General features: G+C 35.5%; 46 protein-coding genes (1 of these 46 cut by a window edge). 30 read left to right on the forward strand and 16 right to left on the reverse strand.

What is annotated here, in order from left to right:
- Window positions 1-696 carry the 3' portion of an amino acid ABC transporter ATP-binding protein gene (locus AC0L0O_RS26795; RefSeq protein WP_000623605.1) on the forward strand. 39 nt of this gene lie to the left of the window's left edge, so the window shows 696 of its 735 coding nt (coding positions 40-735); its start codon lies off the left edge, out of view; it ends in the stop codon at window positions 694-696.
- A 51-nt stretch (window positions 697-747) separates the two neighbouring features.
- Here the strand turns inward: AC0L0O_RS26795 and sasP are convergent, their stop codons facing one another.
- Entirely contained in the window at window positions 748-951 is a 204-nt protein-coding gene (sasP, locus tag AC0L0O_RS26800; protein WP_000013338.1) for a small acid-soluble spore protein, SasP family, read from the reverse strand.
- Between the two features lie 356 nt (window positions 952-1,307).
- On the opposite strand from sasP, the gene AC0L0O_RS26805 reads away from it, so the two are divergent.
- Complete coding sequence (locus AC0L0O_RS26805) at window positions 1,308-1,553, forward strand: hypothetical protein (protein WP_000510456.1); 246 nt, start codon at window positions 1,308-1,310, stop codon at window positions 1,551-1,553.
- 16 nt (window positions 1,554-1,569) lie between these two features.
- On the opposite strand, the gene AC0L0O_RS26810 is transcribed toward AC0L0O_RS26805, so the two are convergent.
- Entirely contained in the window at window positions 1,570-3,030 is a 1,461-nt protein-coding gene (locus tag AC0L0O_RS26810; RefSeq protein WP_000658113.1) for a YheC/YheD family endospore coat-associated protein, read from the reverse strand.
- Window positions 3,031-3,050: 20 nt separating this feature from the next.
- The gene (locus AC0L0O_RS26815) at window positions 3,051-4,103 is read right to left on the reverse strand and encodes a YheC/YheD family protein (protein WP_473786189.1); all 1,053 of its coding nucleotides are present in this window, start codon (window positions 4,101-4,103) and stop codon (window positions 3,051-3,053) included.
- Window positions 4,104-4,237: 134 nt separating this feature from the next.
- Between AC0L0O_RS26815 and AC0L0O_RS26820 the strand changes: the two genes are divergently transcribed.
- Together AC0L0O_RS26820 and AC0L0O_RS26825 are read left to right on the forward strand one after the other, a co-directional pair.
- Window positions 4,238-5,374 carry a DUF445 domain-containing protein gene (locus tag AC0L0O_RS26820; RefSeq protein WP_049689355.1) on the forward strand — a complete coding sequence of 379 codons (1,137 nt, stop codon included), beginning with the start codon at window positions 4,238-4,240 and terminating at the stop codon, window positions 5,372-5,374.
- 141 nt (window positions 5,375-5,515) lie between these two features.
- Complete coding sequence (locus tag AC0L0O_RS26825) at window positions 5,516-5,872, forward strand: YlbF/YmcA family competence regulator (protein WP_000164606.1); 357 nt, start codon at window positions 5,516-5,518, stop codon at window positions 5,870-5,872.
- Window positions 5,873-5,910: 38 nt separating this feature from the next.
- Here the strand turns inward: AC0L0O_RS26825 and AC0L0O_RS26830 are convergent, their stop codons facing one another.
- Window positions 5,911-6,507 (reverse strand): NDxxF motif lipoprotein, encoded by a 597-nt coding sequence (locus AC0L0O_RS26830; protein ID WP_000760969.1) that lies wholly within the window; start codon window positions 6,505-6,507, stop codon window positions 5,911-5,913.
- Between the two features lie 21 nt (window positions 6,508-6,528).
- The gene (locus tag AC0L0O_RS26835; protein WP_001042988.1) at window positions 6,529-7,089 is read right to left on the reverse strand and encodes a DUF1700 domain-containing protein; all 561 of its coding nucleotides are present in this window, start codon (window positions 7,087-7,089) and stop codon (window positions 6,529-6,531) included.
- Between the two features lie 403 nt (window positions 7,090-7,492).
- Here AC0L0O_RS26835 and alsS point away from each other — a divergent pair, with 403 nt between their 5' ends.
- Complete coding sequence (gene alsS / locus AC0L0O_RS26840; protein ID WP_000103511.1) at window positions 7,493-9,181, forward strand: acetolactate synthase AlsS; 1,689 nt, start codon at window positions 7,493-7,495, stop codon at window positions 9,179-9,181.
- A gap of 16 nt (window positions 9,182-9,197) precedes the next feature.
- Complete coding sequence (alsD, locus tag AC0L0O_RS26845) at window positions 9,198-9,956, forward strand: alpha-acetolactate decarboxylase (RefSeq protein WP_134189329.1); 759 nt, start codon at window positions 9,198-9,200, stop codon at window positions 9,954-9,956.
- Between the two features lie 181 nt (window positions 9,957-10,137).
- Here the strand turns inward: alsD and AC0L0O_RS26850 are convergent, their stop codons facing one another.
- The gene (locus AC0L0O_RS26850; protein WP_001148814.1) at window positions 10,138-10,755 is read right to left on the reverse strand and encodes a DNA-3-methyladenine glycosylase; all 618 of its coding nucleotides are present in this window, start codon (window positions 10,753-10,755) and stop codon (window positions 10,138-10,140) included.
- A 134-nt stretch (window positions 10,756-10,889) separates the two neighbouring features.
- Here AC0L0O_RS26850 and AC0L0O_RS26855 point away from each other — a divergent pair, with 134 nt between their 5' ends.
- The gene (locus AC0L0O_RS26855; protein ID WP_000640403.1) at window positions 10,890-11,762 is read left to right on the forward strand and encodes a Cof-type HAD-IIB family hydrolase; all 873 of its coding nucleotides are present in this window, start codon (window positions 10,890-10,892) and stop codon (window positions 11,760-11,762) included.
- Between the two features lie 493 nt (window positions 11,763-12,255).
- On the forward strand, window positions 12,256-15,528 hold the full coding sequence (locus tag AC0L0O_RS26860; RefSeq protein WP_473786190.1) for an MSCRAMM family protein: 3,273 nt from the start codon (window positions 12,256-12,258) through the stop codon (window positions 15,526-15,528).
- Window positions 15,529-15,585: 57 nt separating this feature from the next.
- Here AC0L0O_RS26860 and AC0L0O_RS26865 read toward each other — a convergent pair whose 3' ends face one another.
- Window positions 15,586-17,325: an S-layer homology domain-containing protein gene (locus tag AC0L0O_RS26865; protein ID WP_473786191.1), complete on the reverse strand. Its 1,740-nt coding sequence runs from the start codon at window positions 17,323-17,325 to the stop codon at window positions 15,586-15,588.
- Window positions 17,326-17,582: 257 nt separating this feature from the next.
- On the opposite strand from AC0L0O_RS26865, the gene AC0L0O_RS26870 reads away from it, so the two are divergent.
- The 3 genes from AC0L0O_RS26870 (at window position 17,583) to AC0L0O_RS26880 (ending at window position 23,857) form a co-directional block, all read left to right on the forward strand.
- Window positions 17,583-19,073, forward strand: a complete 1,491-nt coding sequence (locus AC0L0O_RS26870; RefSeq protein WP_002002173.1) for a coproporphyrinogen III oxidase — start codon at window positions 17,583-17,585, stop codon at window positions 19,071-19,073.
- Window positions 19,074-19,347: 274 nt separating this feature from the next.
- Window positions 19,348-20,904 carry a fatty acid--CoA ligase gene (locus AC0L0O_RS26875; protein WP_473786192.1) on the forward strand — a complete coding sequence of 519 codons (1,557 nt, stop codon included), beginning with the start codon at window positions 19,348-19,350 and terminating at the stop codon, window positions 20,902-20,904.
- A 610-nt stretch (window positions 20,905-21,514) separates the two neighbouring features.
- The gene (locus AC0L0O_RS26880) at window positions 21,515-23,857 is read left to right on the forward strand and encodes a Cna B-type domain-containing protein (RefSeq protein ID WP_473786193.1); all 2,343 of its coding nucleotides are present in this window, start codon (window positions 21,515-21,517) and stop codon (window positions 23,855-23,857) included.
- Window positions 23,858-23,946: 89 nt separating this feature from the next.
- Here AC0L0O_RS26880 and AC0L0O_RS26885 read toward each other — a convergent pair whose 3' ends face one another.
- On the reverse strand, window positions 23,947-24,411 hold the full coding sequence (locus AC0L0O_RS26885) for a hypothetical protein (protein ID WP_000955014.1): 465 nt from the start codon (window positions 24,409-24,411) through the stop codon (window positions 23,947-23,949).
- Window positions 24,412-24,599: 188 nt separating this feature from the next.
- On the opposite strand from AC0L0O_RS26885, the gene AC0L0O_RS26890 reads away from it, so the two are divergent.
- The 3 genes from AC0L0O_RS26890 to AC0L0O_RS26900 all read left to right on the forward strand — a co-directional run bounded on the left by AC0L0O_RS26890 (window position 24,600) and on the right by AC0L0O_RS26900 (window position 27,406).
- Window positions 24,600-26,078, forward strand: coding sequence for a SulP family inorganic anion transporter (locus AC0L0O_RS26890; RefSeq protein WP_000486681.1), 1,479 nt, complete (start codon window positions 24,600-24,602; stop codon window positions 26,076-26,078).
- A gap of 342 nt (window positions 26,079-26,420) precedes the next feature.
- Window positions 26,421-26,675, forward strand: coding sequence for a hypothetical protein (locus tag AC0L0O_RS26895; RefSeq protein WP_000789721.1), 255 nt, complete (start codon window positions 26,421-26,423; stop codon window positions 26,673-26,675).
- A 359-nt stretch (window positions 26,676-27,034) separates the two neighbouring features.
- Window positions 27,035-27,406 carry a hypothetical protein gene (locus AC0L0O_RS26900; RefSeq protein ID WP_000278026.1) on the forward strand — a complete coding sequence of 124 codons (372 nt, stop codon included), beginning with the start codon at window positions 27,035-27,037 and terminating at the stop codon, window positions 27,404-27,406.
- A 101-nt stretch (window positions 27,407-27,507) separates the two neighbouring features.
- Here the strand turns inward: AC0L0O_RS26900 and AC0L0O_RS26905 are convergent, their stop codons facing one another.
- Both AC0L0O_RS26905 and secA2 read right to left on the reverse strand, forming a co-directional pair.
- Window positions 27,508-28,389, reverse strand: coding sequence for an accessory Sec system S-layer assembly protein (locus tag AC0L0O_RS26905; RefSeq protein WP_000948195.1), 882 nt, complete (start codon window positions 28,387-28,389; stop codon window positions 27,508-27,510).
- Window positions 28,390-28,403: 14 nt separating this feature from the next.
- Entirely contained in the window at window positions 28,404-30,770 is a 2,367-nt protein-coding gene (secA2, locus tag AC0L0O_RS26910) for an accessory Sec system translocase SecA2 (RefSeq protein WP_000935188.1), read from the reverse strand.
- Between the two features lie 282 nt (window positions 30,771-31,052).
- Here secA2 and AC0L0O_RS26915 point away from each other — a divergent pair, with 282 nt between their 5' ends.
- From AC0L0O_RS26915 to ea1, 4 genes are all read left to right on the forward strand, one after another.
- Window positions 31,053-32,573, forward strand: coding sequence for a putative polysaccharide biosynthesis protein (locus AC0L0O_RS26915; protein ID WP_042511684.1), 1,521 nt, complete (start codon window positions 31,053-31,055; stop codon window positions 32,571-32,573).
- A gap of 141 nt (window positions 32,574-32,714) precedes the next feature.
- Window positions 32,715-33,818 (forward strand): polysaccharide pyruvyl transferase CsaB, encoded by a 1,104-nt coding sequence (csaB, locus tag AC0L0O_RS26920; protein WP_001241611.1) that lies wholly within the window; start codon window positions 32,715-32,717, stop codon window positions 33,816-33,818.
- Between the two features lie 677 nt (window positions 33,819-34,495).
- Window positions 34,496-36,955 (forward strand): S-layer homology domain-containing protein, encoded by a 2,460-nt coding sequence (locus AC0L0O_RS26925; RefSeq protein WP_375361782.1) that lies wholly within the window; start codon window positions 34,496-34,498, stop codon window positions 36,953-36,955.
- Between the two features lie 713 nt (window positions 36,956-37,668).
- A complete protein-coding gene (gene ea1, locus AC0L0O_RS26930) occupies window positions 37,669-40,260 on the forward strand; it encodes an S-layer protein EA1 (RefSeq protein ID WP_473786194.1) in 2,592 nt (863 codons plus the stop codon).
- Window positions 40,261-40,355: 95 nt separating this feature from the next.
- On the opposite strand, the gene patB1 is transcribed toward ea1, so the two are convergent.
- The 3 genes from patB1 to AC0L0O_RS26945 form a co-directional block, all read right to left on the reverse strand.
- Window positions 40,356-41,546 (reverse strand): secondary cell wall polysaccharide O-acetyltransferase PatB1, encoded by a 1,191-nt coding sequence (gene patB1, locus AC0L0O_RS26935; protein ID WP_000733036.1) that lies wholly within the window; start codon window positions 41,544-41,546, stop codon window positions 40,356-40,358.
- A gap of 24 nt (window positions 41,547-41,570) precedes the next feature.
- The gene (locus tag AC0L0O_RS26940; RefSeq protein ID WP_000232126.1) at window positions 41,571-42,986 is read right to left on the reverse strand and encodes an MBOAT family O-acyltransferase; all 1,416 of its coding nucleotides are present in this window, start codon (window positions 42,984-42,986) and stop codon (window positions 41,571-41,573) included.
- Between the two features lie 266 nt (window positions 42,987-43,252).
- Window positions 43,253-44,632, reverse strand: coding sequence for an O-antigen ligase family protein (locus AC0L0O_RS26945; RefSeq protein WP_264455712.1), 1,380 nt, complete (start codon window positions 44,630-44,632; stop codon window positions 43,253-43,255).
- A gap of 301 nt (window positions 44,633-44,933) precedes the next feature.
- Here AC0L0O_RS26945 and AC0L0O_RS26950 point away from each other — a divergent pair, with 301 nt between their 5' ends.
- From AC0L0O_RS26950 to AC0L0O_RS26960, 3 genes are all read left to right on the forward strand, one after another.
- Window positions 44,934-45,722, forward strand: coding sequence for an enoyl-CoA hydratase (locus tag AC0L0O_RS26950; RefSeq protein WP_000454174.1), 789 nt, complete (start codon window positions 44,934-44,936; stop codon window positions 45,720-45,722).
- Between the two features lie 101 nt (window positions 45,723-45,823).
- A complete protein-coding gene (locus AC0L0O_RS26955; protein WP_000720154.1) occupies window positions 45,824-46,144 on the forward strand; it encodes a hypothetical protein in 321 nt (106 codons plus the stop codon).
- 350 nt (window positions 46,145-46,494) lie between these two features.
- Window positions 46,495-46,821 carry a nucleoside triphosphate pyrophosphohydrolase gene (locus tag AC0L0O_RS26960; RefSeq protein WP_001277353.1) on the forward strand — a complete coding sequence of 109 codons (327 nt, stop codon included), beginning with the start codon at window positions 46,495-46,497 and terminating at the stop codon, window positions 46,819-46,821.
- A 21-nt stretch (window positions 46,822-46,842) separates the two neighbouring features.
- Here the strand turns inward: AC0L0O_RS26960 and AC0L0O_RS26965 are convergent, their stop codons facing one another.
- Window positions 46,843-47,022 carry a hypothetical protein gene (locus tag AC0L0O_RS26965; RefSeq protein ID WP_149282326.1) on the reverse strand — a complete coding sequence of 60 codons (180 nt, stop codon included), beginning with the start codon at window positions 47,020-47,022 and terminating at the stop codon, window positions 46,843-46,845.
- A gap of 126 nt (window positions 47,023-47,148) precedes the next feature.
- Here AC0L0O_RS26965 and AC0L0O_RS26970 point away from each other — a divergent pair, with 126 nt between their 5' ends.
- The 3 genes from AC0L0O_RS26970 (at window position 47,149) to AC0L0O_RS26980 (ending at window position 51,114) form a co-directional block, all read left to right on the forward strand.
- On the forward strand, window positions 47,149-48,198 hold the full coding sequence (locus tag AC0L0O_RS26970; RefSeq protein ID WP_263701840.1) for a M42 family metallopeptidase: 1,050 nt from the start codon (window positions 47,149-47,151) through the stop codon (window positions 48,196-48,198).
- A 240-nt stretch (window positions 48,199-48,438) separates the two neighbouring features.
- Window positions 48,439-50,028, forward strand: a complete 1,590-nt coding sequence (locus AC0L0O_RS26975) for an N-acetylmuramoyl-L-alanine amidase (RefSeq protein WP_473786195.1) — start codon at window positions 48,439-48,441, stop codon at window positions 50,026-50,028.
- 132 nt (window positions 50,029-50,160) lie between these two features.
- A complete protein-coding gene (locus AC0L0O_RS26980) occupies window positions 50,161-51,114 on the forward strand; it encodes a TRM11 family SAM-dependent methyltransferase (protein WP_473786196.1) in 954 nt (317 codons plus the stop codon).
- 223 nt (window positions 51,115-51,337) lie between these two features.
- Here the strand turns inward: AC0L0O_RS26980 and AC0L0O_RS26985 are convergent, their stop codons facing one another.
- On the reverse strand, window positions 51,338-51,580 hold the full coding sequence (locus AC0L0O_RS26985) for a YflJ family protein (RefSeq protein WP_000529075.1): 243 nt from the start codon (window positions 51,578-51,580) through the stop codon (window positions 51,338-51,340).
- Between the two features lie 138 nt (window positions 51,581-51,718).
- Here AC0L0O_RS26985 and AC0L0O_RS26990 point away from each other — a divergent pair, with 138 nt between their 5' ends.
- The 6 genes from AC0L0O_RS26990 (at window position 51,719) to AC0L0O_RS27015 (ending at window position 57,014) form a co-directional block, all read left to right on the forward strand.
- Window positions 51,719-52,714, forward strand: a complete 996-nt coding sequence (locus AC0L0O_RS26990) for a proline racemase family protein (protein WP_473786197.1) — start codon at window positions 51,719-51,721, stop codon at window positions 52,712-52,714.
- Window positions 52,715-52,733: 19 nt separating this feature from the next.
- Window positions 52,734-53,711: an ornithine cyclodeaminase family protein gene (locus tag AC0L0O_RS26995; protein WP_473786198.1), complete on the forward strand. Its 978-nt coding sequence runs from the start codon at window positions 52,734-52,736 to the stop codon at window positions 53,709-53,711.
- A 385-nt stretch (window positions 53,712-54,096) separates the two neighbouring features.
- Complete coding sequence (locus AC0L0O_RS27000; RefSeq protein WP_131369705.1) at window positions 54,097-54,396, forward strand: contact-dependent growth inhibition system immunity protein; 300 nt, start codon at window positions 54,097-54,099, stop codon at window positions 54,394-54,396.
- A 671-nt stretch (window positions 54,397-55,067) separates the two neighbouring features.
- A complete protein-coding gene (locus tag AC0L0O_RS27005; protein ID WP_000748163.1) occupies window positions 55,068-55,739 on the forward strand; it encodes a hypothetical protein in 672 nt (223 codons plus the stop codon).
- A gap of 411 nt (window positions 55,740-56,150) precedes the next feature.
- On the forward strand, window positions 56,151-56,801 hold the full coding sequence (locus AC0L0O_RS27010) for a Yip1 family protein (protein WP_428889229.1): 651 nt from the start codon (window positions 56,151-56,153) through the stop codon (window positions 56,799-56,801).
- A 51-nt stretch (window positions 56,802-56,852) separates the two neighbouring features.
- Window positions 56,853-57,014, forward strand: coding sequence for a hypothetical protein (locus AC0L0O_RS27015; protein WP_001984298.1), 162 nt, complete (start codon window positions 56,853-56,855; stop codon window positions 57,012-57,014).
- A 98-nt stretch (window positions 57,015-57,112) separates the two neighbouring features.
- Here the strand turns inward: AC0L0O_RS27015 and AC0L0O_RS27020 are convergent, their stop codons facing one another.
- Window positions 57,113-57,451, reverse strand: coding sequence for a hypothetical protein (locus tag AC0L0O_RS27020; RefSeq protein WP_000141779.1), 339 nt, complete (start codon window positions 57,449-57,451; stop codon window positions 57,113-57,115).
- Between the last annotated feature and the right edge of the window lie 220 nt (window positions 57,452-57,671).

Genomic DNA, 57,671 nt, shown 5'->3' on the forward strand with positions numbered 1-57,671 from the left:
AATACCGTACTAAAGCATATAGATTTAACAGTTGAGAAGGGCGAGGTTGTTGTTATTATCGGGCCGTCTGGATCTGGTAAAACGACATTCCTGCGTTGCCTTAACGTATTAGAAACGCCAAACGCTGGTAACATTCGTATTGGCGATAAAGAGCTTAATTTCTCTCAAAAAGTAACGAAGAAAGATATTGTCAATCTTCGTACGCAAACAGGTATGGTATTCCAGCACCATAATCTATTCCCGCATTTAACAGCACTTCAAAATGTAATGGAAGGGCTCGTTACAGTGAAAAAGATGGGGAAAGAAGAAGCGAAGAAAAAAGCAAACTATTTCCTTGAAAAAGTTGGTCTTGCGGATAAAGTAGACTTATATCCGTTCCAACTATCAGGCGGACAACAACAGCGCGTTGGAATTGCTCGCGCGCTTGCAATGGAACCAGAAGTGTTACTATTTGATGAGCCGACATCAGCGCTTGATCCTGAGCTAGTTCAAGAAGTTCTGAAGGTCATGAAAGAGCTTGCTAAAGAAGGCATGACAATGGTCATTGTAACGCACGAAATGCGCTTTGCACATCAAATTGCGAACCGTGTTATTTTCATGGATGGCGGTGTCGTTGTCGAACAAGGTACACCAGAAGATGTATTTACAAATCCAAAAGAAGAACGTACGAAGAAGTTTTTACAAATGTTGCAATAAATGAAGGAAGGTCTCAAGGCATATGCCTTGAGACCTTTTTGCCATATATATTTATTTGTGGAATCCGCCAAGGCTTTGCTCAGCCATTGCAACTAGACGTTTTGTGATTTCGCCACCAACAGAACCGTTAGCACGAGCTGTAGAATCTGCTCCTAATTGTACACCAAATTCTTGAGCGATTTCGTACTTCATTTGGTCGATTGCAGCTGTTGCTCCTGGTACTACTAATTGATTTGAAGAATTTTGGTTTGCCATAGGAATATATCCTCCTTAGAGTTATAAAAATTTTTTTGGTTGGACTAGCTGGAGTTGAACCAGATTATCGCCCCGTTTGGCGCTAATCCATCGGTAATTAAGTTTGTACTCATAGTATGGATGTTACCTAGAAAGATATACGAAATAATAATTTGTAAATTTTGTAAAAAAATCTTAGTGATTTCGTAAATTATGAAATAAGAGTAATCGTTGTATTTTTTAGAAAGAAGGCTAAACTAAGAGCGATATGAAATATATTTTTCTTTTTGTATCCTGCTATTTTGAGGCGAATGTAAGTAAGAACGGGGCAAGCCGCTCCTATACGTAGCTAGATACAATTATATGGAGGAATCGTGATGGGAATTTGCCCGCTTTGCAACGCATTAGAATTACAAACATATTCTTGTCAAAATTGCCAAAGTATACTCCAAGATTATGGGAAGGCTGTAGATTACATAGACGATTATAGTGCGTATATGGACCAAGAATTATTAAGTGCAGTAGATGGATTGACACATAATAATTCGAATGAATATTGCAATCATATTTTTTATTGCGGAGTATGTAACGTGGAAACAGAGGTTGTAGTAAAACTCGTGTAAATAGAAAACTTCCACCTTATGAATGAGGTGGAAGTTTTTGTTTTTGTATTTGTGAGTGAATCATAGGAGACGGAATATGCTCGTTGTTTGAGGAATTCTCTGATTTTATTTGAGACATTTTTTCTTTTGTATCGCGCAAAGAATGTTCAGTTAAGTAGATGGCATATTCGTAAAATAATTGGCGCGTTAGTTCACTTTGTTCTTTTAACTTGGCATCTTGGAACACAGTTCGCCCTGGTTTAGAGTTTGCTTCAAAGAGCCATGGGTTTTCCTGCGTGTCTAAACCGATATCAAAACCGATTTCTCCAATATTTCCGGTTACTTGTTCATCGAGCGCGTAACTAATTTGTAAGGCTGTATGTTTTAATTTATTTTCAATTTGAATTTGTTTCGTTGAATCAGGAAAAAGTTCTTGCAGCAATTTTGTATCGCCACCGCTATTTACATGCGTTGTTAAGCTACCTTTGCCAGCAATTTTTGCCACGATTGCACTGACCATCCATTGACCGAAATGATTTTTATTTGTATGAATGCGAAAATCAACAGGTTGCCCATCGAAGCGAAGTAAGGAAATACCTTGTTGGACGATAAATTTTTTTAAATCATGTCCTTTTAACACATGGTTCAGAAGCGTTTCTAATGATTGGTACTTTCTTAGTTTATTTTCTTCATTTTCGCGATAACGACAGTAGTAGCAATTCTCTGTTTGAGAATAAAATAGTTGATGAATATTTCTACCGAAGCTACCATGAATCGGTTTCATGTAAATTGATTTATACGTTCCGAGAAATCGTTCCACTTGTTCGAAGTGCTGAAATGTTTCTGTGCTTGGTAATAACGGCATAATGGATTCATCTTTCATAAGAAGTTGATGCACTTCCCATTTATTAAAAAAACCTGGATTAAACCATGGAATAGCGTAGTCGTGCTCTAACTTTCTTTTTGCTCTTACAATCGGTTTATAATTTTCGGCTTTCCGATTTGGTAATCGATCGTAAATGACATTCGGTAAAGGAACTTTTTTCTTTATCCACTTTTCCTCTTGAAAGAAGTACCCTTCAATTGTTTCATCTTCCCAGTCTATATGTTGCACACCAAAAACGAATACAAATGGTCGTAAGGTGAATGGTGGCGTTAGTAATTCGCCAAGAGAAGTGGAACGGTTACCTAAAGGATTAGAAGTGTCATCGTTAAAACCAGTTGTGAAAATCCCGATTAATGGTCCGAAAATAATGGTTTCATTTTGTGTGAATGCATGGATAGTAGTGGAATGAGGCAGTAAAAGTTTTTCAGCAATTTGTTTTCCAATTATGATTTCGCGAGTAAAGGAATAATGAATTTTTACATCTTCACTTGCAACATGGCGTAGGCCGAAGGAAAGGGATGTAATTGGTGGTGTGATGGAAAAAATATAAGGTAAAGTAATACTATTTGGATTCTCGTCTGAAATGTTTAATGTATATATGTGCTCTTTCAAAATGGGTTTACCTCCTTTCATTATGGTGTAAAGCGACTGAATTTTAATGGTCCGTGATATATTTTTTCGGCTAATGAATCACTATGACGAATGTAATGTTCGTAAGGGGGAATCGTGTTGACATACATAAGCCAAATTGCCCCTTTTTGATCCATAATAGTGGAAAGCTCTAGCTCGAACAATGAAGAATAAGATGCATCTAGCGTTTGAAACACTTCATTTATAATGTCTTGTAAAGCGTCTTGTAATAATTGTACACCGGTACTAGATAGTACGTATTTAATTTTTGAAAATGCATGTAGCGAGGAATCCTCCGGTGCCGATAGTAAAAGTTGATTCGGAAATGAGCTTTTTTGTATAAACTGACCGATAGCGTTCCAATTGTGTTCTTTATTTTTTTGTAAAATAGTTCGAATATGGAGTGGGTATGTTAATTGATTTGGAGGTTGCAGCATCGTATGCGTCATGTAACGTGCTGATCGTATATTAGATTTGTACCAAGATATAAATTCATCTGTCCGTTTAATTGGAGTAGAAATATGATAGGCATCATTTATTGTATCAATATGAAACGTTTTATTTTTATAAACGACCCGGTACAAACTTTCACTGGAATGTGCGTTAGTAGGACGTATAATAATATCTTTTGTTTTTAATAACAGTTTGAAAATATTTTGTATCGTTGCTATTTCAAACTTTGGTATATAAGGTGATAATTTTTTATTCGTGAGAAATACATCATGTAGTTCGCTTAAGTCAATGAGTGTGTTATTTAAAAAGGTAGTGGAAGGACGAGTGTGTAATGAGCGAATAATTGACTTTGCTTTTTCGACATTTGTTTCCTCGTTAAAAGAAGAACGATCGTATATATAAGAAGGAATAGGGAATGTTTGCTCTTTCCATTTTCCTGTATCTGTATCATAAATCAGACCAGAAATAAGATCTGTTTTAGGATCAATACCAAACGGCGTAAACTGGGCAACGACATTATGATAAAGCCGAGCGCGTTTAGCGATTTCGGTGTAATACGTTTGCTCATAATGAGGGTGAGAAGTTAAAATACCGAGAACCAACGAAATCACTCCTTTACTAACAAAATGTTGGCACAATAGGCGAAGCTATATATTGCAAATACGTTTTTATACCATTATACTTTTGTCCGTATGATGATATGCTATAGTTTTGGAGAAGCGAAAGGTTGATTGTAATGAATATATGGTTAAGTATGTTAACGACGACAGGGCTCGGAGCAATTATTGGAGGATTTACAAATCATTTAGCAATAAAAATGTTATTTCGTCCTCATCGCCCTATGTATATTGGGAAGTTTCAAGTGCCATTTACACCAGGATTAATTCCGAAGCGCCGCGATGAGCTTGCTGTTCAATTAGGGAAAATGGTTGTAGAACATTTGTTAACGCCAGAAGGAATCGGCAAGAAGTTAACAAATGAAGAGTTTCAAAAAGGTTTAATTCACTGGGCACAAGTAGAAGTGGATAAAGTAATTACGAATGAACAGTCACTGCGACACATGTTAGGAAAATGGGACGTAGCGCATGTAGAAAAAGAAGCAACTGAGAAAATCGAACAGGTGATTACAGAAAAGATTCAGGCATTTTTAGAAGAGTACTATACATATACATGGGAACAAGCTTTACCTCATTCTGTTCATGAAAAAATAGAGAATGCAATTCCAAATGTCTCGGCGTTTATTTTAAAGCGAGCAATTCATTTTTTTGAAAGTGAAGAAGGGAAATCTCGTCTTTCAAGAATGATTGATGATTTCTTTGCTTCTAGAGGAGCATTGCTTAACTTAGTCGGAATGTTTTTAGGGAATGTAAGTGTAGTGGATCGTGTGCAGCCAGAAGTTATTAAGTTTTTAGGGCAGGATGGCACAAAGCAGCTTTTAACTGATGTACTGCAAAAAGAGTGGGAGAAGTTAAAAGGAAGAGATGTAAAAGAAGTAGAAACGTTTGTAGAAAAAGAAATGATTGCAAGCTCCATATTGTCTGCAGTTAAAGTTGAGGAAACAGTGGGTAAATTTTTAAATCAATCTGTGCAGCAAGTATGTGAGCCAGTTCGGGAAACAATTATTGAAAAGGTAGTTCCAGGCGCAGTAACGAAAGGCTTGGAGTGGGGGGCAGAAAACGTAGAAAGTATACTAAATAATCTCCACTTAGCGGAAATTGTCCAACAAGAAGTGTCTACATTTTCAACGGAGAGACTAGAAGATTTAGTTCTGTCCATTACAAAAAATGAACTAAAAATGATCACGTATTTAGGTGCCTTATTAGGCGGTATGATTGGAATCGTGCAAGGGTTATTACTGTTGTTTCTGAAATAATAATGTACGTACATATAAATAAAAGTGAAATTTCTTCACATCTCTTGCATAGTTTGATATGGTAAGAAGAGGTGCGTATGTAAATGCACGTAAAAGGCAGTGCGTATGAAAAGCGCTAGCCTTCTAAAGGAGGAAAATAAAATGACAAAAAACATTCATGATGTAGCATATGAATTACAAAAAGCAATCGCTGAAAACGATGACTTCAAAACTTTAAAAGAGAGCTACGCAGCAGTTCAAGCTGATGCAGCTTCAAAGAACTTATTCGATGAGTTCCGCACAATGCAACTTAGCCTACAACAAAAAATGATGCAAGGCCAAGAAATCACTGAAGAAGACAACCAACAAGCACAAGAAGTTGTAGTTCGCATTCAACAAGATGCTAAAATTACAAAGTTAATGGAAACTGAGCAACGCCTAAACGTTGTAATCGGCGACGTTAACAAAATTATCATGAAGCCACTTGAAGAATTATATAGCGCGCAACAACAAGCGTAATGAGAGAAGACGCCCTAGTATAGGGGCGTCTTTTTTTGTTATTTTTTGAAATACTCAGTCTCAATCTTCTTCTCCTTCAAAAACTTTTCAATCTCTTTTTGCTTCCTACCATTCACTTTCTCAAAGCGTTTTGTAAAAGAAAAATCAGTCTTGAACAAGTTACCATCTTCAGCGAGTTTGTCTAATTCTTGCTCTAGTTCTACTGAAAGTGCCGTAGACGATGAAATGTAATCATGAATTTCCTTCGAAGGTTGTTTATAATCATGAGGAATCGTATTGTTACTAATAAAATGATGGAAGTTCGCATCGTTTTGTTGAGCTAAATCTATTAGTTTTTGTAATTTCTCTCGGTCGGATTCAGTAACCTTCTCGTCAGACATGGCTGATGAAAGTGGAACAGTGTTTTCGTATAACTCTCCGCTATAATCTAAATAAGTTTTTATACTTCGTTTCATTTCATCTTCGTTAATCGTTTCATTCTTTTTTGAGGAAGTAAATATAGTTTCAGGAATTTTAACCGTAACATCTTTAATAGATTGTACATCGTTTTCTTCCTTAGGTTGTGCACTGTTTGAACAAGCTGATAGAAATAAAAGAGTAAGTAGCATGAGTGAATATAAAGTATATTTCTTCATTTTAATCTCCTTTTACATTCATTAGTGTCTTTGTAAAATAGCTATATTCCATTTCAAATACTTTACTAAAAGTGCGTATAGATGTTTGACCATTTGATAACATACGACGGATATGAGTAAACCGACGCAAAAAGCAATGAACACATTATAAACATCGGAATAACTAATTTGATGAAACCCTTTAAAGAATCCTAATCCTATTAATAAAATAGGTGAAATAATTAATACTGGAGTGGCAATGATGAGTGCTAGAAGAAAAGGTAATAAAAAGAGTAGTACGAAAAAGGCGACAAAGATAAAGGCAAAGTTTAAAACACTTAAGCTCATAACAGAAAATAGTGCGGTTATCATATTTTTAAAGCTTCGTTTATTGTCAGCATTGGTTATTGCATAGGAAACAGTAAGTTCTTTCGCGATCGTTTTAGGGTTTCCTAGTTTTCTAGCAATTTCTTCTTCACATTTGCCATCTTGTTTACCGCTAATAAAATGAGTTTCGTATTCTGAGATAATATCCTCCTTTTCTGAATTAGGTATATTCCGTAGGGAGGAACTAAGTTGGCTTAAAAATTCACTTTTGTTCATTGCAATCACTTCCCTTTATAAAATAATGAATTATAGCTGAGAATCCGCTCTTTTTTGAAAGGAGGATATAATAACTATGAATGTTATTCCAATTAATGGGTGTTCCAATATTTACAAATATATCATTTAGTAGTGTTCTTTGCAAGGTACTGTAAACATTTTGGTACCGTGATGAGATGGAAGTTTTTGTGTATTTTTAGAAGAGTTATAAAAATATTATTTTAGGATAAATAAAGGGTTGTAAGCGTATTCTCTAGTGGTTGTCAAAATAATGTCATATTCATATTGTTGGAAAAATAATGCATTTGTACTATAATGATAAATAATACTTCACCACATTAATTAACCAGGTGAAGTTTAAAGTCTTTATTACACACATTATGAAATAAAGGAATGATTAGTTTTGAGTACAGGTGTAAAAGCAAACGACGTGAAGACAAAAACAAAAGGAGCAGATCTTGTTGTTGATTGTTTAATTAAACAAGGTGTTACACATGTTTTCGGTATTCCAGGAGCGAAGATTGACTCTGTATTTGATGTACTGCAAGAAAGAGGACCAGAGTTAATTGTTTGTCGTCATGAACAAAATGCAGCATTTATGGCAGCTGCGATTGGTAGATTAACAGGAAAACCGGGCGTATGTCTTGTAACTTCAGGGCCAGGGACATCAAATTTAGCGACAGGTCTTGTTACTGCGAATGCGGAGAGTGATCCCGTTGTTGCTTTAGCTGGTGCAGTTCCACGTACAGATCGATTAAAACGTACGCACCAATCTATGGATAATGCTGCACTATTCGAACCAATCACAAAATATAGCGTAGAAGTAGAGCATCCTGATAATGTGCCAGAAGCATTATCAAATGCATTCAGAAGTGCAACTTCTACAAATCCAGGCGCTACTTTAGTAAGTTTGCCGCAAGACGTTATGACTGCGGAAACAACTGTAGAGTCTATCGGTGCACTTTCTAAGCCACAGCTTGGAATCGCTCCCACACATGATATTACATACGTAGTAGAAAAAATAAAAGCAGCGAAATTACCAGTTATTTTACTCGGTATGAGAGCGAGTACGAATGAAGTGACGAAAGCTGTTCGTGCATTAATTGCGGATACAGAGCTTCCTGTCGTTGAAACATATCAAGCAGCTGGTGCGATTTCACGTGAGTTAGAAGATCATTTCTTCGGCCGCGTTGGATTATTCCGTAACCAACCAGGTGATATTTTACTAGAAGAAGCGGACCTTGTTATTTCTATCGGTTATGACCCAATTGAGTATGATCCGAAATTCTGGAATAAACTTGGGGACAGAACGATTATTCATCTTGATGACCATCAAGCAGATATCGATCATGATTACCAACCAGAGCGTGAATTAATTGGTGATATTGCCTTAACGGTAAATAGCATCGCAGAAAGATTACCGAAACTTGTGTTAAGTACGAAATCAGAAGCAGTGTTAGAACGATTACGCGCGAAATTATCAGAACAAGCAGAAGTTCCAAACCGTGATTCAGAAGGTGTTACGCATCCACTTCAAGTAATTCGTACACTTCGTTCTTTAATTAGTGACGATACAACCGTTACATGTGACATCGGTTCCCATTCTATTTGGATGGCGAGATGTTTCCGTTCTTATGAACCACGTAGATTATTATTTAGTAACGGTATGCAAACGTTAGGTGTTGCACTTCCTTGGGCAATCGCAGCTACTTTAGTAGAACCAGGTAAAAAAGTAGTTTCTGTATCAGGTGACGGTGGTTTCTTATTCTCAGCGATGGAGTTAGAAACGGCGGTACGTTTAAATTCTCCAATCGTCCATCTCGTTTGGAGAGACGGCACATATGATATGGTTGCATTCCAACAAATGATGAAATACGGCAGAACATCAGCTACAGAGTTTGGTGATGTTGATCTTGTGAAATATGCGGAAAGTTTCGGTGCGACAGGTCTTCGCGTTAACACGCCTGATGAATTAGAAGGTGTATTAAAATCCGCATTAGCAGCAGACGGTCCTGTCATTATTGATATTCCAATCGATTACCGTGATAACATTAAATTAAGTGAAAAATTATTACCAAACCAATTAAACTAATGGAGGCAGATTTGAGATGACTGTTGCGCAATTAATTGATATTGATGCAAAAAGAACGAAAACGAGTAACGAAGTATATCAAACATCTACAATGCTTGCGCTATTAGATGGTATATATGATGGTGTGATTAGCTTTGAAGATTTGAAAAAACATGGTGATTTCGGCATCGGCACATTTGATCAATTAGATGGTGAAATGATTGCATTTGATAATGAATTTTATCATTTACGTTCAGACGGTTCAGCGGAAAAAGTAGAGCCAGAAGAAACAACGCCATTTGCGACTGTAACGTTTTTTGAAAAAGAAATGAGTTATACAGTAGAGCGTCCGATGAATCGTGAAGAAGTGGAAGCTTTATTACATGAATTAATGCCGAGCAAAAACTTATTTTACGGTATTCGAATGGATGGTACGTTCCGCGAAGTAAGAACAAGAACGGTTCCAAGACAAGAAAAACCGTATACACCGCTCGTTGAAGTGACGAAATCACAACCCATCTTCTCATTTGAAAATACAGAAGGTACACTTGCTGGATTTTGGACGCCAGATTATGCGCAAGGTATTGGTGTAGCTGGATTCCATTTACATTACATTGATGATGAAAGAAGCGGAGGCGGACATGTTTTCGACTATGTTGTTGAAAACTGTACGATCCAAATTTGTCAAAAAGCTCATATGCATTTAGCACTTCCAGAAACAGCTGACTTTATGGCGGCTGAATTATCAAGAGAAAACTTAGAGGATAATATTGCGACTGCGGAAGGTGCGGAGTAAAAAGGGAGAGACTGTTCCATTTTGGAACAGTCTTCTTTTATTCGTAATTGTCATCATTTGTCGATAAATCGATATTTCTTGTCGAATCGTTGATATATTTTGAGTTATGATAGATATATTTGAAAAATCGTTGATATATTGTAAGTTACGATAGATATATTCGAAAAATCGTTGATATCGTTCATTTCTTTGAAACAAACGGATGTCCCTCATAATAAAAACGCCACGGATAATGTACAGCTTCTTCTGCATAGTCGATATTAATACGAGGACCTGCTGTTATTTTATATTGTGATGATATGTGTTTTTCTTCGGGGACGAGTTCAATATGTAATGTGTCACTTTGTAGGGATACACCTCGTTCTTCTAACGTAATGCCGAGGGCACGGCATAGTTTGCCAGGTCCGTTCGTTAAGTTTTTATATTGCGCTTTTGTAATGTCCGTTTTGTTGTAGCGCGCTAGTTTTATTTCTTCTATTCCATCTACTGGCTCAAGGGCTCGAATGAGCACTCCTTGCGGGGTACCAACTGGTGCTGTAATGACGTTAAAACAATGATACATACCGTAAATTAAATATACGTAAGCATGTCCCGGTGCACCAAACATGACTTCTGTGCGATCCGTCCGTCTGCCGCCATAACTATGTGCGGCCTTATCATCGGGACCTTTATATGCCTCTACTTCAACAATGATTCCGCTTCGCTTTATTCCGTTTACAATATGAACAAGTTTTTGTCCGAGTAATTTCTTTGCGACTTCTAACGTATCGCCTTCATAAAAGGAAGGAGGTGCCTGCATTGTACTATCTCCTTTACTGAGTGTATATGTATATAGTAAACCAAATTTTCAGTAGAAATTCTAACTCGTTCTATTTGCTACATTTATTTCATAAATTATGGATAGAGTACAACAGCGAAGAGGGGGAGTGCGACATGATTTATCGCTTACTAGCTCTTAACATAGATGGGACACTACTATACAACAACGGAAAAATTGCAAAAGGATTAAGAGAAACAATTGAATTTGTGAAAAGAAAAGACGTATACGTTACATTATTTACGAGCCGTAATTTTCAGTCTGCTCATAAAGTAGCAAAGGCGTTAAAATTAGATTCGATATTAGTGACACACGGTGGTGCTTTCATTTCAGCAACGTTAGATAAGCCGTACGTTCAAAGAAGGTTATCGGAAGAGAAGACATTTAATATTGTGCAAGTATTAGAGCATTTTGATTGTAACGTCCGCATCTCTCATGAACGGTTTTCAATCGGAAATCGCGAAAGAAATACACCAAACTTAATTGCACGTACTGTGTTATCGAGTGCAGATCCGTTATTTTATCCAGTTCAATTTGTAGATTCATTAGGTGATGCGCTTCGTGATCATCCAGTCGCGGCGCCAAAAATTGATGTTCTTTTTCAAACGAAAGGTGAAAAAGAGAGAGGGCTCAATACATTAAGAAAAGCGTTTCAAGATATAGAGTACGTTGAGTGTGATTCAAAACGAATAGAAATTTTGCCGCAAAATGTATCAAAATTACGTGGATTACAATTGCTTGGAGAGCATTTAAATATTTCGTTAAACGAAATGGTTGCGATTGGAGATAGTTTAGAAGATCTAGAAGTAATTGAAAATGTAGGGCTTGGAGTAGCGATGGGGAATGCACCTGTAGAAGTAAAACAAGCGGCCGACTGGATTACACGTTCAAATAGTGAGAACGGCGTAGAGTATATGATTAAAGAACATTTCCGTAAGCAATTCCCGCTTCCGTTTTTGAAGAATCATAAAAATACACCGAAACGATAAAGGAAAACGTAGCTTTTGGCTACGTTTTTTTGTTGGTTTTATCCTGCTTTAACGGGCAGTAAGACCCCCACCTCAAAATTCAGCGGAAGCAAAGAAGTTAGGTGGGGGATGAACAGAACCCCCCTGATTAAAGTTTCACTTTATTTTGAAAATGAAAGCGTTCTATAAAGATGAATTGTGTCTGAAATCTATACAATTCACTTGAATCCTTTAGAAAACTGTTGTAAAGTGGATGATGTTGCCAAAATAGTTACACCACATGAAATATTCTCCATGTTAATTTTATTGAGCGCCCATACGCAAAAACACTTCGCATGTTAGTTTCGTTCACGTATGATTTCAAAAATGCATTGTAGTCATTTTATTAATGAGTTGTAGAGTTTCTTTGGTTTATTTAAATGGATTATTTTAAATTAATGTGAGTAAGGATTGGTACATATGAAAAGTACTTCTTTTCATAAATTTAGGAATTATAAAAGGGGGAATGAATTTTTTGAGGAAATCATTTAATCAAAAAATAAATAAATTAAGTAGTAGTTTTATAGTCGTGTTACTAGTATGTATGAATTTTTTAATCCATTTACCATATAAAGCAGAGGCAGCTACAACAGAATTAAAAGGTTTAGGTGATGTATCTTATTACAATGCAATCATTTTTGGAGATCATAGTGCAACGAGTGCGGATATTGAGGGTGCGATGGCTATTCAAAAAAATATGAATGCATCAAGTTATACAGTCTTAGCGGCTGCAACGGGAGCAAATAACTTAGCAGGAGCAACTTGGGTAGATGAAGGATATCCATCATTATTACTAGGCGGTCAATTTACGAAAGCGGGAGCAGGACAAGTAATTATTCAAGATGGAACAGTGGCGATGACAAAAGACGGAGATCCAGATGGTGCAATGAAAACATCATATGACCGTATCTCTTATAAAGAGCAAGCGGAGATTGATGCTAAGTTTAAAGAATTTAGAAAAGACGTTGATGGTGTAATTGGGGATGCAAGTAAACTACAGACTGATAAGCCAAAACCTAATATGAGCTTTGGAATCGGTGAAGATGTAAACAACCCTAATATTTATGTCTCTTCAGGCCAAACAGGAAAGAAAGCATTTGATGTAACAGACGTTTTTCTTCCGAATGTAGAGAATAAAGACTTTATTGTTATTTATTCAGATGCAGAAGAAGTGAGTTTTGGTAGCGGTGCAATTTTGTATGATACAAGAAATACTGGGATGGCGACGGATTTAATTAATACATCTCAAGCATACGACCCTAATTCATCTTTTACTGAGTTAGCTAGTAAGGTAATTTGGGTATTTCCTAATGCTACAAAGATAACAACTAAAGGTTATGGTGTAGTAGGTAGTGTGTTTGCACCTAATGCAGTTGTAGAAACAAAAGGTGGTTCTATTAATGGACAAGCCTATGTTGGAGGATTACACCAAAGAGACGGTTTTGAGGTTCATAACTTTAAATTTAACTGGCCAAAGTGGAAAAAGCCAGCAGCTAAAAAAGGAAATTTACAAATTAAAAAAGTTGATGAAAACAATGAAAATATTGTTTTAAAAGACGCAAAATTTGATGTTATAGATAAAGAGAATAATGTTGTAGATACGGTTACAACAAACGAAAAGGGTATTGCGGAAGTTAAAGATTTACCATTTGGTGATTATTTTGTAAAAGAAATTAGTGCACCAGAAGGATATATAAAGATTGATGCACCAGTAAAAGTAACAATTGATAATACAAACATAATTGAATTTGTTATAAAGAATACGAAAAAATTAGAAAATGGTCAATTAAAATTATTGAAAAAAGATAGTGAATCTGGTCAACTTCTACCAGGTGCAAAATTTGATGTTATCGATAAAGATGGGAAAGTTGTGGAAACAATTGTTACAGATGATAAAGGTGAAGCTTTATCGAAACAACTTCCAGTTGGAAGCTATACATTAAAAGAAGTAGAAGCACCGAAAGGATATGAATTATCATCTAGTTCAGTTTCTGTTGATGTAGAGGCTAATAAAGTAGTGACTGTAGATGTGGTGAATAAAAAGATCCCCGAAAAAGTAACAGGTCAATTTGAAGTGGTGAAAGTAGATGCAAATGATAAAACGAAATTGTTATCAGGTGCAGAATTCGAAGTGTATAAAGATGGTAAAAAGGTAGCAGAACTGAAAACAGATGAGAGTGGAAAAGTGATGTCACCGAAATTACCGCTAGGTGAATACACAGTGAAAGAAACGAAAGCACCAGCGGGCTACAAGCTTTCAGATAAAGAATGGAAAGTAACAATTCAAAACGAGAAAGAAGTAGTAAAAGTAGAGGCAGAAAACGAAAAAATCTTAGGTTCTCTACAAATTATTAAAATGGATGATAAAGATCAAACGAAACGCTTAGCAGGCGCAGAATTTACATTGAAAGATGTGAAAGGCAATGTTGTAAAAGAAGGAATTACAACAGATAAGTCTGGAACTGTTAAAGTAGACGGACTTGTGCCGGGTGAATATACGTTAGAAGAAACAAAAGCGCCAGAAGGTTATAAGGCATTAGAAGTAACAATCGAAGTAAACGTAGTAGCAAACGAAGTAGTAAAACAAGACGTGTTGAATGAAAAAGTGAAAGAAGAAATTACAGGGCAATTAGAAATTACAAAGGTAGATGCTAATGATATAAATAAAAAATTAGCAGGCGCAGTGTTTGAAATTTGGAAAGACGGAACAAAAATCGATACATTAACATCAGATGAAAATGGTAAAGCAATTTCGAAAGAACTGGATCCAGGAGATTATATTTTAAAGGAAGTTCAAGCGCCAGAAGGTTATGAGTTATCTGATAAGGAAATCGAATTTACGATTTCTAATCAAAAATTTGAAGTTGTAAAACTTCAAATTACAAATAAAAAAGAAACAAGCAAAGGTCCAGAGAATCCAGGTGAAGAAACAGAAAAGCCAGGCGAAGAAACAGAAAAGCCAGGTGAAGAAACAGAAAAGCCAGGTGAAGAAATAGAAAAGCCAGGTGAAGAAACAGAAAAGCCAGGTGAAGAAACAGAAAAGCCAGGTGAAGAAACAGAAAAGCCGGGTGAAGAAACAGAAAAGCCAGGTGAAGAAACAGAAAAGCCGGGTGAAGAAACAGAAAAGCCAGGCGAAGAAACAGAAAAGCCAGGTGAAGAAACAGAAAAGCCAGGTGAAGAAACAGAAAAGCCGGGTGAAGAAACAGAAAAGCCAGGCGAAGAAACAGAAAAGCCAGGTGAAGAAACAGAAAAGCCAGGTGAAGAAATAGAAAAGCCAGGTGAAGAAACAGAAAAGCCGGGTGAAGAAACAGAAAAGCCAGGTGAAGAAACAGAAAAGCCAGGTGAAGAAACAGAAAAGCCAGGTGAAGAAACAGAAAAGCCAGGTGAAGAAACAGAAAAGCCAGGCGAAGAAACAGAAAAGCCAGGTGAAGAAACAGAAAAGCCAGGCGAAGAAACAGAAAAGCCAGGTGAAGAAACAGAAAAGCCAGGTGAAGAAACAGAAAAGCCAGGTGAAGAAACAGAAAAGCCAGGCGGAGAGACAGAAAAACCGGGTAAAGAAACAGAGAAACCAGGTGAAGGAATGGAAAACCCAGAAAAAGAAAATCCTACTTTACCAGAAAAAGGACAAGGTACCTCTCATGCTCAACAGCTTCCAGCCACAGGACATGATATGAATTATTTTCCATTCATTGGCTTTGCTCTTGTTTTATTAGGGATACGCTTAAGATTTATGACTAAAAATAACTAATATGTTTTATAAAAGGCATAAGAGAAATATTATCTCTTATGCCTTTTGTTTTTTTATTTAAGCTTCAATAACTTTAAGCATTCGGTTTAAAAATGCGGCAGCTTCAGCGCGTGTTGCTGTGCCTTTTGGTACGAATTCATTTCGTTCGTTCCCTTTTACAATTCCATATGCATAAACGTTTTGTAATGCTTTTTTATCGTATGCTAAGTGTTGGTCAGTGAATGGTAATTTCACTTCTTTTCTATAAATCCAGTTATATTCTAGTGCACGGTCAATCATAATAACAGCTTCATCACGTGTTATTGTAGCATTAGGATCAAATTTATTATTCCCACGGCCATTAATGATACCTGCGCTAGCGGCGCGGTTAATTCCATCTACTAAAGATGGATGTGCTTCGTTTAAATCTGTAAATTTAGCGTTTCCAGCAGGTAATTTTAAAGCTCTCGACATTAAATTTGCAAACTCAGCTCGTGTTACGAGGCGGTTTGGCCAGTAAGAACCATTGCCGTCACCGAACATGATTTTTCTAGCAGCCAATTGACGAATGTCTTGTTCATACCATCCACCTGTAATGTCGTCTTTTTCATGAGGGACTTCTGGCGGTGGCATAACCTCTTTATGATGTTCGTTATAGTAAGCGTTCGTGCCCTTTAAGAAAGCATTCCATTGTCCGCGTTGAATCATAAATGCAGGGCAGTTTTTTCCGCTCCAAAATTGATGCTTTTGCACGTGATCTAGAGATATGTTTAATTCATTCATTAAATAAGCAGCTAACTTTTTTGCGTTTTCTACCGCTTTCGTATAATTTCCATCACTATTTACAGCGATTTCAATTCCGATAGATTCATAGTTTCCAGTTTTATTTCCGGCATGCCAACCAACTTCATTTAATGGTAAATGTTGATAAATTTCTTTGTCATCTACTGTAAAATGCCAAGATGCTGAACGATCAGTATTTCCGCGGGCTTGATTATCTAAGTACTTCGCATGATTTAAGGCGTTCGCACCTTTACTTGTATTAGCAGTTTCATGAATCGTAATGTATTTCGGTTCCATTGCGTAGCCAGGACGAATATTTTCATTCCCTTTTGGAACAATCATTTCTTTAAATGTAACACCATAAACGTTATTTGTAGGTAAATGAGATGGTGTTTTGAAAAATGCGGCGCTTCTATTTTCCATAGAAATTTTTTTTTCGAATAGTGTTGCTTTCGTACCTTCGAATGTGGCTGAAGGAGCATAAATCCATTTCTCAGTTCCGTTCATTTGAATTTTAAACCAATTCCCAGCTTGCTCAGTAGGAGTTACTGTTTGTGGCTGTAATTTCGTTTCTTCTTTAAATGATTGGAAAGGGAATGAATATACGGATGTTTCTTCTGTTACAATTAATTTTTGATTCGAGAGTTTATGAATCTCTTGTACTTCTAAACTATTATTTTCCTTATTAACCCAGCCAGCACCAGATGTAGTTTGTATGTAATAGGCATTATTTTTTTTCTTTGTTGCCTTTACTACTGGTTCAGCAATTTCAATATTTGTTTTCGTTTTTAAGTCGTTTGAATCGTATAGTGGAAGTTTTGTTGATAAGTGGAGAAGATATTCACCCGAGATTTCAAGGTCGTTTTCTTCGTCATGTCTATGTTGTTTTGCATGTTCTTCAATGCTTTTTAAAGCTTGCTCATCTATAGACAATTCCGCAGTTTTTTCTATACTTTCTGCGAATGAATGGGTAGGCGCTACAAATGTTTGTAATGCCAAAGATAATGCTAAAATGTTGTAAAACTTTTTTTTCATAGTTGTTTTAACACGTGATAGTCTTTCGTGCGTGTTAAGAGTCCTCCTTTATATGTATTTAAATTAGTAGCAAGTACTAATACGTTCTAGATTGTAACAAGAGTATATTCTAATGTCTATACAACTAGGGAAAGTTCATGAAAAATCAATATTCAGTTTGTTTTAAATAGGATATTAAAATAAGGTAAAACCTTCTGTATTGACCTGCAAACGCCCTTCAAGTAAACTAAAGAGAGTTTGCAAATGAAAAGGTGATAATGTTGTTAATTTCAATTAAAACGTTACAAGATGATCGTTTTTTACGTCCGCTACAAAATATTGGCGGCTTATTTTTTGAAGATAGTACGATTGGATTTGAACAAGAGGAAGCAAATCTTATCGTTGATATACACATTGAAGAGAATGTGAAAGCATCAGCTCGTTTAACAGATGTTGCGACTGGAAATGTGTATGAAGAAACATTCGCAAAAGATTTATCTGCTTTTACAGATGAAAAAGAGCGTATGAAGCAAGTGAAGCACGTTGTTTCTTATGTATATCTTTCTGTTCTTCAGCAGTTAACTGGTATTGAGCAAAGCTGGGGTATTTTAACGGGAGTTCGTCCAACAAAACTTCTTCATAAAATGCTTCAAAATGGTATGTCAAAAGAAGAGGCGCACCAAGAACTTCGTGAAAGCTATTTAATTCATGAAGAGAAAATTGAACTTCTTCAGCGTATTGTTGACTGCCAATTAGCGGTAGTTCCGGATTTATATCGCTTGAAAGAGGAAGTAAGTATTTATATCGGTATTCCATTCTGTCCAACAAAATGTGCATATTGTACATTCCCAGCGTATGCAATTAACGGACGTCAAGGTTCTGTTGATTCATTCTTAGGTGGTTTACATTATGAAGTTCGTGAAATTGGTAAGTTTTTAAAAGAAAAAGGTGTAACAGTTACGACGATTTATTACGGCGGCGGTACACCGACAAGTATTACAGCAGAAGAGATGGATATGCTGTATGAAGAAATGTATGAAGCGTTCCCAGATGTGAAAAATGTGCGTGAAGTAACAGTTGAGGCAGGTCGCCCAGATACAATTACGCCAGCAAAGCTAGAAGTGTTAAATAAATGGAATATTGACCGTATTAGTATTAATCCGCAGTCATACCATCAAGAAACATTAAAAGCAATTGGGCGTCACCATACTGTAGAAGAAACAATTGAGAAGTACCACTTAGCTCGTGAAATGGGAATGAATAATATTAATATGGATTTAATTATTGGTCTTCCTGGTGAAGGGTTAGATATCTTCAAGCACACGTTAGATGAAACAGAAAAGTTAATGCCAGAATCATTAACAGTTCATACGTTATCATTTAAACGTGCTTCTGAAATGACGCAAAACAAACGTAAATATAAAGTAGCAGGTCGCGAAGAAATTACAGCGATGATGCACGAAGCAGAAGAGTGGACACAAAAGCATAATTACGTACCATATTACCTATATCGTCAAAAGAATATTTTAGGTAATTTAGAGAACGTTGGTTATGCAATGCCGACGCAAGAAAGTATTTACAACATTGTCATTATGGAAGAAGTACAATCAATTATCGGACTTGGTTGTGGTGCATCAAGTAAATTTGTTCATCCGAAAACGGGAGCAATTACGCACTTTGCGAATCCGAAAGATCCAAAATCATATAACGATGGCTTCGTAAAATATACAGAAGATAAACTGAAAATTTTAGAAGAGCTATTTGCATAAAAAGAAAGAGGTTATTCCGAGTCGGAATAACCTCTTTTTTATATTGTCAGTTTTTGTCGGTAAGTCGATATATTCGAAAAATCGCCGATATAATTCAAGTTGCGCTGATATATCCGGAAAATCGCCGATATAATTTCACTTACCGCCAAAAGCGGCGCTGTTTGTAAAACTATGTCGATAATAATCAGAAAAATTAGTCAAATCATTAAAGGACAATGTCTACTTATGGACGAAATGATAGATTTATGAAAGAGAAAAGGGGGAAATTGTTGGCATGTACATGACGATAGGGAGAATTTTCGATTTATCTGTTGGTAAGTATCCGAATAAAGAGGCATTAGTGGAGCCAGAAAAAAATATTCGCTGGACGTATAAACAGTGGAATGAGCAAATAAATAAAACGGCGCACGCTCTATTAGAAGAAGGGGTAAGAAAGGGAGATACTGTATCTGTTTACTTATATAACTGCCGTGAATTTGTAAACGTTTACTTAGCCTGTGCGAAAATTGGTGCAATCTTTAACCCAATTAATTTCCGCTTAAAAGCAAAAGAAGTATCTTATATTCTCCAGGATGCATCCTCGAAAGTAGTTGTTTTTGAAAAAGCAGTTGAGCCAACTGTCGCTATCATTGAACGAGATTTTCCAAATTCGTCTTTTTGGTATGTAGAAGATGATACACCTTCTTATGCTAGCTCCTACCATGAAAAAGTAAATGAAGCATCTTCCGAAAAAGTAGATATTGAAATTGGTGAAATGGATTATTGTTCGATGCTGTATACGAGCGGTACGACTGGTCATCCGAAAGGTGTATTACATCGCCATCGTGAAATGGCTGAGCATAGTATGATTTGTACGTATTTCCTAAAATATAATCGAGATAGTGTCGGGCTTGTCGTTGCACCTTTATATCACTGCGGTGAGCTGAATGCTGGAATTATCCCGCGCATTCAAGTTGGCGGAAAGAATGTTATTTTACATCATTTTGATACGGAAACAGTATTACATACAATTCAAGAAGAGAAGATTACGACGTTCTTTGCAGCACCGACGATGTGGAATATGCTGTTGCAAAAAGATTTAACGCAGTATGATTTAACGTCAATGAAGATCGGTATATACGGCGGAGCTGCAATGGCGCCAGCATTAGTGAAGGAATGTAAAGAACGTCTTTATATTGATCTTGTTCAAATATACGGAATGACAGAAATGGGACCAGTTGTTGCGTTTCTCGTAGAAGAAGATCAAATTACGAAAGCTGGTTCAGCGGGAACACCATGCTTTAGTCATGAAATTCGAATTGTAAAACCAAGCGAAGATGCACCGGCAGAACCGGATGATGTATTGCCTCCTTATGAAGTAGGAGAGATTATTTTGCGCGGCCCAACTATGATGGCTGGTTATCATAACCGAGAAGAAGCAAATGTAAAATCGATGTATAAAGGATGGTATCATTCTGGTGATTTAGGCTACTTCGATAAAGATGGTTATTTATTTGTCGCAGATCGCGTGGATGATATGGTGATTAGTGGCGGCGTTAATATTTATCCACGTGAAATTGAAGATTTCCTCCATAGTCATCCTGGTATATTAGATGTTGCCGTGCTTGGTGAGCCGGATGAATTATGGGGAGAACGTGTTGTGGCAGTCGTTGTAAAGAAAGATGCACATATTACAGAGGCTGATTTAGAAACGTATTGTAAAGAAAGTGATGAATTAGCGGATTATAAACGTCCGCGTCATTATTTATTTGTGGATGAACTGCCTCGTAATGCGAGTGGAAAATTACAAAAATTTGTCCTGAGAGAGTCGTTGAAAGGCGCAAAACAATAAGGAGTAGAACAGCCGTCTATACAGATAAAGCTACCTTTTCTAATACGAAAAGGTAGCTTTATTTTTAAAAGCGATTAAAAAATGGTATTTATCTTCTAGTCAAATTCTCTTTTGTTATTATGTTAAAATACTTTTTGTGACATTTTACTTTGATTAAAAACGCTGTATATTGCGTTTTAAATAAGGGTTTAGTAAATTACTTAGGTGAGTTTTATAGATGTTGAAATAATAATTTTAGTAAGAGTGGAATGAAGTTATGAAGGAGAATTATCGGTAAAAGATAAAGAAATTCAGTCATCAGATGACCTGATGGACAAAATGGTCATTTAGTATATTTTGGTAGCATGAATATGGTAACAAATTAATATGTAAATGAATAGTCTTGTAATGTATTTTGATTAGGAATAGTATTTATTGTTGGCTGCCCGAAAAAAGTAGAAATGAACACAATATAAGTTAATGAATTGTGTTGTTTATTACTTTATGTGTAGAACTAACGATGGTTTGATGCTGCAAATAATCTTTAGTCCGTACCCCCTTAGTTTAAGGGGTATTTTGGGTGGAATGGATCTCACGGTGAAAAAGTTTAACAATTAATATTGGAGGTTTTATGAGTACATATTTAAAAAGAATATCTGTGATTTGTTTTATTTTTACTGTTCTTATTGGACAAGTTTTTATGCCTATCATAGGGCATGCACAAGAATTAAATTCGACAGGATTTGTTGATAGTTTTTCATTTGAAAAAACGAAATTAAATTATGGGGAAAAGAATACGATATATGTGAACTTTAGTGAAAAACCTGGAAAGAAGATGAAGTCTGGGGATACATTAACGTTAGCACTTCCGCCAGAATTAAAAGGTTATAGTGGCACAATTACATTGCAAGATGGTTCAGGGCGTATTTTGGGTACGTGCCAGATTAATGCAAATAATGTGGTTTGTACATTCAATGATACGGTAGAAAAGCTTGAAAATATTAAAGGGAACTTTAATTTCACTGTTCAAGGTACGAATGTTGAAGCAGGAAAGACGAAAGATGTACAAACGAATTTAGGGACAGATTTAGAGAAACAAACGGTAAGTATTACGCATCCAAAAGGAGAGGGTACAGAGCCGGGGATGTTTTTCTATAAGTCTGGTGATATTCAGCCAGACAAAAGTAATGAAGTACGTTGGTTTTTAAATATAAATTTAAAGAAACAATATTTACATGACAACATCGTTTTAAAAGATACGTTACAAGAAGGACAAACCCTAAATAAAGATAGCTTTACCATCACTATCAATAATAAAGAATATTTGTCTCTTAAACAATTTCAAGACCGAGGTTATGGATACATTAAGCTTACTAGTGATAACTCATTTGAAGTTGTAATTTATAGGCATATGGCGAATGCTACGTCGTTTACCGTTTTCTATACATCAACGATTACTGATAGCGGGAAAAAGTTGAAATATCTACAGAATGACTACAAGCTTGATTATCAAATTTTATATGAGAAACCTAGTACTGAATCTAATAGTGTAAAGGTCGAAAATATATCATTTGGCGGAGAAGCTGAAGGGGTTTTACCTGCGAAAGGAACGCTGCAAATTGTAAAACATATTGGAGGAGATGAGAAGAAGTTTATTCCAGGTGTTTCTTTTAAATTGTTTACAGAGTCGGGACAGCAAATTGGTGATTCCTATACAACAAATCGAGACGGAATAGTTGAAGCACCAAACCTTGCTCCAGGCAATTATTACGTACAAGAAATTTCTGCTCCGAACTATGTAGAGTTTGATTCACAAGCGAAAATTCCTTTTACAATTAAGACAGATGCTACAAACGGAATAAAACTTATGGTTCCAAATAAGTTGAAAACTATATCTGTTGCAGGAACGAAAACATGGGAGGGCGACAAAGTAAACGATCGCCCAAAAACAATTAAAGTAGATTTACTGCAAAACGGTAAAGTCATTACAACGAAAGAAGTTACAGCAGAAAATGGTTGGAAATATGAGTTTGGAAAGTTACCAGCAGTTGATAATGAAGGGAAAGCTCATACGTATGAAGTAAAAGAACAACCAGTAACAGGATATCAATCGAAAGTTAATGGTTATGATATTACAAATATAAAAATCCACGAAGTAACAGAAGCAGAAGAACAAGGTAAAGAAGAATCGATAGAAGAACTGGAAGCTCCAACTAACCCAGAAACACCAAAAGTAACAGAAGAGCCGAAAGAACTAGAGAAGCCAGAAGTTACGGAGAAGCCGGAAATACATGTAAAACCAGAAGAAGAACAAGTTGAAGAAGAAGCAATAGAAGAAATAAAAGAAGAAAAGCCGGAAGAACCGAAAGTAACAGAAGAGCCGAAAGAACTAGAGAAGCCAGAAGTTACGGAGAAACCGGAAATACATGTAAAACCAGAAGAAGAGAAAGTTGAAGAAGAAACGACAGAAGAAATAAAAGAAGAAAAACCAGAAACACCAAATGTGACAGAAGAGCCGAAAGAGCTAGAGAAGCCAGAAGTTACGGAGAAGCCGGAAATACATGTAAAACCAGAAGAAGAACAAGTTGAAGAAGAAACGACAGAAGAAATAAAAGAAGAAAAGCCGGAAGAACCGAAAGTAACAGAAGAACCGAACGTACTTGAAAAACCAGAGGTGAAAGAGCGTCCGGAAATTCATATAAAACCAGAGGAAGAAAAAGTAGAAGAACCAAACAAGTCAGAAGTAAAAGAGCAGCCAAAAGTTTCAAACAAACCAGAGACTCAAGGTAAAGTAGAAGCAGAAAACAAACAAGATGTACAAAATAAACATGAAGTACCATCTAGTAAAGAAAGTAATAAGCAGTCAAAATCTCTTCCAAAAACAGGGGGAGCAGCAACTGAAGCTACTTCTATTCTTGCAGGTGTGTTTGCGTTGATTTTGGGAGTAATGATGTTTAGACGTCAAAAAAATTAATGATTGTGAGATCGTTAAGTTCTTATGGTTTGAGTTTAAAAACAGATGTATAGAAAAAAAGCGGAGACGATAAGTCTCCGCTTTTTATATTATTTACGTGAAAACCCTTCTTCATCAAGGTATTCCGCAGCTTCTGGATAAGAGTTAAATGTACCGTCTAAATTTACACCAGCGTACACGTTCCACATATCATCCTCTGAGATAAGAGTAAGGATATGACCGTCTTCGTTATGCCATTCTTCTTCTTTCGCAGGTTCTGCAGGGATTACTACTTCTTCTTGTGAAAGTAATTCAATTGATTGCTCGATTACTGAGCGTAATTCATCTGCTGAAAATTCGCGGATGTTAACCATACCTTTATCATCCGTTTTGTAACCTTTAATACCACTTGCATAGACAAAGCCGTTTCCATTTGGATGTAAGTGGTAAACAACGTTCTTTTTATCTAAACGACTTTCTTCAAAGTGAAAGTTCACGCGTTTTAATGATACGTTTTTTCTTTCTAATTCTGGGAAAGATTCAATGATCGATAATTTTTCTTCAAAAGTTAGCATAGTGCCTCCAAATATATAATAAAAGATTTAATTTATCCATTATAGCATAGTTATAATGGTTTCCAAAGATGCGATAGGTACTTGTAATTGAATGCGTTTACGTCACGATACTGTAAAAAGTGGACTAACGAATGTATCTTTTTAGGTGTACAATGGAACGTGGACTTAATGTGAAGGTGGTTATTTATATGTTTCAAAAAATAGCAAAGGAATGTTTAGCTGGTTTTACTGTTGCAATTGTTGCGTTGCCACTTGCCATTGCATTTGGTATTGCTGCAACGGGAACATCTGAGGGAGCACTAGTCGGATTGTATGGTGCAATTTTTGCAGGTTTATTTGCGGCGTTATTTGGTGGTACACCTGGGCAGGTTACAGGGCCAACTGGGCCAATTACGGTTATCGCAACAGGGGTTATTGCGACGCACGGATTAGAGGCGAGTTTTATAGCATTTATGATGGCGGGACTGTTTCAAATTTTATTCGGTGTATGTAAGCTTGGCTCGTACGTTCGTTACATTCCGTATCCTGTCGTTTCAGGATTTATGAACGGTATTGCATTAATCATTATTTTAGGTGAAATGAAGCATGTGCAAAATAGTTTTCTACTCGTCGTATTAACGATTATTGTCATGATTGTTTCTGGAAAATGGATTAAAGCAATTCCATCTAGTTTAGTTGCATTAGTCGGTGTGACTGCTTTGCTTCCTTTATTTTCTTCTGCGTTAGAAGGGCTTACAGTGAAGTTACCGGTTATCGGAAATCTGACATTAAATAAAGTAATTGAAAAGATTGGGACGATTCCAGAAGCGATGCCGACGCTTCATATTCCATCTTTAGGTGGAACAGGTATAGCAGAACTTGTTTTACCAGCGCTTAGTATTGCTTTATTAGGATCGATTGACTCGTTGTTAACATCGGTCGTAATGGATAATGTGACGGGTACGCGTCATAAAAGTAATAAAGAACTGGTTGGACAAGGTATCGGTAATATGGTGAGCGGATTGTTTGGCGGATTAGCAGGGGCAGGTGCGACTGTACGGTCTATCGTGAATATAAGAAGTGGCGGTAAAACGGCGCTTTCAGCATGTATGCATAGTGTTATATTATTTATTTTCATTATGGGACTTGGATCAGTCGTGCAATACATTCCGCTTGCTGTATTATCAGGTATTTTAATTTTAACCGGTATTGGCATGTTTGATTGGGAAAGTATGAAGAAAATGCATGTAGCGCCAAAAGGTGATGTCATTGTTATGCTCGTCACGATGATTGTCACAGTGAAGTTTGATTTAATGATCGCTGTTGCGTTCGGAATTCTTCTTTCGTTCCTTATATACATGGTGAAATGTAAAGAACGTAAAGCTTCTATTGTAAAAGAAAAAGAAGCGACATATAAAATTAAAGGCCCACTTTCGTTTTTAACAGTGGATCGTGTTTTTTATGCTTTACAAGACGTAAAATCTCCGGTTGTTTTGCGCATGAAAGATGCACGATATATGGATGTATCAGGAGCTATGGCGTTATTGAATTTCATTGAGCAGTCGGATAAATCAGGATTGAGTGTGACGCTAGAGCAAGTGCCTGTTCATATTAAAAAGACGTTAGTAACGATGGCGAGTAATGAACAGAAAGATAAATTACTATTTGCAGAAGTTGATGTTATGTAAGGAAATGCCCTCGTATGAGGGCTATGCAGTTAGAATCAACTAATTGCTCAGCTCTAGGGGAAGTGGAGATTGGTTATTTATAGTGTTAAGGTGATTTTTGGGTACTACTTAATTATAGTATGGAAGATATGCTGAGATTAGAGCTTATGCAGAATATACAGGTTATCGTTTTGATGTATGGGAGTCTGGATGGTTTGGTGATAAGAAAGTTGGAAATGGGACCGCGTTAAGACCTGTTGGAATATGTTTCGTGACATATCGTTAATTTAGTGAAAAAAGAATCCTTAGAATTGAGGATTCTTTTTCGTAGTTTGGTAATATGGTAGGAAAGGGGTGAATTGTTTGAAAAATATAAAAGTACGTAATGTTGTTTTAACATTTACCGTATTGATCGGCATTGTACTTCTTCTAAAAAGCTTGGACTTTGCAAATAATCTTACTCATTCTTGGGTGCAAAGTGTAGGTGGTGATGTAGATACGTCGACATATAATATTATGCTAAATAATTATATGAATGTTTTTCAAATATCAGGGGGAATTTTACTTGGAATCGGAGTTTTTTTATTGTTATATTCAGTATTATTTTATAAAGAGTAAATCAATTGCTAAATGAAAGTTATAGGATATACTTGCGGCAATCATTTTCTTACTTTAACAATAGATTGTTTTACTCAAAAGGGAAAACATTGGTGAAATAAAGGGCATCGTTCTCATAAGAATGATGCCTTAATTATATTATACATAACCTTACCTTGATGGCTATGCTCGTATGAGGAAGGGTGTTTTTTTGTCGTTCTTAATATCCGTATATCGTAATTTTTGAGATTATTGACATTTATTCATCTTAGCAGTATAGTAACATTCTAGATTAGGTATGTGATATTATAATAATGTATATGAATTTTGAGATTCCTTTTTTTTCAGAAGGAAGAGCTTTAAGCTGGAGGGAATAATTGATGTACAAACAGTTACCACACGGAGTGAAAATTGGGATTACACGCTCAATTGTTGTTTCTTTTGAGAAGTATATGAAAGAAATTGAATGGAACGAAGAAAAGTTTGATATGCAACAATTTGTTGAACAGTGGAAACAGTATTTATACACAAAATCAACTTGGATCAATAAAGTAGATGATAAGTTGAAAGGACATCCAGATTTCCATCAAGCGTTAGCAATGAAAGTAAATGAAAAAATTAACGAGCTTATTAATGAAAAACCGAGCGAAGAGCAAGTGGAGCAATTAAAGAGAAATAAAGTGAAGCATGCAGATGAAATGTGCAAATTAGAAGCTGAATATCATATTGAACGTTTATTAGTGACGAAATAAATTTTACATAAAGAAAAAGCCTGTCCAAAGAGGTGTGATGACCATCTTTTTGAGCAGGCTTTTTATATGAAAAAAAGTAAGAGAGGCGAGCCCCTCTATAATTAATCTTGCGGTACAAGAGCTTTCCAAGAAGATAGGTCCATATCTTCTTTTAATATAGATGAAGCAGGGAAGACAAATGACCAAGGTTTTGTAGTGTTCGCTTTAATTTCAAGGTTCGGTAATGTGAAAGCTCCTTTAACAACAACCGCACCCGTGGCATCTTCAATATGAAGAGGAAGTTGCTCTAGTTGAATGTTGTCTTTACAACCGTTACGAATAAGAAGCGTTGTATGTAAATCACCATTTTCTTTTCGTGCAGCTTGTAGACCTAAGAAGTTAATTTCACCATCATTTGGAGGTGTTAAATTGTCTACGAAATTACGTAAAGCTTCTTTACTTGCTTCAGGTAATTGAGCTTCCCAAGATGGATCTAAATCTAGTGCATGCTTGCTTTCAAGTTCAAATGCTAATTCCCAATCCGTTTGCGATAATGCAGCATCCGTAATTGTTTCTTGTTCAAATGTAAAAATAAATGGCATATTTACATTTGCAGGAATATCTCCTAATGCAGAAAGGTTAAATGTTTTTCGTGCGCATAGTTTTTTCTCTTTATTTAGAAGGATTAATGTAACCTCTTCGAAAGAAATTGGTTTCGGGACAGTACTGCGAATAAATACAGCTACGTCATAACCGTTATCACGTTTTTCAATCTCAATTCCAGATAAAGAAATTTGATATTCTTCTAAACGTGGTAGTTCTTTATGTAAAAATTGATAAATGTATTTTTGTTCTTGTGCTACTGCACCCCAGCTAGGGTGGAAGTAAAGCGTTGGTTTTACAGTTTTATTTTCAGTACTTGTTTCTTCTTGTCCGAATAATTGATTACTAGAGACAGTCGTATCTTTTCCGTTTTTCTTAGCTTTTTTTAGGAATGATAACATAATCTTTCACCTCGTTATTGTACGTTTTCAGGAACACCTAAATGTCTTGCAACATAGCGGCACAGTTCTTTTTCGAAATTACCATATGTGTATAAAAAGATATCTAAAGCTTCTTTTTGATAAAGACGAGTAGGGTCTTCTTGTTGATATTGTCTTAGTCCGATGCCTTCTTTTAAGTGGGTCATTGCATCTAAGTGATTGACCCAGTTCTGATCTAGGAAATGAAGGGCAACATATCGTAGCGACTGTTGTAAATCAGTATTGCTATCTAGCTCATTTACGCGCTCTTTATAAAGAGATAATGTTTCTTTCAAAACGGATTGTAAATCTTCCGGTGAATGTACATTATTCGCTGATAGTGATGGCATGTTTTCTACTGATAAAATTTCGTTTAGACTTGCTGTTAAACTAGCAAAATCCCATTCTTCCGGAAGCATACCTTCTACAAGATATTGCTTAGAAATGGCTTCTACAGCATGATCGATCATTGGAATAATAATTTCAATCATATTTGTATCTTCTTGTAATAAGTTATTACGTAATTTATAAATAACGTTACGTTGGTCATTTATTACATCGTCTAACTTTAAATTGTACTCACGCATTGAGAAATGGCTACCTTCACAAATTAATTGTGTACGGTTTACAAAATCATGGACTTTAGAAGTTAGAATAAGTCCTGTTTCATCTGTTTTCAGTGATTTCGTTAATTTCTCTACTTCTTCTTGTGCGAAACGTTTTAGCATTTCATCTTCTAAAGAAAGGAAGAATTGAGAGCTACCTGGGTCACCTTGGCGACCAGCACGACCTTTTAGCTGATTGTCAACGCGTCGTGATTCATGGCGTTCTGTCCCAATTACATGTAATCCACCAAGTTCGTGAACACCCTCACCTAGTAAAATATCAGTACCTCGTCCGGCCATATTCGTCGCAATTGTAATTTGTCCTTTTTGTCCAGCAGTTGCGATTAAATCAGCTTCTTGCTCCGCGCTTTTCGCATTTAATAATTGATATGTAATATTTGCTTCATCTAAGTAACGAGCAACGGTTTCAGATTGTAAAATAGACATTGTTCCAATTAAAATCGGGCGTCCTTGTTTATTGTGTTTTAAAACATCCTCACGTACAGCTTTATATTTAGCGTCGGCTGTTACGTATACGACGTCCTTTTTGTCTTCACGAATGATCGGACGGTTTGTCGGAATCGGCATAACTTCCATGTTATATACACGGTTAAATTCTTTTTCTTCCGTTTTTGCTGTACCTGTCATACCAGATAATGCTGGATACATACGGAAGAAGTTTTGAATTGTAATGGACGCTTGTGTTTGGTTTTCTTCTGTGATTTCTAAGCCTTCTTTTGCTTCAAGCGCTTGGTGTAAACCGTCACTTAAAGAGCGACCATCCATAACACGGCCTGTGAAAATATCTACAAGTAGAATTTTTTCATCGTGCACAATATAGTCAACATCACATTGGAAAGCGACATGAGCTCGTAATGCTTGAATCATATAATGATATAAAGTTTGATGTTCTAAATCATATAGGTTGTCAATATCAAACAAATCTTCTATTTTTGTAATACCGTCTTCTGTAAAACTAGCAGATTTCGATTCTGCATCGTACGTGTAATGAAGAGTATCCTGGAATGATTTAATAACTTTTGCACATAAATAGTGTAAATCAGAGCTGCTTGATTTCTTACCAGCGATAATAAGAGGCGTCTTTGCTTCATCAATTAAAACGCTATCAATCTCATCGATAATAGCAAAATGATAGGGGCGTTGCACCTGTTCATTTTTTGAAGCGGCCATATTATCACGTAAATAGTCAAAGCCAAATTCTGTTCCAATACCATATGTAATATCAGCTTCGTAAGCAAGTTTCTTTTCGGAAGGATCAATTTGAGGAATATTCAATCCAACCTTTAAACCTAGAAATTCATGAACTTGGCCAATCAATTCTTTATCTCGTTTTGCTAAATAGTCATTTACAGTAATAACGTGAACACCTTTTCCTTCAAGAGCACGTACGTACGTTGGAAGAGAAGAAACTAATGTTTTTCCTTCGCCAGTTGGCATTTCTGCAATATTACCTTCTAATAGTACAAGGCCACCAATTAACTGCACATCGTAGTGACGTAATCCAAGTACACGCTTTGCTGCTTCACGTACAACAGCGAACGCTTCAACTTTTATATCATCCACCGTTTTTCCGTCACGAAGCATGTTTTTAAATGTGATTGTTTTATGACGTAATTCTTCATCAGATAAATCAGATAGTTTTTCTTCTAAATTATTAATTTCTTGAACAAGTTGTTCATATTTTTTAAGTTTTCTCTTTTGAGAATCTCCTAACAGCTTTTTTACCGAATTCAGCATGTTGTAAACACTCCTCTTACTGACAATAGCTACATTATAGCACATGTTTATCCCGAATAAGTAGAAGTAGTAAATTGAAGAAATAACTGGATATAAATAAGGTGTTATTGTACATACTATATTTAAAACCTAGCAAGAAAGAGAGTATTCAATGTATAAGAAATTTGGTATGATAGCTAAATGAGATAAAGTGAAATTTTTCAAAAAAGAGAAGAATATAGCTATCTCGTTTTATGATGTAAAATGTATAGAAATTATATATTCAAAGAAAAGAGCTAGAAGATGAATAATAAGTTTGTGAAAGGCGCTGCGATTTTAACGATTACAACGTTTCTATCGAAAGTGTTGGGAAGTTTTTTTCAAATCCCATTACAAAATATAGCAGGAGATGAAGTGCTTGGGATTTTCCGCCTTGTTTTTCCTGTGTATATGATAGCTTTAACATTGTCAGTAGCGGGAGTACCGCTAGCTATATCAAAGTTAATCGCTGAACTTCATGAAAAGAATGACCAGGACGGAATTGCCAAACTATTTACTTCAGCATCTATTATTGGAGTAATATTTGGAGTGCTTGGATTTTCAGTTATTATGATTGGATCGAGTATGTTTGCAAATATGCTTGGTGGACAAGATACGAGACTCCCATTAATTGTCACTTCGTTTGCGTTATTAATCGCACCATATATGGCGGTATATCGAGGGTATTTCCAAGGTTTTGGAGATATGATTCCTACCGGGGTGTCACAAGTAATTGAGCAGTTCATTCGTGTTTTCTTTATGTTAGCAATTGCATTCTTATTTGTATATTGGAATAAAGAGAGTGATGTTGTAACAGGCGGAGCAATGATTGGCTCTTGCCTTGGGGTAATTACGTCACTGATCTATTTGAGATTGAAGTATGTAAAAAGTATATATCGTTATAAAAGTAATACATATTCACTACAAGATTTTAAAGATAATGCAAAAAAGATACTTCAGGTTTCGATTCCAATTGCAATTGGGGCATTATCGATGCCGGTGTTAAATTTAGTTGATTCTGTAACAATTCCACATATGTTGCATGAATCCACTACAACGATTCAAGAACAATTTGGTATATATAGTCGTGGCTTTGCGTTTACACAATTAATTGTCGTGTTTGCAAGTGCGATGGTATTTCCATTAATTCCGTTGTTAACAGCTGCATTAACAAAGAAAGATATAGCGTTAGCCAAACAAACAATTGAACGAACAAATGAGCTTGCTCATGTTTTAACAACTCCGATAACAATCTGGCTCATGGCACTTACAATCCCGTTAAATGTTGGATTGTTTACAGATGCTAAAGGGAGTGGAATGTTAGCTATTTTAATTGGTAGTTCGTATTTTACGTCACTTATGGTATTATCAATAGGGATTTTGCAAGGAATTAACCGTTCTAAGCAAGCGGCGTGGATAGTTGTTGGAGCGAGTTTTGTAAAAGTCATATTAAATATAGTACTTGTAAGTCAATTTGGCATAACTGGTGCGGCTTATAGTACACTCATCATATATATCATGATTTGTATCGTAAATTATATATACATTCGAAAAGAATTGGCTTATTCGATTCACATCGGGAGATTTTTTGCTGTAATTGGGGTATCTAGTATAGTAGGTATAGGATTATATTTCACATCGACTTTCATAAATGTGGTAGATTCTAGAATTATTACAATAATATATAGTGGTTTAGCGTTTTGTGTAGCCTTTTTCATATATGGCATATGCGCATTAAAGTTGAACTGGATATCCAAAAAGCAAATCCCATTTTTACGTAAGTAAATGAGTCCATAAATGAGTATGGCTATTTATATGTTTGTGAAAGAAATCAATTTGAAGTTATCCAACTTTTCTTATTAAAGAGTTGATAGCAATTTGTTGCATGACAAAAAGTTGATTGCGAAATGTTGGAGGAGATTAAGAGTGCGGTTAGTTTTATCAGGATATTATGGTTTTTATAATGTTGGGGACGAAGCAATTTTGCAATCAATTATTAAAGCGCTACATGAAGAGGATCCTACTCTTGAGCTTGTTGTACTTTCAAATGACCCCGACTATACAAGAAAAATGTACGGTGTAGAGGCAGTAAATCGCTGGGATATAAGAGCAATTTATAAGGAAATAAAGAGAAGTAATGGCTTAATTAGCGGAGGGGGAAGCCTCCTTCAAGATAAAACGAGTATTAAAAGTATTTTGTACTATACAGGTATTATGCGAATTGCTCGTTTTTTGAAGAAGCCGTATTATATTTATGCGCAAGGAATTGGTCCAATTACGAAAAGACAAAATCGTTTATTAGTGAAATGGCAAGTATCAAAAGCGGAATATATATCAGTTCGTGATGAAGATTCATTTTTGTATTTAAAAGAAATTGGTATTAAGAAGGATATTGAATTAGTTCCAGATCCAGTATTGGCATGTCAACCAGAAGGAATGAAGTCGGAGTGGTTGCAAAAACATTCGATTCAAGGCAAAGTAATTGCAGTTAGTGTGAGGTATTGGGACGCAAAAGAAGATTATATGAAGAAGCTAGCAGATACGCTGAAACAATTAAAGCGTGATGGATACCATATTTTATTCGTACCAATGCATGGACCATTTGATCAAAATGCATCACGGGATATTATTAATTTAATGGGAGAAGAAGCTCATATGCTTCCGTATAAGCTTGATATTCATGAGAAAATTTCAATTTTGTCGGAATGTTCGCTTCTAATCGGTATGAGACTTCATGCGCTCATACTATCTGCCGTTGCTAATATCCCTATGGTCGGTATTTCATATGATCCAAAGATCGATTCATTTTTACAACAAGTAAATCAGCCGATTATCGGAAACGTAGATGGTGATTGGACGGCTGAAACTTTGTATAATGTCGCAACGAAGCAACTAGAACAAAAAGAATATGTACAAGAAACATTGGAACAAAGAGTAGAAGAATTACGAGAACAAATTTCAACAGCGTCTCGATATATCATAAGTGACTTGAATTCAAAAGAGTTCAAAAAAAGAGGAATGGGATCTTAATTTAAGAGGACATCCTCTTTTTTGTTTTTTGAAAAAAAGAAAATGTCGAAAGAAAAAATATATTTGTAGAAAAATGTCGAATCACGTCAATGATTGAAAACATATTCTCATAAAAAAAGAAGTTTGATAGATAAGATGTATGTTTAAAAATCCTAACATTAATATATAATGAATGTTAGGATTTAGCGTTTTATTTAGTAAATGATAAGAAAATAGGTATGGTAATTTTGAAAGATTTAACGCTAAGAAAAATGTCGAATCGTAGAAAAATAAGTTGTCGATTAATGTCGTAATATCTCTATAGTTAGATATTGTAATTGGAAACCTTTTTCTGTTATAGTTGTAAATGGTTATAAGAAGATTGTTATAAATGTAATTCTGACGCGTTTTTCTGTCTGTTTAAAATATTCTGATTTTATAATTCGTATCTTTTAAAATGGAAGTCGAAAAACGATCGTTTAGAATTGTGAAAATTCACTTTTTTGTCGAATTTAAGGTTTTAAATTGGATAAAAAGGGTGTATGATTTCTTTATGATTCTATAATACGGGATATTCTATTATTCTGTATGTGGAATACTTTAACCACATTTATATCTACTAGTTTCGAAAAAAAATAGAACATCTATTTAAAATATTATGGAACTAGTATTACATTCCTAAGGAGGAAATATATAAAATGGCAAAGACTAACTCTTACAAAAAAGTAATCGCTGGTACAATGACAGCAGCAATGGTAGCAGGTGTTGTTTCTCCAGTAGCAGCAGCAGGTAAAACATTCCCAGACGTTCAACCTGGTTCTTGGAGTGCAGAATACATTGATTATTTAGTAGCAAAAAAAGCAATCGAAGGTAAGCCAGACGGAACATTCGCTCCAACTGAAGCAATCGATCGTGCTTCTGCTGCGAAAATCATGGCAATTACATTAGGTTTAGAAGTTAAAGATGGCGCAAAACCATCTTTCAAAGATGCTCAAGATTCATGGGCTGCTAAATATATCGCAGCTGTTGAAAAAGCTGGTGTAATTCAAGGTGATGGAACTGGTAACTTCAATCCAAGCAATCAAATTAACCGTGCTTCTATGGCATCAATGATTGTAAAAGCATACAAATTAGAAGATAAAGTAAGCGGAGAATTAGAAACTAAATTCTCTGATTTAGAAAAACACTGGGGTAAAAAAGATGCTAACATCTTAGTTGCTTTAGATATCACAAATGGTACTGGTAATGGTTGGGAGCCAGATAAATCTGTAACTCGTGCAGAAGCTGCTAAATTCATTGCTAAGACTGACATGCAGTTCGGACAAAAAGCAGAAGCTAAAGTTGAGTCTATTAAAGAAATCAACGCTAAAGAGATCGAAGTTAAATTCGGTACTGAAGTTAAAGATGTAACTGCTGCAAACTTTGCAGTTGTAGAAGGTTCAAAAGAACTTGATATTGAAAAAGTTGAGTTAAGCAAAGATAAAAAATCAGCAACTATTACATTAAAAAATGCACTTGTAAATAAACAAGCTTATGTTGCACATGTTAAAGATGTTAAATCTGTAGATGGAAAAGACATTCCAAAAGCATTAGAAGTAATCTTCTTTAACGATGAAGTAGCTCCAACTGTATCTACAGTATCTACTCCAGACGGAAATGTTAAAGTTGTATTCAGTGAAAAATTAAGCAAAGATGCAGTTACTGTTGTTATTAACGGTAAGGAATTCACAGCTACGCCTGAAGAGAATACTGTTACATTAACAAAAGCTGATGTTGCATCTGTAGTTAAAAACGGTGAAGCATTTAACGTAATCGTAACTGGCGCTAAAGATTTAGTTGGTAACACAATGGAAATGTACGAAGGTAAAGCTACTTACAAAGTAGAAAAAGATGTTACAGCTCCAGAAGTTAAAGATATTAAAGTGAAAGAACTTGTTGATGGCGTAGCTACATTAGAAGTTACATTCTCAGAAGAGCTTTCTGCACAAGGTAAAGTAGTAGTTAAAAAAGGTGATAAAGTAGTAGAGGGTGCTACAATTGCTCTTGATCAAGATACTACAAAAGCACTTGTTACAGTACCAGGAGCTCTTACAGACAAAGAAACAGCTGCAAATCTTAAAGTTGAATTTGTTGGCTACAAAGATGCAGCTAACAACGTAGGTACTAAAGTAACTAAAGAAGTAAAAGTTACAAAAGATGTTGTAGCTCCTAACTTGGTAAAAGTTGTAGCTGATGAAAATAAAGCAGCAACATTTACTTTCGATAAAGAAGTAACTGCACAAGAAGGAAAACTTCGTGTAATTAATTTAGATACAAGTAAAGATGTAACTAAAGAAGTAGCTGTTGCTTCAATTGAGGATAATAAAAAAGCTATCACTTTAACATTCCAAGAAAAGGGTAACTATAAAGTTGCTGCTACAAAAGGATTTGTAAAAGATGCAGCTGGTAATGAATCTGCAGCATTTACTAAAGAAGTAAAAGTTGTAGAGAAAAAAGAAGAAGGTAAAAAAGATGAAGTAGCACCAAAAGCAACTAAAGTTGAGCGTGTTGCAGATAGCAAAACTAAGTTTACAGTAACATTTGATAAAGAAGTAAAAGGTGGCCAAGGCGCTGACTCAGCTTCTAATGTAAACAACTACACTTTAGCTGGTGCTAAATTACCAGAAGGTACTTTAATCGTTGTTAATGCTGATGGAAAATCAGTAACAATTGAATTACCAGAAACATTCACTTTCGAAAAATCAGAAACAGTGAAATTCACAGTAGCTAACGTTGCAAATAAAGATGGAGTAAAAATGGGTACAACAAACTTATTAGTAAATGTTGTAGATACAAAAGCTCCTGAATTCAAATCAGCTAAAATTACAAAAGTTGATGCTAAAGAAATTACTTTAACATTCTCTGAAGCTGTAAACATTGATACAAATGACTTTGTAATCGATCTTAACGGTGTAGCATTAGAGGTAACAAAAGCTGATGCAACAGCAAAAGCTTCTAAAGAAGTAGTTCTTAAAGTAACAGCTCCAGCAGATGTTAACTTAGCAACTGGTACAGTAACAGTTAAAGCTAAAGAAGTTGAAGGTAAAGTAGTTTTAAATACAACTGACGTTGAAAACAACAAACTTGTTGCTTTCAAACCAGTAACAGTAGCTCGCTAATTGAAATTTATTTCAATGAAAAGAGTCCACAATATGTGGGCTCTTTTTTGTCTAATTTTTTTATATAAAAAGAGATCTGAAAAGTAGATTATATTTTTTAGATTAGTAGTCAGCTTTATTGAGAAACAAATCAAAAACGTTTTCAAAAGTAGAAGAACACCTCATTAATATGTAAATTATTTGTAAATTCACACCTTTTTTTGTTAAAAAATCATTCGAAAAGAAGAAAATAATGTCGAAATGAAATAGTTTCAGTCGAATATAGTCTGAAAATTGTATTTATTGTAAAAAATATTTAGGTGATGAAGTGGAAATATGTGCTATAATTCCAATTGTGTATTCGATATGAAAAATATACGAAGCGCAGTGAGAGGGGTTTATAGGAAAACAGTTTGTTCATTTCTATATTTAAGTATTATTTATATTAGAATAATACAATTAAAAGACTGAATTATCGGAATTTGTCGAATGTTCTTTTGATAAAGTTCTTGATAACGAATGGTTTTGTATAGTATGATGAACTTGTTTCAGAAAATGGTATTTAAACCTTATATTTACATTTAACGGTTTGTATCATTTTTTATGTGAACTACTTTTCATTATAGTATTTTTGTTCATGTTTTTATTGTTTTATGGCTTTTCTATCTAGCTAGTTTTCAAATTTCATATGATATGAAACTAGTAGCATATTCCTGAAGGAGGAAATTTATAAAATGGCAAAGACTAACTCTTACAAAAAAGTAATCGCAGGTACAATGACAGCAGCAATGGTAGCAGGTGTTGTTTCTCCAGTAGCAGCAGCAGGTAAATCGTTCCCAGACGTTCCAGCTGGTCATTGGGGATTAGATTCTATCAATTACTTAGTAGATAAAGGTGCAATCGAAGGTAAGCCAGATGGTACATACGCTCCGGCTGAAGAAATTGATCGTGCTTCTGCTGCGAAAATTATGGCAATTACATTAGGTTTAAAAGTTGAAGAGGGTGCACAACCATCTTTCAAAGATGCTAAAAATCATTGGGCTTCAAAATACATTGCAGCGGTTGAAAAAGCGGGTGTAGTTAGAGGAGATGGAAAAGAAAACTTCTCTCCAGATAAAAAGATTGACCGTGCTTCTTTCGCTTCTATGATCGTAGGTGCTTATAACTTAAAAGATAAAGTTAACGGCGAGTTAGTTACAAAATTTGAAGATTTATTAGATCATTGGGGTGAAGAAAAAGCTAACATCCTAATCCATCTTGGACTTTCTGAAGGAACAGGAGGAAACAAGTGGGAGCCAAATAAATCTGTATCTCGTGCAGAAGCAGCTAAATTTATCGCAGTAGCAGATAAAAAATATGGCAAAAAAGATAATGCACAAGCGTATGTAACTGATGTGAAAGTTTCTGAGCCAACGAAATTAACATTAACAGGTACTGGCTTAGACAAACTTTCTGCTGATGATGTAACTCTTGAAGGAGACAAAGCAGTTGCAATCGAAGCAAGTACTGATGGTACTTCTGCAGTTGTAACACTTGGTGGCAAAGTAGCTCCAAATAAAGACCTTACTGTAAAAGTGAAAAATCAATCATTCGTAACGAAATTCGTATACGAAGTGAAAAAATTAGCAGTAGAAAAACTTACATTTGATGATGATCGCGCTGGTCAAGCAATTGCTTTCAAATTAAACGATGAAAAAGGTAACGCTGATGTTGAGTACTTAAACTTAGCAAACCATGACGTCAAATTTGTAGCGAATAACTTAGACGGTTCACCAGCAAACATCTTTGAAGGTGGAGAAGCTACTTCTACTACAGGTAAACTAGCTGTTGGCATTAAGCAGGGTGACTACAAAGTAGAAGTACAAGTTACAAAACGCGGTGGTTTAACAGTTTCTAACACTGGTATTATTACAGTGAAAAACCTTGATACACCAGCTTCTGCAATTAAAAATGTTGTATTTGCATTAGATGCTGATAATGATGGTGTTGTAAACTATGGCAGCAAGCTTTCTGGTAAAGACTTTGCTTTAAATAGCCAAAACTTAGTTGTTGGTGAAAAAGCATCTCTTAATAAATTAGTTGCTACAATTGCTGGAGAAGATAAAGTAGTTGATCCAGGATCAATTAGCATTAAATCTTCAAACCACGGTATTATTTCTGTAGTAAATAACTACATTACTGCTGAGGCTGCTGGTGAAGCTACACTTACTATTAAAGTAGGTGACGTTACAAAAGACGTTAAATTTAAAGTAACGACTGATTCTCGTAAATTAGTATCAGTAAAAGCTAACCCAGATAAATTACAAGTTGTTCAAAATAAAACATTACCTGTTACATTCGTAACAACTGACCAATATGGCGATCCATTTGGTGCTAACACAGCTGCAATTAAAGAAGTTCTTCCGAAAACAGGTGTAGTTGCAGAAGGTGGATTAGATGTAGTAACGACTGACTCTGGTTCAATCGGTACAAAAACAATTGGTGTTACAGGTAATGACGTAGGCGAAGGTACAGTTCACTTCCAAAACGGTAATGGTGCTACTTTAGGTTCATTATATGTGAACGTAACAGAGGGTAACGTTGCATTTAAAAACTTTGAACTTGTATCTAAAGTAGGTCAATATGGCCAATCACCTGATACAAAACTTGACTTAAATGTTTCAACTACTGTTGAATATCAATTATCTAAGTACACTTCAGATCGCGTATACTCTGATCCTGAAAACTTAGAAGGTTATGAAGTTGAATCTAAAAATCTAGCTGTAGCTGACGCTAAAATTGTTGGAAATAAAGTTGTTGTTACAGGTAAAACTCCAGGTAAAGTTGATATCCACTTAACGAAAAATGGTGCAACTGCTGGTAAAGCGACAGTCGAAATCGTTCAAGAGACAATTGCTATTAAATCTGTAAACTTCAAACCAGTTCAAACAGAAAACTTTGTTGAGAAGAAAATCAACATCGGTACTGTATTAGAGCTTGAGAAGAGTAACCTGGATGATATCGTAAAAGGTATTAACTTAACGAAAGAAACACAACATAAAGTACGTGTTGTGAAATCTGGTGCAGAGCAAGGTAAACTTTACTTAGATAGAAACGGTGATGCTGTATTTAACGCTGGCGATGTAAAACTTGGCGATGTAACAGTATCTCAAACAAGTGATTCTGCACTTCCAAACTTCAAGGCAGATCTTTATGATACTTTAACTACTAAGTACACTGACAAAGGTACATTAGTATTCAAAGTATTAAAAGATAAAGATGTTATTACAAGCGAAATCGGTTCACAAGCTGTACACGTGAACGTTCTTAATAACCCAAATCTATAAGTCGATTATAGATAAAGTGAAAAATCAGTGGGGATTCATCCCCGCTGATTTTTTAATAGAAAGAAGGCTCTTGTACATGTACAAGAGCCTTCTTTTTATTTCTTAAACTTAAACATATCCCCACTCAAATTCGAATCACTATACACGAACAATACCATGTTAATGTTATTGTCTTTCATGTATTGATATACATCTTTTTCGTGATAGTGACGCAGGTCGAGGATGGATGTGTGTTTGAAACTTTGTGCTAAGTGTGGCACGATCGCGTTTGCGAATGAGTCTTTTAGGACTAAGGCGCGTACTTCATTTTGTGCGTTGTTATTTTCGATGACGATTTCTGGATAGTCATCTGTGTAATAACCTGCGTATGATGTTGTATCTTTTTGTTTTTCTACGCCATATATTTCATCTAAGTTTTGATGAATAGTGCCTTTCACATCTTTTGCGGTTACGCTTGTGAAGTTAAAACCGTCTTTCGGTGTGTAGTAGCACAATTTTTCACCAGTTGCATCGATGAGTTGGTATAGTTGGTTGTTGAAGCTTCCGACTAAATGTTTATTTTGCGCGCATGTACGAGTGTAATCTTCTTTTTTTATTTCTTTTCCTTTATATATAGAAGATTGTTGCCCGATTGTGTTCATTATATATTGGTAACCTAAGAAGGCACCGTCCATATTCCAATGATGATCTGTTTTGAAATACATGTCTTGTATTTCTTCATTCGTATAGTTCTTTTTCAAGTGTTCCATAAGTTTTATTGGTTTTACGTCAGCTGGTAGTTTCGTTAGAAAGTAATTTAAATTTTCCTGTGCATATGTGTGAATATGAGAAGGTAATTTAAATGATAATGCATTCGTTTTTGACGGTGGTAAAGCAAAGTAAAACTCAACGTTTTGTTCTTTTGAAAACTGAGATAAGTCGTTTATAGCAGGCATGGATTGGTCAATATCATTATATTTTGTTGTCCACGCCGGATTTTTCAGGAGCCATTTATCATCAGTTAAAATAATGTCGTTAATGAGAGATTTGCCCATATTAATTTGAGCAATCGTATAGTTTTTAATAAGCTCATCTCGTCCGATTAGTTGATCATTTGTGTATGTTTCAAAATCTTTAAAGAAGCTACCAGTTAGGAGAGCTTCTTTCGTAAGTGCTGGTTTTTGAGCGAGCGGCCGATTTTCAACTGGTGAAATGTCTCGGTCTGTTTTGAGTAACGATAATATGCCAAATGAAAAGATAATGGTGAGAAAACCGATAAACAGGATGAGGTTCCCCAATTTTTTCATAATAACTTTTCCTTCCTACATGTGTTAAAACCTGAAATAAATAAATGGATTATATGTTGAGTTAATCAAGTACATAACCGAAATCATAAATAATGTTAGTAATAATATAGGACGTACAAATTGTGTTGTGAACATATACGTTTTTGGTGCAAGTTCTAGTATGTTTTTAATTCGTTTTAAAATTGGTGTCGCTGCGATAAAGGCAATGAGAAATACGATAATGTATTCATGTACGTACAGCATTGTATTGTCATCGATGAAAGATTGACCATCTATGCCGAACATCGCTTTTAAATATTGGAACGAGTAAGCGAAGTTGTCAGCTCGGAAGAAGACCCAACCGATCATAACGATTAGTAATACGTATGCATGTTGCAGTGGTTTCCATAGTTTGTTTAATATTTTTTCGAATCCAGCTTTTTCAATTGAAATAATAAAGCCGTAATATAAGCCCCAGGCGATAAATGTCCAGCTCGCCCCGTGCCATAAACCAGTTAATCCCCATACGATGAAGAGGTTACGATAATTCGCTAGTTTTGAAACGCGGTTTCCGCCGAGCGGGATATATATGTAATCGCGGAACCAAGAGCCGAGTGTAATATGCCATCTTCTCCAAAACTCTGAAATAGATTTAGAGATGTATGGGTAGTTGAAGTTTTTCGGGAAATCAAAGCCGAACATTTTTCCAATTCCAATTGCCATATCAGAGTACCCTGAGAAATCGAAATAAATTTGCAATGTGTAGGCGATAATACCGATCCATGCCGTTCCAACACTCATTTCAGATGGTGGTAAGGCAAAGATTTTATCAGCGACAAATCCAACTTGGTTAGCAATTAATATCTTTTTTGCTAGTCCGAGAACGAAAATTTGAATACCTTCTGTGAATCGTTCAAAAGAGTGGATGCGCGTTTTAATTTGCTCAGCGACGATATTGTAACGAACAATTGGCCCGGCAATAAGCTGAGGGAAAATAGATATATATAGCGCTAAGTTAAGTGGATTTTTTTGAACATCCCCATCTTTACGGTATATATCGATGACATAGGACATCGCTTGGAATGTATAAAATGAAATTCCAATTGGAAGTGGAATAGGTTCCACATGAATAGATAAATGCAATACGTTGTTTAAAATGTCTGTGAAAAATGAAATATACTTAAAATAAGAAAGTAATAGTATATTTCCGACCACAGCCATAATTAAAAATGTGACTTTCATATTTTTTCGTTTATCATAATGATGCACGAGTAGTCCGAAGCAGTAGTTTAATAAGATGGAAAAGAGCATTAAAAGAACGAAACGCGGTTCGCCCCATGCATAGAAAATTAAACTAAATGCAAGTAATACGAAATTACGTAGCTCGGCACGCACTATAAAATAGAAAAATAATACGAGAGGTAAAAAGATAAATAAGAAAATCGAACTACTAAATACCAAAGGACTCTCCTCACTTTTTCAAAATACATTTCGTGCAAAAAAACCGACATATCTATTATATATTCTTTTATATAATAGTGCCTTTAATATTTTAGCATGTTAATAATTCGATTAAAATAATTATTCTATATAAATAGGTTCTAATTTCATACGTAAGAAAAGGGGGCAATTAAGTGTTTTTTTATGTTGAAGATATAGAGGCGGTAGGCGGTAAAGGATTGGAATAGAAAGAAGCAGCATCCAAATAGATGCTGCTTCTTTCTATTCTATTCTATTTCTAAATCAACAATTAAGTAAGCAAGTATCACAACAAAGAAAATACTAACGGCTGGTGCTGTTAAGACGTGCCCAGACATAAAGCCGATACCGAGCGATAAGACGAGTGTGCTAGCTAGTAGCATATGTTTTACGCTAAATAGTTTTTTGAAGTTTGTGATCAAGCGAATGAATATTTTTATACCGAAATAAAGGAGCGGTAGTAAATACATAAGGAAGCCGACAATACCGAACGCAAAGAATAGGTCGTGGAAATCCATTTCGACTAACTTCATTTTCGTTGTATAGTTACCAGCGTATCCCATTCCAAATAGTTTTTGGGATAGTGGTGCTTCTTTATAGTATTGTTTGTATACTTTTAAAAACTTGTCGCGATCACTGTAAATTAAACTTTTCATTTCAGAGTCTGTTAGTTCGCCTTGTTTATGTTCTTCTTCTTTAACTACTTTTCCTTCTTTTCGGTCTTTTTCGTCTTGTACTGATTTTTTGTATTCATATATTTGTAAGTGGATGCTCATGTTTTTTGCGATAGGGGTTTGCGGTGTAAGAACGAGTAAACCACCTAATACGACAGCAGCAACGATTGTATTTACAAGATATGTGAATCCTTTTCCTTCTTTTTTACGATGCATCATATATTCAATGAATAAGAAGAAAAGAGCGATGCCAAGTGTAATAACGATAGCACCATAGCCTACTTTCGTTCCGATCATAATGCTTGCATACATCGCAAGTACAGTTGGAATCCAGTAATACACTTTTGAGAAAGAAGTTGTTTTATGGACCGAGTATAAGACAACGATTGGGAACATAATTGCGAAAATGGAACTTAAATCATTTCCAGCAAAGAACCATCCTCTTGAACCAATTTTTGAGTTCGGATAGCTTGGGAAATCTGTGCCAGTTGCCATCGCTGTGATAATCGAAATACTTAAAATTAACGTTGCATATAAGAAATATGTAATGATTTTATGAAACGCAAATTCGTTATTTTTTAATTCTTTTAGTGCGATAATATATCCAAACAGTAGTACAATTGGATATACACTTTTCATAATGAACTTCACTTCTTCTCCAAATGAAAATGGAGATTTGATCATTAAATTATTCACAAGGCCGATTGCGAGTACGATGCCAAATAGACATAAATAAAGAATATATTTTTTTGCGCCTTGTTGTTTATGATGAAGAAGTAGATAACCCAATGCAAGAAGCATAAAGGCGAAACGGACTACGATTCCGACTGTTGCGCTCATGTGTAATACATAGATTGAAAAAGACGTTAATAAATCTAAAATTGGTTGAAACACGATGAATAGCAGTAGGAAATGCGGGAAGTAGTTAGCCGTCTGTTTTAACTTAGTAACCATATGTTCCTCCATTTCTTTATTTCAGTACCTCTCTATATAATAGGAAGGAAAATGAATTTCTATATTTAATTTTTTATATCAAACTTAAGAATACACCATTTCATTGTAATGGTAAATAGATGAAGAGCGGGGATAAACCGACTTTAATTTCTATATTTTTCAACGAAATTGTATGTTTTATACGAGGTTATATACAAATTTCGTGATTATTAGACAGAAAATTAAGAAAAAAAGAAGGGTTTTTCACCTCCTTTCTATAATTATATAAGTATAATCTTTGTGTAGAAAAGAGGGGTATATAATGGAAGTAACAAGTAAAACAGAATCTGTCATTGTGAAATATGAAGGGCACGTTGCAACGGTTATGGTCAATCGCCCAGAGGTGTTAAATGCATTAGATGAGCCAACGTTAAAAGAGCTATTACAAAAACTGAAAGAAGTAGCGGAGAGTTCTGCGCATATTGTTGTGTTATGCGGGAACGGCCGTGGTTTTTCTGCGGGTGGAGATATTAAATCGATGCTTTCAAGTAATGATGAAAGCAAGTTTGATGGTATTATGAATACTATTTCTGAAGTCGTTGTGACTTTATATACGATGCCAAAGCTCGTTATTAGCGCGATTCATGGACCAACTGCTGGCCTTGGATTAAGCATTGCGCTAACAGCTGACTATGTGATGGCAGATATATCATCCATTATTGCGATGAACTTTATTGGAATCGCTTTAATTCCAGATGGTGGCGGCCATTTCTTCCTTCAAAAGCGCGTTGGTGAAAATATGACGAAGCAAATTATTTGGGAAGGAAAGAAATTATCAGCGACAGAAGCGCTTGATATCGGCTTAATTGATGAAGTAATCGGTGAGGATTTCCAAACGGCTGTGAAGCAAAAAATTAGTGAGTGGTCACAAAAGCCGATTAAAGCGATGATTCAAACGAAACAAATTTTATGTGAAGTAAATCGCTCCAATTTAGAACAAACATTGCAGCTTGAAAAACGCGGTCAATATGCGATGAGACAAACTGCGGATCATAAAGAAGGTATTGCTGCATTTTTAGAAAAACGTTTGCCGGCATTTAAAGGAGAATAAAGTGTAGTGATAGTTTTACTAACGGTTAATTTAAGGTAAAGGGGAGAAAGTGCTAACACATTTTAGTATAATTGTGTTAGCACTTTTTTTAGGAGTAATATATGAAGAAAATTATTGGTGTTATCGTTATTATTTTACTTACATATTATGCTTTGCATAGTACACCATCTCTTGCGGTACGAACTGCACTATTCTTTGAAGGGCATCCAATTGTTGCTTTCTCAGGTGAAGTGGAGAAAGAACGGGATGTGAAAAAAGAGGCGATTCCTGATGAGTACCAAACCTTATATGGCGATAAGAAAGAAGAACCAGAGCATTATTTCTTTCCGGCAGTAAGGGCGCACGGATCAGGAATTGATATGATTAGTGCATGTGTGACGAAGAAATGGTTTTTCTATAAAGCAGAGCTCGGATGTTATTAAACATAGGAGGTAATAACAGTAAATAAGAATCTATAAAAAACTATCAAAATTTACAATTACAGGTTTTATATTTCACAGAATTTAACATATAATATTTTCAGGTGATGAGAAGGGGGGTACTGGTTTATTTCTTATAATCTCTTGCATACTACTGACTTGGATGAATGGTAGTATGCAAGAGCAGATCGTTCCTAACAGGAACCTGCCGTCATTCTTTCACAATAGGTGGATGAAAAGGTCACAACCCTTACGGACAGGAAAAAGGTGAGATTCCTTTTCGGTAGTTGGCATTTGACTTGGTTCGCCAACAATTTATAGATTTTTATAAGAATTTTAAACCAGGATGAATGATGTCAGCATATAACAAGTTAGTAAGAGATCGTGTTCCAGAGAAGATTTTAATGTCTGGAAAAACATATACAGCACAAAAATTAACAGGACAAGCATACATACAAGCTTTGGCGAAAATTGGGACAGAAGAAATTCGTGAATTTGCTTCTATGAAAGAGCGTGAACATGCGCTTGATTCTCTTGCGGATGCACTGGAAGTAATCATATCATTAGCGCGTGCAGAAGGTGCAACAATTGAAGATGTAGAACGTCTTCGTAAGCAGAAAGAGATAGAGCGCGGTGGGTTTGAAAGAGGTATTTACTTGTTGGATGTTTCAGAAGAATAGATTTGTAGGGAAAGCATAGCGTTACGCATTAACGCTATGCTTTTTTGTTGCAATTAAGCTAATAATGAAGAAGATAGCTGTTACTACCCAGCCAATTGTAATAGAAGTAGTAGTATGAACGGCATAAGAAACTTGTAAACAAAGTAATGATGCTAAAAACCAAATGAGTGCAATGTGTACATGTTTTTTTGATATATTCATATTGTATAACTCCTTTTATATACTAAAGTGAATTTTACTATAATTTAGAAAATTGGGCTATATGAGTAGAGGTTTTCTAGTAAATTTTGTATACTAAATAATAGAAGAAATGAGGAGGAAACGACAATGGCACATCATGCGAAAGAAACGATGGAACTTATTAAGGAGCTTGTCTCTATTCCGAGTCCGTCTGGAAATACAGAGAAAATCATTCGTTTTATTGAAAACTATGTAAGTGAGTGGAATGTAGAAACGAAGCGTAACAATAAAGGCGCTCTTATTTTAACGGTAAAAGGGAAAAATGATGCACAGCACCGCTTATTAACAGCGCACGTTGATACGTTAGGTGCGATGGTAAAAGAAATTAAGTCTGACGGTCGTCTGAGTCTTTCTATGATTGGCGGATTTCGCTGGAACTCTGTAGAAGGGGAATATTGTGAAATTGAAACATCAAGTGGTAAGACGTATACAGGAACGATTTTAATGCATCAAACGTCTGTACATGTATATAAAGATGCAGGTGAAGCGAAACGCGATGAGAAAAATATTGAGGTTCGCATTGATGAGCGCGTATTTTCAGCTGATGAAGTACGTGAATTAGGAATTGAAGTAGGAGACTTCGTTTCATTTGATCCACGCGTTCAAATTACAGAGAGTGGATACATAAAATCACGTCATTTAGATGACAAAGTAAGTGTTGCGATTCTATTAAAATTAATTAAGAGATTACAAGATGAAAATGTAACATTACCATATACAACTCATTTCTTAATCTCTAACAATGAAGAGATTGGGTACGGCGGAAACTCTAATATTCCAGAAGAAACGGTTGAATATTTAGCAGTAGATATGGGAGCGTTAGGTGATGGACAAGCATCTGACGAGTATACAGTATCTATTTGTGCAAAAGACTCTAGCGGTCCGTATCATTATGCACTGCGTAAACATTTAGTAGAGCTTGCGAAAACGAACAATATTGAATATAAAGTAGATATTTATCCGTACTATGGATCGGATGCATCAGCTGCAATTCGCGCTGGATTTGATGTGAAACACGCATTAATTGGAGCAGGTATTGATTCTTCTCATGCATTTGAGCGTACGCATGAAAGTTCGATTGCTCATACAGAAGCACTTGTTTATGCATATGTATTATCAGAGATGATTGCAGAATAAGAAAAGAAATAGGCTACTTCTAGTAGCCTATTTTTTGTTTGCAGAGAAATCGACTTTATTTAACAAAAAGTAAATTTATTGTGATTTATTTTACAATATTAAGAAAGTAGGTTTACTACATAATTCGAGTATTATAAAATAATAGAGGCGCACTAATTTTTTTTGTTCGGATTTGTCGAAATTTATATATTAAGATTACGCGTTATTAAAAGATGATTGTCGAGAGGAGTATTATTTTTTATGAAGTATCGTGCAGTCGCGGCAGGTATTTTAGCCGCAAGTTTATTATCGTCTCCAGTAAGTAGTTTCGCAGCAGCGAAGAAGTTTTCGGATGTTCCTACATGGGCGCAAAAATCAGTTGATTATTTAGTAGGAAAAAAGGCGCTTGATGGAAAGCCAGATGGAACGTTTTCTCCATCTGAAGCAGTAGATAGAGGGTCAGCTGCAAAAATTCTAGCAGTCGTTCTTGGTTTACCAATTGATCCAAAAGCAAAGCCATCATTTAAAGATGCACAAAACCATTGGGCAGCTCCGTACATTGCTGCAGTGGAAAAAGCAGGTGTAATTAATGGAGATGGTACTGGTAAATTCAATCCATCAAGCCAAATTAACCGTGCATCTATGGCATCTATGTTAGTACAAGCATACTCATTAGATAAGAAAATTATTGGAGAACTTCCAACACAGTTTAAAGATTTGGAACCTCATTGGGGTAAGAAACAAGCTAATATTTTAGTAGCCTTAGAGATTTCTAATGGTACGGGAAATGGCTGGAATCCTGAAGGAACTGTAACTCGTGCAGAAGCAGCTCAGTTTATTGCGATGGCTGATCAAAATAAAACAAGTACATCAAAAAGAATGTATATGAACAGAAACTTTATTACATATCATCAACCATCATTATCCTCTGGTATTACTGATGTTCAACATAAGCCACAAATGGTTGAAGTGACAGAACAAAGAGCAGACGGCTGGTTGAAAATTGTAACAAGTAAAGGTGAGAAGTGGACACCTCTAACAGAAAAAACAGAAACGATTAATGAAGGATTTACTACTTATGAAAAAGCTTCACATAGTTCTAAAGTGCTAGGTACATATAATGCACAAACAGTAACAGTTATGGAAGAGAGTGGAAGCTGGATTCGTATCCGCGTAGGCGCTGGTTTCCAGTGGGTTGATAAAAATCAATTAAATCCAGTAAAACAAGAGAACTTCTTAGAAGGTAAAGCAATTATTATTGATCCAGGTCATGGTGGAATTGACTCAGGTAATGTTGGTTATTACGAGAAAGAAAGTGAAACTGTATTAGATGTATCATTACGATTAAAGAAAATATTTGAGCAAAAGGCACCATTTACTGTTATGTTCACTCGTACAGATAATACACGTCCAGGAGTAAACTCAACAGATTCATTGAAAAAACGAGTAGAGTTTGCTCAGGAACATAATGGAGATATCTTTGTAAGTATCCATGCTAATGGTTCTGCAGAGAAAAATGGACAAGGTACAGAAACATTATATTATCAGTCAGCAAGAGCAAAAGTAACGAATCCGCATGTAGAAGACAGTAAGTTATTAGCACAAAAAATTCAAGACCGTCTTGTAGCAGCGCTTGGAACAAAAGATCGTGGTGTGAAACATCAGGACTTATACGTTACTAGAGAAAATACAATGCCAGCTGTATTAACAGAATTAGCATTTGTAGATAATAAAAGTGATGCAGATAAAATTGCTACACCAAAACAGAGACAAGCTGCAGCAGAAGCGATTTATCAAGGTATTTTAGATTATTACGAAGCAAAGGGTAATAACGTATCTTCTTTCCGTTAATACATCAAAAGAGATTGCCAATAGGCAGTCTCTTTTATTTATTAACGTTTCTCTTTATTTCCGGCATGTGATATCATTTAATTTTATATGAAAAAGTATTGTAATTATAATGATATAGAGGATGATAATAGATTGAATAATCATAGTAAAACACCTGCATGTATATATACGTATGCATTTCGTGAGGAGGAGCGTGCTTTATGTTACTTGGAAATGCGCTCGTTCTTTGGAATGGAGTCTCACGTTAATATTTTGAAAAGTGATGTCAAAATTGACCCGAGTAGAAGTGCGTTTATAAAAGAGCGCGTTGAGGTTATGTACGAAGGAGACGACTTAGAAAGCATTTTAAAACAAGTAGAACAAATTGATTTGGCGGGGGCGTCATTTAAAGTGATCTTCGTTAAAATTAATGACCTCGTTGGAGAGAATAAAATTGAATATGGAGAAAGACGTCTTATTGAACGCGACCTTGGTATGCATATTGAAGGAGAAGCGGATGTTCGTAATCCAGAGCGTGTATTCGGGATTGTTCCTCTTGGAGGACGCTGGTACTTCGGGCACTATGTAGAAAGTGAACCAGTTTGGTATCATCACATAAAAAAACCACATAGTTATTCCACATCTCTTAGCACACGTGTTGCGAGATCAGTTGCAAATATCGCGGTGCCAAATCCAGAGGGAGTACGAGCAATTGACCCGTGCTGTGGTATTGGAACAGTAGTAGTAGAAGCACTTTCTATGGGGATAAATATCGTTGGTAGAGATATAAATCCACTTGTAGTTCTTGGAACGAGAAAAAATATCGCGCATTTCGGATTGGAAGGAACAGTAACAAAAGGTCCAATCGAGGAGATTACTGAGAACTACGACGTTGCCATTATCGATATGCCGTATGACTTATTTACGCATGCAACACCAGAAGACCAGTTCTCCATTCTTTCAAGTGCGCGCCGCATCGCTAAAAAGGTAGTCGTTGTCACGATGGAAACAATGGACGACATGATCCATGAAGCAGGATTCGAAATTACAGATCGCTGCACTACAAAAAAAGGAACATTTTCTAGACAAATTCTTGTTTGTGAATAAGAAAAAAAGGTCACCCATTTGGGTGACCTTTTTTGTTTGGTATTGATGTGTGATTGATTGGTGGAATGGAGGAGTGATTTGGCGAAATTTGTCGGTAAGTCGATATTCCATGTCGAATCGTCGATATATTTAAAAAATCGCCGATATATTGTGTGGAATCGCTGATAAATTTAAAAAATCGCTGATATATTCCGAGAATCGACGATATCGTTACATTAGAATGTTACTGTTCTTTTAATTTCTCTTGCTGTGCAAGTAGTAAATTGCGCAAGATGTGTCCGCGGTAACTTTCTAGTTTTCGTCCTTCATGATAGCGCACACCTAATTTCTTTAGTTCGGCTACGTACCATCCTTTTGTTCCGTAATACATGAGATCACTTCCTTTTTGCTTTTGAACAGTATATGTTGGGGATGGAAGTAACTTTCCAGTGAAAATAATAAGACTGGTTATATCAAGGGGCCCCATAACATAGCCTCCGGACAGTGTATAAAAAAATAGACAGTAATGTATGCTTTTTTAAACAATGTATACAAATTTATACCCTATGCGTTGGCATGATATTTGCAACGAAAATAGTATCAACTATATAGGGGAGAGATAGAAATGAAGGTTAGTAAAGTGTACACGACAATTGATGCTCACGTAGCTGGGGAACCGCTTCGAATTATTACAGGCGGCGTGCCAGAAATAAAAGGAGAAACGCAGCTAGAAAGACGTGCATACTGCATGGAACATTTGGATCATCTTCGCGAAGTTCTTATGTATGAACCGAGGGGGCATCACGGGATGTACGGTTGTATCATTACTCCGCCTGCGAGTACTCACGCTGATTTTGGCGTATTATTTATGCACAACGAAGGCTGGAGTACGATGTGTGGTCACGGCATTATCGCTGTTATTACAGTCGGAATTGAAACTGGTATGTTTGAAACAAAACAAAAGTTTATTATTGATAGCCCTGCTGGGGAAGTCATTGCGTACGCAAAATATAACGGGAGCGAAGTAGAGTCTGTATCATTTGAAAATGTCCCTTCATTTGTATATAAAAAGGACGTTCCTATTAAAATCGATAACTATGAATTTCAGGTAGATATCGCGTTTGGTGGAGCATTTTATGCGGTAGTAGATAGTAAAGAATTTGGCTTGAAAGTTGATTTCAAAGACTTATCTGCTATTCAAATGTGGGGTAGTAAAATTAAACATTATATCGAGAGCCAAATGGAAGTAAAACATCCACTTGAAGAAGGTTTAAAAGGAATATACGGCGTTATTTTTTCAGATGAGCCGAAAGAGACAAACGCAACTTTACGAAATGTAACGATCTTCGCTGACGGGCAAGTAGATCGTTCTCCTTGCGGCACAGGAACTTCCGCAAGAATCGCAACCCTTTTTGAAAAAGGTATTTTACAAAAGGGAGAAATATTCATCCACGAATGCATTACTGACGGGAAATTTGAGGGGGAAGTATTGTCCGTAACAGCGGTACATACATATGAAGCTGTCGTTCCGAAAGTAACAGGGAATGCATTTATTACAGGATTTCATCAGTTCGTTGTAGACCCGAGAGATGATTTGAATCGGGGATTTTTGTTAGGATAGAAGGAGGAGGTGGAAAGATATGCTAGTCATAAGCGCGAACGAACAACGAAAATTAGTAAATATGAACGAAGTCATTGCATACGCAGCGCTTGCTTTACAAGAGTTTTCCGCAGAAAGAACAATCACACCAATACGTACTTCACTGCCATTTGCGAATGAGAAAAATACTGCATTAATTATGCCTTCCGTAGCGGAGGGACTTGAAGTACTTGGCTTAAAAGTAGTAACAGTAGTCCCGCATAACAAAAAGATAGGAAAGAAAACGATAAACGGGATTGTGATGCTATCCGACTTTCAAACGGGAGAACCGCTCGCACTTTTAGAAGGATCGTACTTAACGATGATTCGAACAGGCGCCTTATCGGGAGTAGCAACAAAATATTTAGCTCGCCATAACGCAAAAACTTTATGTATTATCGGGACAGGAGAACAAGCGAAAGGGATTGCCGAAGCAGTATTTGCGGTTAGAGATATTGAAAGAGTCATGTTATACAACCGAACAGAAGAAAAAGCATATGCATTCTCGCAATATATACAAAAGAGATTCAATACACTTACTTATGTTCACAAAAACGCAAATAAAGCAATAAGCGAAGCAGACATCATCGTTACAACTACGAACGCATCCACACCAGTCTTCTCAGAAAAACTACAAAAGGGCGTCCACATAAACGCCGTCGGCTCATTTAGGCCGAACATGCAAGAATTACCATCTCACGCCATCGCTAATGCAAATAAAGTAGTAGTCGAATCAAAAGAGGCAGCACTAGAAGAAACAGGTGATCTTCAAGTTCCAGTGCGAGAAGGTCTATTTGAGGCAAGCGACATCCATGCCGAACTTGGACAAATTATAAGCGGGGAAAAAGCAGGCCGCGAAAGTGATGAAGAGATTACTGTTTTTAAATCGGTTGGTTTGGCAGTAGTGGATATTATCGTTGCGAAGTATTTGTATGAGAGAGCGGTGGAGCGCGGGGTTGGGAGTAGGATTGAGTTTTGAGGGAGACTGCCTTTTGGTGGTCTTTTTTTGCATAAAATCTTGTAAAGCAAGAAAAAGTAGAGCATCTATATGAATTCAATTACATATCCAGTAATAACTACAACACGGCCCTTCAATTAGCATCTAGTATTGCTACTGGTCTGGCTGAAGTTCAAAGTAGAAAAGAATTTAGTCCTGTAAGTGGTGTATTTAGTACACAAGGGTTGAATATGGGTTGAACAACTTCTATCCAAGCAATTACAGAAAAAACATTATTCTAAAGAAACCGGTATTATAGAAGAAACGTTGTTTGATAAACTTAAAGATACTGTTGAAAATAACGTAGAAGCGATGGATCAGTTGTACGAAAAATTTATTCGCCAGATGAAAATTTAGGAGGCTATTTATGAATGATAGAGATTATATTTATGAAGAGTTAAGTGATTTTTTAGGTGGAACATTCCATCAAGATATGGAAACACAAGAAAAAGCCTTACACGAATTTATAGAAGAAGCTCACAAAATTTGTATAGAAAATACTATAAATTATATAACTTCATTTTTAAACAGTAATCTATCCACGGAAAAAAAAGAAGAATTCATTGAATATTATACAGATATTTATTTTCCTGCTTTAAAACTAGCGCCCCTAGAATGGCTTGAACAAACAGGTGAAACATTAAAACAAGCATTAAAAAATACTTAGTGAAAATCGACCGCTTATAGTAGGCGGTCGTTTCTTCGTCTTAATTTACATTCACATACGCATCGCTAATTGGGGTACCGCCAAATGCCCGTCGAGCTAAAATTTTGAAGTACCCCCAAATGAAAACTTTCTTTCTCTAGAGTTAGTTACTTTGAAAAATCGGCAGTTTTTTCGTTTAGGGGTATTTGCTTTCCTTAGCTTGAGGGCGATGTGGGATTTTAGATTAATGGTCAGCGACTGTCTATATTTGCATGTCTTATCATATAATGCCCCTGATTTTCAAATGTAATTTTAATGACATGCTAGATTATATATTCCGCCCTTAATATATTTAAAGGGTGATTGGGTATTAAGATTAATTAATGGAATGAAAGATTTGGATTAAACGCACCTATTATTACATTCGGGAATAATATCACTAATGCTGAAAAGATATTTGATCAAGGGGTTATTTTGAGTATTTTAAAAATAATTAAGGAGAGAAAAAGTAGAATGTTTCATGATTAAAATTGATTATATGCTAATATTTCAATAGAAAGGGGAAATATTTAAAAATTCACAAAAATATTATAATTTATTTAGTGAAATTAACCAATGTATATTATACTCATTATGTATTAAAGGGGAAATGAAAAAAGCTTGGTCAACAGTAGCGGGGTGGTTTAATTAACATGAAAAAAAGTATAGATTTTAATAAGAAAGCTTTTGCGCATTATATGGCACTTTATCCTGTAAATGAAATAAGAGTCCACGTAATTGTCCTCGTCCTTTTGGGGGCAGACGTGTTTGTTCTTTTGCCTGCGTTCGCAAATCCTTTTCGATTACTCTATGTATATATAGTAACTCCTCCAGTTATTTTTTTAAATTTGTGGGCGATATGGATTGCTATCAATCCTCGGAAACGACAATTACAATACACTCTATTTCGAGGAGTATATGGTACCATATGTTCAGTCGGATTATTGGTTATAACTCAAAAATATGCCTATGAAGTGTTACAATTACAAACTCCCATCTATTTTATTCTTTCATTTGGTTTGTATGGTTTTGCTTTGTATCATTTTTATAAAAATCATATTGAAAAACTTCAGGAACCAAGAAAAAAATCAAAATCATCGAAAGGAACTGGTGGTGTAAAAGTAGCAGCTATTGCAGCGGGATTGGGGCAGTTAATTGCTAATATCATTCTTAGCATTGCAACACAACAGATGGGGGCAATTGTATTTATGTGTGCATGCACAGTGTTTTCGTTTGCTTTGTTTTATATGATTATAGAACTCCATAAGTATTATTATTTACGGAAGCATATAGAAGATGGAGGGAAAATACGTATAGGCTTTTAAAGAGGATTTGTTGCATTTCAAGTATATAATCGCATTCTTCTTATGGAAGTCATTCACGAGACTTATAGCAATAAAAGATGTATAAGTGGAAGATTATATTCTAGTAAAACATCTGAAGGAATGGAAATTAAGTTTGTTCTTATTAATGATAAGATTATAACGGTTTATCCAATGTATTAAAGAATGTGAGGTACTCAAAAATGAAAGTAACTATTCAGCCCATAGTTAAAAATGCAAGACCATATAGAGGTAATTGCTAAGAAGCACCCCCCTAAGTTTCAGATGAAATTAAATGATTGAATATTTATATTTAAATAATCGATTATTTATGCTTTAATATTTCTATGTACATAACTGGGATAATTAGGAATTTATATTTAATATGTTTTAAGAAAGGGGAATGTTTTTTTTATGGAAACTCCAGAAAATCAATTTAAACGTGCACTTAATCCTTGGTTCTCCATTTGGACAAAACCACGTGATACAATGAAAGAAATTTTTATATCCAAACCTAAGAATGTGTTTTTACTCATTTTATTAGGCTCATTCGTACAGACTTTAGATCGAGCATCTTCTAAAAATGTGGCGGATTCAATAAGTAGTCCAGTTTCATTAATCTCAATGGTTATATTCGGTACCTTCGTTGCTTTCTTAATTTATTATTTTTTGCTACCAGCGTTATTGAATTGGGTGGCAAAAAAACTTGGTGGACAAGGTACCTTTGAAAAAACACGTTACTCAGTTGCCTATTCTTATATCCCTTACGTTTATTCTCTTATATTAGTTTGGGTGCCTTCATTTTTCTTGTTTGGGATAGAAAACTTTACGAGTGAGACACCGGAAATGGATAGTAGCATAACTTTAACGATTTTGTTTATTATTTTTGCCATAATTGATGTAGTTATTGGAATTTGGACAATCATTATTTCCTTAAAATGTTTAGGAGAAGCACACCAATTTTCAGCATGGAAAGCATTATTAACAGTAATAGTGTCCTTTATGATTATCATTCTTCCTTTGGTAATAATAGTATTTCTTATAGTAGGGGTTACAACTTTTTAATCATTTATTTGCCTCTTATTTATCCAAATGTTTTCTACGCGCTGTTAGTAATTGTTACAGGATGAACAACCACATGATTCGGATGTTCCACTTGGCGAAGCGTATGACCTATATGATCAAATTGATCGCCCGTTTTACGGCCTGTTTTTCTTATTATCAGTGTTAACAGGAATTTGTGAAGGCAAACTTGAAAATCAAATATTAAACTATTAAAACCTTAAGGGAGCTGAGTAGATTGTCTTTGTTTGTCTCTTATTTTCCAATCGGAGAATAAGGGATGAATTTTTATGAAGGAGTAAATGCAGCCTTTATTACCATTCACGCCATTCTTCTGTTATATTTTCCTCAGACTCTAAGCCAGCTATTTGTGCTGCTGTATCAATAAATTCATAGAGATCTTCTCTTTCCATTGTTTCAATGAAATGGTCATGTTCGATATTTAGTTCATTTAATTTCATAACTACCTCTTTAACAACTTGCATTACTTCGACTTCGGTTGGATTCTCACCTAATTGCTGTAAATTGTTAATGTAAGTGTCAAGAACCTTATTTGTTGCACTTATATTTTCTTCAGTGAAAAATTCCCCATCTTCATCATACTCAACCCATGAGGTTGTTGGTTTGTTTTTTTTCAATTCATCAAATGTCATGATAACCTCCTAAAAGTTTTTTTATCTCCAATCTCATTCTACATTTTCGATCATATATAGCAATCATTTTAGAGGGATTTTCTGTAAGCTACTAGTTTTTTAACTCATTTTACGAGGTAACCTATTCGTGGTCTTTTTAGTTTATTTTTCGCATAAATATATTTTATCGCAAGAACGCATTAATAGATTTTAAACTTTCTACCTTTGCGAAAAAAGTTTG

It is taken from the genome of Bacillus sp. GS3m_15504, assembly GCF_055825275.1.

What these genes read in the sequence shown, in the direction of transcription:
- AC0L0O_RS26835 (WP_001042988.1), bottom strand. Translation starts at nt 7,089, where the DNA reads ATGAACAAAAGTGAATTTTTAAGCCAACTTAGTTCCTCCCTACGGAAT.
- AC0L0O_RS26905 (WP_000948195.1), bottom strand. Translation starts at nt 28,389, where the DNA reads ATGTTATCATTCCTAAAAAAAGCTAAGAAAAACGGAAAAGATACGACT.
- AC0L0O_RS26975 (WP_473786195.1), top strand. Translation starts at nt 48,439, where the DNA reads ATGAAGTATCGTGCAGTCGCGGCAGGTATTTTAGCCGCAAGTTTATTA.
- sasP (WP_000013338.1), bottom strand. Translation starts at nt 951, where the DNA reads ATGGCAAACCAAAATTCTTCAAATCAATTAGTAGTACCAGGAGCAACA.
- AC0L0O_RS26985 (WP_000529075.1), bottom strand. Translation starts at nt 51,580, where the DNA reads ATGGGGCCCCTTGATATAACCAGTCTTATTATTTTCACTGGAAAGTTA.
- AC0L0O_RS26915 (WP_042511684.1), top strand. Translation starts at nt 31,053, where the DNA reads ATGAATAATAAGTTTGTGAAAGGCGCTGCGATTTTAACGATTACAACG.
- AC0L0O_RS26870 (WP_002002173.1), top strand. Translation starts at nt 17,583, where the DNA reads ATGTTGTTAATTTCAATTAAAACGTTACAAGATGATCGTTTTTTACGT.
- AC0L0O_RS26855 (WP_000640403.1), top strand. Translation starts at nt 10,890, where the DNA reads ATGATTTATCGCTTACTAGCTCTTAACATAGATGGGACACTACTATAC.
- AC0L0O_RS26825 (WP_000164606.1), top strand. Translation starts at nt 5,516, where the DNA reads ATGACAAAAAACATTCATGATGTAGCATATGAATTACAAAAAGCAATC.
- AC0L0O_RS26990 (WP_473786197.1), top strand. Translation starts at nt 51,719, where the DNA reads ATGAAGGTTAGTAAAGTGTACACGACAATTGATGCTCACGTAGCTGGG.
- AC0L0O_RS26890 (WP_000486681.1), top strand. Translation starts at nt 24,600, where the DNA reads ATGTTTCAAAAAATAGCAAAGGAATGTTTAGCTGGTTTTACTGTTGCA.
- AC0L0O_RS26965 (WP_149282326.1), bottom strand. Translation starts at nt 47,022, where the DNA reads ATGAATATATCAAAAAAACATGTACACATTGCACTCATTTGGTTTTTA.
- AC0L0O_RS26925 (WP_375361782.1), top strand. Translation starts at nt 34,496, where the DNA reads ATGGCAAAGACTAACTCTTACAAAAAAGTAATCGCTGGTACAATGACA.
- AC0L0O_RS26880 (WP_473786193.1), top strand. Translation starts at nt 21,515, where the DNA reads ATGAGTACATATTTAAAAAGAATATCTGTGATTTGTTTTATTTTTACT.
- AC0L0O_RS27005 (WP_000748163.1), top strand. Translation starts at nt 55,068, where the DNA reads ATGAAAAAAAGTATAGATTTTAATAAGAAAGCTTTTGCGCATTATATG.
- AC0L0O_RS26850 (WP_001148814.1), bottom strand. Translation starts at nt 10,755, where the DNA reads ATGCAGGCACCTCCTTCCTTTTATGAAGGCGATACGTTAGAAGTCGCA.
- AC0L0O_RS27020 (WP_000141779.1), bottom strand. Translation starts at nt 57,451, where the DNA reads ATGACATTTGATGAATTGAAAAAAAACAAACCAACAACCTCATGGGTT.
- AC0L0O_RS27000 (WP_131369705.1), top strand. Translation starts at nt 54,097, where the DNA reads ATGAATGATAGAGATTATATTTATGAAGAGTTAAGTGATTTTTTAGGT.
- AC0L0O_RS26885 (WP_000955014.1), bottom strand. Translation starts at nt 24,411, where the DNA reads ATGCTAACTTTTGAAGAAAAATTATCGATCATTGAATCTTTCCCAGAA.
- AC0L0O_RS26960 (WP_001277353.1), top strand. Translation starts at nt 46,495, where the DNA reads ATGTCAGCATATAACAAGTTAGTAAGAGATCGTGTTCCAGAGAAGATT.
- AC0L0O_RS26820 (WP_049689355.1), top strand. Translation starts at nt 4,238, where the DNA reads ATGAATATATGGTTAAGTATGTTAACGACGACAGGGCTCGGAGCAATT.
- secA2 (WP_000935188.1), bottom strand. Translation starts at nt 30,770, where the DNA reads ATGCTGAATTCGGTAAAAAAGCTGTTAGGAGATTCTCAAAAGAGAAAA.
- ea1 (WP_473786194.1), top strand. Translation starts at nt 37,669, where the DNA reads ATGGCAAAGACTAACTCTTACAAAAAAGTAATCGCAGGTACAATGACA.
- AC0L0O_RS26955 (WP_000720154.1), top strand. Translation starts at nt 45,824, where the DNA reads ATGAAGAAAATTATTGGTGTTATCGTTATTATTTTACTTACATATTAT.
- patB1 (WP_000733036.1), bottom strand. Translation starts at nt 41,546, where the DNA reads ATGAAAAAATTGGGGAACCTCATCCTGTTTATCGGTTTTCTCACCATT.
- AC0L0O_RS26900 (WP_000278026.1), top strand. Translation starts at nt 27,035, where the DNA reads ATGTACAAACAGTTACCACACGGAGTGAAAATTGGGATTACACGCTCA.
- AC0L0O_RS27010 (WP_428889229.1), top strand. Translation starts at nt 56,151, where the DNA reads ATGGAAACTCCAGAAAATCAATTTAAACGTGCACTTAATCCTTGGTTC.
- alsD (WP_134189329.1), top strand. Translation starts at nt 9,198, where the DNA reads ATGACTGTTGCGCAATTAATTGATATTGATGCAAAAAGAACGAAAACG.
- AC0L0O_RS26805 (WP_000510456.1), top strand. Translation starts at nt 1,308, where the DNA reads ATGGGAATTTGCCCGCTTTGCAACGCATTAGAATTACAAACATATTCT.
- AC0L0O_RS26865 (WP_473786191.1), bottom strand. Translation starts at nt 17,325, where the DNA reads ATGAAAAAAAAGTTTTACAACATTTTAGCATTATCTTTGGCATTACAA.
- AC0L0O_RS26945 (WP_264455712.1), bottom strand. Translation starts at nt 44,632, where the DNA reads ATGGTTACTAAGTTAAAACAGACGGCTAACTACTTCCCGCATTTCCTA.
- AC0L0O_RS26830 (WP_000760969.1), bottom strand. Translation starts at nt 6,507, where the DNA reads ATGAAGAAATATACTTTATATTCACTCATGCTACTTACTCTTTTATTT.
- AC0L0O_RS26995 (WP_473786198.1), top strand. Translation starts at nt 52,734, where the DNA reads ATGCTAGTCATAAGCGCGAACGAACAACGAAAATTAGTAAATATGAAC.
- AC0L0O_RS26970 (WP_263701840.1), top strand. Translation starts at nt 47,149, where the DNA reads ATGGCACATCATGCGAAAGAAACGATGGAACTTATTAAGGAGCTTGTC.
- AC0L0O_RS26950 (WP_000454174.1), top strand. Translation starts at nt 44,934, where the DNA reads ATGGAAGTAACAAGTAAAACAGAATCTGTCATTGTGAAATATGAAGGG.
- AC0L0O_RS26875 (WP_473786192.1), top strand. Translation starts at nt 19,348, where the DNA reads ATGTACATGACGATAGGGAGAATTTTCGATTTATCTGTTGGTAAGTAT.